The 57,366-nt window shown below is 44.3% G+C and carries 59 protein-coding genes, 1 pseudogene, 1 riboswitch and 2 other annotated features (1 of these 63 only partly in view); of the genes and pseudogenes, 14 read left to right on the top strand and 46 right to left on the bottom strand.

Annotated elements, in window-relative coordinates:
• Positions 1–1,074: the 5' portion of a tyrosine--tRNA ligase gene (tyrS, locus tag D4N35_RS10575; RefSeq protein ID WP_120073312.1), read on the bottom strand. It extends 189 nt beyond the left edge of the window; the window shows 1,074 of its 1,263 coding nt (coding positions 1–1,074); it begins with the start codon at positions 1,072–1,074; the stop codon falls past the left edge of the window.
• A 51-nt stretch (positions 1,075–1,125) separates the two neighbouring features.
• Positions 1,126–1,345: a binding site (T-box leader), on the bottom strand.
• 109 nt (positions 1,346–1,454) lie between these two features.
• On the opposite strand from tyrS, the gene D4N35_RS10570 reads away from it, so the two are divergent.
• Entirely contained in the window at positions 1,455–4,442 is a 2,988-nt protein-coding gene (locus D4N35_RS10570; protein WP_120073310.1) for a transglycosylase domain-containing protein, read from the top strand.
• 162 nt (positions 4,443–4,604) lie between these two features.
• Here the strand turns inward: D4N35_RS10570 and D4N35_RS10565 are convergent, their stop codons facing one another.
• From D4N35_RS10565 to acsA, 3 genes are all read right to left on the bottom strand, one after another.
• A complete protein-coding gene (locus D4N35_RS10565; RefSeq protein ID WP_120073308.1) occupies positions 4,605–6,347 on the bottom strand; it encodes an ABC transporter ATP-binding protein in 1,743 nt (580 codons plus the stop codon).
• Positions 6,331–7,089 carry a MerR family transcriptional regulator gene (locus tag D4N35_RS10560; RefSeq protein ID WP_164876341.1) on the bottom strand — a complete coding sequence of 253 codons (759 nt, stop codon included), beginning with the start codon at positions 7,087–7,089 and terminating at the stop codon, positions 6,331–6,333. Before D4N35_RS10560 ends, D4N35_RS10565 begins: the two co-directional genes overlap by 17 nt.
• Positions 7,090–7,242: 153 nt before the next feature.
• Positions 7,243–8,961 carry an acetate--CoA ligase gene (gene acsA, locus D4N35_RS10555; protein ID WP_120073304.1) on the bottom strand — a complete coding sequence of 573 codons (1,719 nt, stop codon included), beginning with the start codon at positions 8,959–8,961 and terminating at the stop codon, positions 7,243–7,245.
• Positions 8,962–9,148: 187 nt separating this feature from the next.
• On the opposite strand from acsA, the gene D4N35_RS10550 reads away from it, so the two are divergent.
• The 3 genes from D4N35_RS10550 to D4N35_RS10540 all read left to right on the top strand — a co-directional run bounded on the left by D4N35_RS10550 (position 9,149) and on the right by D4N35_RS10540 (position 11,678).
• Complete coding sequence (locus D4N35_RS10550; protein ID WP_120073301.1) at positions 9,149–9,781, top strand: GNAT family N-acetyltransferase; 633 nt, start codon at positions 9,149–9,151, stop codon at positions 9,779–9,781.
• A 68-nt stretch (positions 9,782–9,849) separates the two neighbouring features.
• On the top strand, positions 9,850–10,500 hold the full coding sequence (locus D4N35_RS10545; protein WP_120073299.1) for an acetoin utilization AcuB family protein: 651 nt from the start codon (positions 9,850–9,852) through the stop codon (positions 10,498–10,500).
• On the top strand, positions 10,497–11,678 hold the full coding sequence (locus D4N35_RS10540; RefSeq protein WP_120073344.1) for an acetoin utilization protein AcuC: 1,182 nt from the start codon (positions 10,497–10,499) through the stop codon (positions 11,676–11,678). The genes D4N35_RS10545 and D4N35_RS10540 overlap by 4 nt, the downstream gene beginning before the upstream one ends.
• 33 nt (positions 11,679–11,711) lie before the next feature.
• On the opposite strand, the gene ccpA is transcribed toward D4N35_RS10540, so the two are convergent.
• The 6 genes from ccpA to D4N35_RS10510 all read right to left on the bottom strand — a co-directional run bounded on the left by ccpA (position 11,712) and on the right by D4N35_RS10510 (position 20,180).
• On the bottom strand, positions 11,712–12,713 hold the full coding sequence (ccpA, locus tag D4N35_RS10535) for a catabolite control protein A (RefSeq protein ID WP_120073297.1): 1,002 nt from the start codon (positions 12,711–12,713) through the stop codon (positions 11,712–11,714).
• Positions 12,714–13,283: 570 nt separating this feature from the next.
• The gene (locus tag D4N35_RS10530; RefSeq protein WP_120073295.1) at positions 13,284–13,799 is read right to left on the bottom strand and encodes a YtxH domain-containing protein; all 516 of its coding nucleotides are present in this window, start codon (positions 13,797–13,799) and stop codon (positions 13,284–13,286) included.
• A 32-nt stretch (positions 13,800–13,831) separates the two neighbouring features.
• Positions 13,832–14,338 (bottom strand): DUF948 domain-containing protein, encoded by a 507-nt coding sequence (locus tag D4N35_RS10525; protein WP_235870359.1) that lies wholly within the window; start codon positions 14,336–14,338, stop codon positions 13,832–13,834.
• A 344-nt stretch (positions 14,339–14,682) separates the two neighbouring features.
• The gene (gene murC, locus D4N35_RS10520; protein WP_120073291.1) at positions 14,683–16,002 is read right to left on the bottom strand and encodes a UDP-N-acetylmuramate--L-alanine ligase; all 1,320 of its coding nucleotides are present in this window, start codon (positions 16,000–16,002) and stop codon (positions 14,683–14,685) included.
• Between the two features lie 200 nt (positions 16,003–16,202).
• On the bottom strand, positions 16,203–17,300 hold the full coding sequence (locus tag D4N35_RS10515) for a nicotinate phosphoribosyltransferase (protein WP_120073288.1): 1,098 nt from the start codon (positions 17,298–17,300) through the stop codon (positions 16,203–16,205).
• An 87-nt stretch (positions 17,301–17,387) separates the two neighbouring features.
• A complete protein-coding gene (locus D4N35_RS10510; protein WP_120073286.1) occupies positions 17,388–20,180 on the bottom strand; it encodes a DNA translocase FtsK in 2,793 nt (930 codons plus the stop codon).
• Between the two features lie 123 nt (positions 20,181–20,303).
• Between D4N35_RS10510 and D4N35_RS10505 the strand changes: the two genes are divergently transcribed.
• Positions 20,304–20,891, top strand: coding sequence for a YhcN/YlaJ family sporulation lipoprotein (locus D4N35_RS10505; RefSeq protein WP_120073284.1), 588 nt, complete (start codon positions 20,304–20,306; stop codon positions 20,889–20,891).
• Between the two features lie 456 nt (positions 20,892–21,347).
• Here D4N35_RS10505 and D4N35_RS10500 read toward each other — a convergent pair whose 3' ends face one another.
• The 8 genes from D4N35_RS10500 to sigY all read right to left on the bottom strand — a co-directional run bounded on the left by D4N35_RS10500 (position 21,348) and on the right by sigY (position 25,958).
• A complete protein-coding gene (locus tag D4N35_RS10500; RefSeq protein ID WP_120073282.1) occupies positions 21,348–21,614 on the bottom strand; it encodes a YciI family protein in 267 nt (88 codons plus the stop codon).
• Between the two features lie 278 nt (positions 21,615–21,892).
• Positions 21,893–22,864: a 2-hydroxyacid dehydrogenase gene (locus tag D4N35_RS10495; RefSeq protein WP_120073280.1), complete on the bottom strand. Its 972-nt coding sequence runs from the start codon at positions 22,862–22,864 to the stop codon at positions 21,893–21,895.
• A gap of 166 nt (positions 22,865–23,030) precedes the next feature.
• Positions 23,031–23,807, bottom strand: a complete 777-nt coding sequence (locus tag D4N35_RS10490) for an ABC transporter permease (protein ID WP_120073278.1) — start codon at positions 23,805–23,807, stop codon at positions 23,031–23,033.
• On the bottom strand, positions 23,804–24,694 hold the full coding sequence (locus tag D4N35_RS10485; RefSeq protein ID WP_120073275.1) for an ABC transporter ATP-binding protein: 891 nt from the start codon (positions 24,692–24,694) through the stop codon (positions 23,804–23,806). The genes D4N35_RS10490 and D4N35_RS10485 overlap by 4 nt, the downstream gene beginning before the upstream one ends.
• Positions 24,695–24,707: 13 nt before the next feature.
• On the bottom strand, positions 24,708–24,899 hold the full coding sequence (locus D4N35_RS10480; protein ID WP_120073273.1) for a PLDc N-terminal domain-containing protein: 192 nt from the start codon (positions 24,897–24,899) through the stop codon (positions 24,708–24,710).
• 15 nt (positions 24,900–24,914) lie between these two features.
• A complete protein-coding gene (locus D4N35_RS10475) occupies positions 24,915–25,115 on the bottom strand; it encodes a transcriptional regulator (RefSeq protein WP_120073270.1) in 201 nt (66 codons plus the stop codon).
• Complete coding sequence (locus D4N35_RS10470; RefSeq protein ID WP_120073267.1) at positions 25,105–25,440, bottom strand: YxlC family protein; 336 nt, start codon at positions 25,438–25,440, stop codon at positions 25,105–25,107. The genes D4N35_RS10475 and D4N35_RS10470 overlap by 11 nt, the downstream gene beginning before the upstream one ends.
• Positions 25,437–25,958 (bottom strand): RNA polymerase sigma factor SigY, encoded by a 522-nt coding sequence (sigY, locus tag D4N35_RS10465; RefSeq protein ID WP_120073264.1) that lies wholly within the window; start codon positions 25,956–25,958, stop codon positions 25,437–25,439. Before sigY ends, D4N35_RS10470 begins: the two co-directional genes overlap by 4 nt.
• A gap of 156 nt (positions 25,959–26,114) precedes the next feature.
• On the opposite strand from sigY, the gene D4N35_RS10460 reads away from it, so the two are divergent.
• The gene (locus D4N35_RS10460) at positions 26,115–27,287 is read left to right on the top strand and encodes a hypothetical protein (protein ID WP_120073262.1); all 1,173 of its coding nucleotides are present in this window, start codon (positions 26,115–26,117) and stop codon (positions 27,285–27,287) included.
• Between the two features lie 100 nt (positions 27,288–27,387).
• On the opposite strand, the pseudogene D4N35_RS18410 reads toward D4N35_RS10460, so the two are convergent.
• The 9 genes and pseudogenes from D4N35_RS18410 to D4N35_RS10415 all read right to left on the bottom strand — a co-directional run.
• A pseudogene (locus D4N35_RS18410) lies at positions 27,388–27,516 on the bottom strand (metallothiol transferase FosB); the annotation flags it as partial.
• 50 nt (positions 27,517–27,566) lie between these two features.
• Positions 27,567–27,986, bottom strand: a complete 420-nt coding sequence (locus D4N35_RS10450) for a universal stress protein (RefSeq protein ID WP_120073260.1) — start codon at positions 27,984–27,986, stop codon at positions 27,567–27,569.
• 155 nt (positions 27,987–28,141) lie between these two features.
• Positions 28,142–28,750 (bottom strand): YtpR family tRNA-binding protein, encoded by a 609-nt coding sequence (ytpR, locus tag D4N35_RS10445; RefSeq protein ID WP_120073258.1) that lies wholly within the window; start codon positions 28,748–28,750, stop codon positions 28,142–28,144.
• 6 nt (positions 28,751–28,756) lie between these two features.
• Positions 28,757–29,572, bottom strand: coding sequence for a DUF1444 domain-containing protein (locus D4N35_RS10440; protein ID WP_186306615.1), 816 nt, complete (start codon positions 29,570–29,572; stop codon positions 28,757–28,759).
• 166 nt (positions 29,573–29,738) lie between these two features.
• Positions 29,739–30,050 carry a thioredoxin family protein gene (locus tag D4N35_RS10435; protein WP_120073256.1) on the bottom strand — a complete coding sequence of 104 codons (312 nt, stop codon included), beginning with the start codon at positions 30,048–30,050 and terminating at the stop codon, positions 29,739–29,741.
• Between the two features lies 1 nt (position 30,051).
• Positions 30,052–31,068, bottom strand: a complete 1,017-nt coding sequence (locus D4N35_RS10430; RefSeq protein ID WP_120073254.1) for a PTS sugar transporter subunit IIC — start codon at positions 31,066–31,068, stop codon at positions 30,052–30,054.
• Positions 31,069–31,217: 149 nt separating this feature from the next.
• The gene (locus tag D4N35_RS10425) at positions 31,218–32,228 is read right to left on the bottom strand and encodes an ABC transporter substrate-binding protein (protein ID WP_120073252.1); all 1,011 of its coding nucleotides are present in this window, start codon (positions 32,226–32,228) and stop codon (positions 31,218–31,220) included.
• A complete protein-coding gene (locus D4N35_RS10420; protein ID WP_120073250.1) occupies positions 32,225–32,977 on the bottom strand; it encodes an ABC transporter permease in 753 nt (250 codons plus the stop codon). The genes D4N35_RS10425 and D4N35_RS10420 overlap by 4 nt, the downstream gene beginning before the upstream one ends.
• Complete coding sequence (locus tag D4N35_RS10415; RefSeq protein ID WP_120073248.1) at positions 32,974–33,744, bottom strand: ABC transporter ATP-binding protein; 771 nt, start codon at positions 33,742–33,744, stop codon at positions 32,974–32,976. Before D4N35_RS10415 ends, D4N35_RS10420 begins: the two co-directional genes overlap by 4 nt.
• A gap of 114 nt (positions 33,745–33,858) precedes the next feature.
• Positions 33,859–33,957, bottom strand: a riboswitch (TPP riboswitch).
• Positions 33,958–34,139: 182 nt separating this feature from the next.
• Here D4N35_RS10415 and D4N35_RS10410 point away from each other — a divergent pair.
• Positions 34,140–34,580, top strand: a complete 441-nt coding sequence (locus D4N35_RS10410; RefSeq protein ID WP_018707387.1) for a YtoQ family protein — start codon at positions 34,140–34,142, stop codon at positions 34,578–34,580.
• Positions 34,581–34,603: 23 nt separating this feature from the next.
• On the opposite strand, the gene D4N35_RS10405 is transcribed toward D4N35_RS10410, so the two are convergent.
• Positions 34,604–35,131: a DUF84 family protein gene (locus tag D4N35_RS10405; RefSeq protein WP_120073246.1), complete on the bottom strand. Its 528-nt coding sequence runs from the start codon at positions 35,129–35,131 to the stop codon at positions 34,604–34,606.
• 20 nt (positions 35,132–35,151) lie between these two features.
• On the bottom strand, positions 35,152–36,201 hold the full coding sequence (locus tag D4N35_RS10400) for a M42 family metallopeptidase (protein ID WP_373315327.1): 1,050 nt from the start codon (positions 36,199–36,201) through the stop codon (positions 35,152–35,154).
• A 172-nt stretch (positions 36,202–36,373) separates the two neighbouring features.
• Between D4N35_RS10400 and D4N35_RS10395 the strand changes: the two genes are divergently transcribed.
• Positions 36,374–36,694 (top strand): PepSY domain-containing protein, encoded by a 321-nt coding sequence (locus tag D4N35_RS10395; RefSeq protein ID WP_120073242.1) that lies wholly within the window; start codon positions 36,374–36,376, stop codon positions 36,692–36,694.
• A 308-nt stretch (positions 36,695–37,002) separates the two neighbouring features.
• On the opposite strand, the gene D4N35_RS10390 is transcribed toward D4N35_RS10395, so the two are convergent.
• From D4N35_RS10390 to D4N35_RS10355, 8 genes are all read right to left on the bottom strand, one after another.
• On the bottom strand, positions 37,003–37,854 hold the full coding sequence (locus D4N35_RS10390) for a YtnP family quorum-quenching lactonase (protein WP_120073240.1): 852 nt from the start codon (positions 37,852–37,854) through the stop codon (positions 37,003–37,005).
• 170 nt (positions 37,855–38,024) lie between these two features.
• The gene (locus D4N35_RS10385; protein WP_120073237.1) at positions 38,025–38,798 is read right to left on the bottom strand and encodes a phosphotransferase family protein; all 774 of its coding nucleotides are present in this window, start codon (positions 38,796–38,798) and stop codon (positions 38,025–38,027) included.
• Positions 38,799–39,011: 213 nt separating this feature from the next.
• A complete protein-coding gene (locus D4N35_RS10380) occupies positions 39,012–39,806 on the bottom strand; it encodes an NERD domain-containing protein (RefSeq protein WP_120073235.1) in 795 nt (264 codons plus the stop codon).
• 30 nt (positions 39,807–39,836) lie between these two features.
• Positions 39,837–40,400: an RNA 2',3'-cyclic phosphodiesterase gene (thpR, locus tag D4N35_RS10375; protein WP_120073233.1), complete on the bottom strand. Its 564-nt coding sequence runs from the start codon at positions 40,398–40,400 to the stop codon at positions 39,837–39,839.
• Between the two features lie 17 nt (positions 40,401–40,417).
• Positions 40,418–41,281 (bottom strand): D-amino-acid transaminase, encoded by an 864-nt coding sequence (gene dat, locus D4N35_RS10370; protein WP_120073231.1) that lies wholly within the window; start codon positions 41,279–41,281, stop codon positions 40,418–40,420.
• A gap of 22 nt (positions 41,282–41,303) precedes the next feature.
• On the bottom strand, positions 41,304–42,722 hold the full coding sequence (gene pepV, locus D4N35_RS10365) for a dipeptidase PepV (protein ID WP_120073229.1): 1,419 nt from the start codon (positions 42,720–42,722) through the stop codon (positions 41,304–41,306).
• Positions 42,723–42,774: 52 nt separating this feature from the next.
• The gene (locus D4N35_RS10360; RefSeq protein ID WP_164876340.1) at positions 42,775–43,953 is read right to left on the bottom strand and encodes an ABC transporter permease; all 1,179 of its coding nucleotides are present in this window, start codon (positions 43,951–43,953) and stop codon (positions 42,775–42,777) included.
• Positions 43,946–44,773, bottom strand: coding sequence for an ABC transporter ATP-binding protein (locus tag D4N35_RS10355; protein WP_328591076.1), 828 nt, complete (start codon positions 44,771–44,773; stop codon positions 43,946–43,948). Before D4N35_RS10355 ends, D4N35_RS10360 begins: the two co-directional genes overlap by 8 nt.
• A 215-nt stretch (positions 44,774–44,988) precedes the next feature.
• Here D4N35_RS10355 and D4N35_RS10350 point away from each other — a divergent pair, with 215 nt between their 5' ends.
• Entirely contained in the window at positions 44,989–45,210 is a 222-nt protein-coding gene (locus D4N35_RS10350) for a DeoR family transcriptional regulator (RefSeq protein WP_018707400.1), read from the top strand.
• A 69-nt stretch (positions 45,211–45,279) separates the two neighbouring features.
• On the opposite strand, the gene D4N35_RS10345 is transcribed toward D4N35_RS10350, so the two are convergent.
• Entirely contained in the window at positions 45,280–46,008 is a 729-nt protein-coding gene (locus D4N35_RS10345) for a pseudouridine synthase (RefSeq protein ID WP_120073225.1), read from the bottom strand.
• Positions 46,009–46,125: 117 nt separating this feature from the next.
• Between D4N35_RS10345 and D4N35_RS10340 the strand changes: the two genes are divergently transcribed.
• The gene (locus tag D4N35_RS10340) at positions 46,126–46,443 is read left to right on the top strand and encodes a hypothetical protein (RefSeq protein ID WP_235870358.1); all 318 of its coding nucleotides are present in this window, start codon (positions 46,126–46,128) and stop codon (positions 46,441–46,443) included.
• Between the two features lie 48 nt (positions 46,444–46,491).
• Here D4N35_RS10340 and D4N35_RS10335 read toward each other — a convergent pair whose 3' ends face one another.
• Positions 46,492–48,114 carry a putative polysaccharide biosynthesis protein gene (locus D4N35_RS10335; RefSeq protein ID WP_120073223.1) on the bottom strand — a complete coding sequence of 541 codons (1,623 nt, stop codon included), beginning with the start codon at positions 48,112–48,114 and terminating at the stop codon, positions 46,492–46,494.
• Positions 48,115–48,315: 201 nt separating this feature from the next.
• Between D4N35_RS10335 and D4N35_RS10330 the strand changes: the two genes are divergently transcribed.
• Positions 48,316–49,584: a BaiN/RdsA family NAD(P)/FAD-dependent oxidoreductase gene (locus D4N35_RS10330; RefSeq protein ID WP_120073221.1), complete on the top strand. Its 1,269-nt coding sequence runs from the start codon at positions 48,316–48,318 to the stop codon at positions 49,582–49,584.
• 29 nt (positions 49,585–49,613) lie between these two features.
• Here the strand turns inward: D4N35_RS10330 and D4N35_RS10325 are convergent, their stop codons facing one another.
• The 4 genes from D4N35_RS10325 to D4N35_RS10310 form a co-directional block, all read right to left on the bottom strand.
• Positions 49,614–49,796 (bottom strand): sporulation protein Cse60, encoded by a 183-nt coding sequence (locus D4N35_RS10325; RefSeq protein ID WP_120073219.1) that lies wholly within the window; start codon positions 49,794–49,796, stop codon positions 49,614–49,616.
• Between the two features lie 68 nt (positions 49,797–49,864).
• Entirely contained in the window at positions 49,865–50,179 is a 315-nt protein-coding gene (locus tag D4N35_RS10320) for a rhodanese-like domain-containing protein (protein WP_120073216.1), read from the bottom strand.
• Between the two features lie 251 nt (positions 50,180–50,430).
• Positions 50,431–52,845 carry a leucine--tRNA ligase gene (gene leuS, locus D4N35_RS10315; RefSeq protein ID WP_120073214.1) on the bottom strand — a complete coding sequence of 805 codons (2,415 nt, stop codon included), beginning with the start codon at positions 52,843–52,845 and terminating at the stop codon, positions 50,431–50,433.
• Between the two features lie 51 nt (positions 52,846–52,896).
• Positions 52,897–53,135: a binding site (T-box leader), on the bottom strand.
• A gap of 206 nt (positions 53,136–53,341) precedes the next feature.
• The gene (locus D4N35_RS10310; RefSeq protein WP_120073211.1) at positions 53,342–53,632 is read right to left on the bottom strand and encodes a YtzC family protein; all 291 of its coding nucleotides are present in this window, start codon (positions 53,630–53,632) and stop codon (positions 53,342–53,344) included.
• A gap of 115 nt (positions 53,633–53,747) precedes the next feature.
• Here D4N35_RS10310 and mnmM point away from each other — a divergent pair, with 115 nt between their 5' ends.
• Positions 53,748–54,320, top strand: a complete 573-nt coding sequence (mnmM, locus tag D4N35_RS10305; protein ID WP_120073209.1) for a tRNA 5-(aminomethyl)-2-thiouridylate-methyltransferase MnmM — start codon at positions 53,748–53,750, stop codon at positions 54,318–54,320.
• A gap of 319 nt (positions 54,321–54,639) precedes the next feature.
• Here mnmM and D4N35_RS10300 read toward each other — a convergent pair whose 3' ends face one another.
• From D4N35_RS10300 to D4N35_RS10290, 3 genes are all read right to left on the bottom strand, one after another.
• Positions 54,640–54,984 carry a type II toxin-antitoxin system PemK/MazF family toxin gene (locus D4N35_RS10300; protein ID WP_164876339.1) on the bottom strand — a complete coding sequence of 115 codons (345 nt, stop codon included), beginning with the start codon at positions 54,982–54,984 and terminating at the stop codon, positions 54,640–54,642.
• Positions 54,974–55,195 (bottom strand): hypothetical protein, encoded by a 222-nt coding sequence (locus D4N35_RS10295; RefSeq protein WP_120073205.1) that lies wholly within the window; start codon positions 55,193–55,195, stop codon positions 54,974–54,976. Before D4N35_RS10295 ends, D4N35_RS10300 begins: the two co-directional genes overlap by 11 nt.
• Before the next feature lie 92 nt (positions 55,196–55,287).
• A complete protein-coding gene (locus D4N35_RS10290) occupies positions 55,288–56,205 on the bottom strand; it encodes an RpnC/YadD family protein (RefSeq protein WP_120073203.1) in 918 nt (305 codons plus the stop codon).
• 156 nt (positions 56,206–56,361) lie between these two features.
• On the opposite strand from D4N35_RS10290, the gene D4N35_RS10285 reads away from it, so the two are divergent.
• Complete coding sequence (locus D4N35_RS10285; RefSeq protein WP_120073200.1) at positions 56,362–56,556, top strand: hypothetical protein; 195 nt, start codon at positions 56,362–56,364, stop codon at positions 56,554–56,556.
• A 104-nt stretch (positions 56,557–56,660) separates the two neighbouring features.
• Positions 56,661–57,359 (top strand): hypothetical protein, encoded by a 699-nt coding sequence (locus D4N35_RS10280; RefSeq protein WP_128205404.1) that lies wholly within the window; start codon positions 56,661–56,663, stop codon positions 57,357–57,359.
• Positions 57,360–57,366: the final 7 nt, after the last annotated feature.

Raw genomic sequence — 57,366 nt, 5'->3', positions numbered from 1 at the left:
CACATTGACAAGACCCATGTCTTCCCCTGCAAGTACATGCGTTGGAACATCTTTAAAGCCCTGCTCCACTTCCTCAACGGACAATTCTTTAATATTTCCGCTGAAAAGAGCTTCCGTGATCCGGATTGCCTGCTGCAGGGCATCTTCCCCATGGATCAAACGGGTCATTTCTTCAGCGAGTGCTTTTTGTGCTTTTCGCAGATGGGGTTCTTCCTGTAATGACTTTTCTAGCTCTTCAATCTCCTCTTTTGAAAGGAATGTAAAATACTTGAGATATTTCACAGTATCTGCATCTGCTGTATTGATCCAGAATTGGTAAAACTCATACGGAGTTGTTTTTTCAGGATCAAGCCAAATGGCTCCGCCTTCGGTTTTTCCGAATTTCGTTCCATCCGCTTTTGTCACGAGCGGAATTGTCAGGCCGTAAGCTTTTGCATCCTCTCCTGCCATTTTCCGGATAAATTCAAGTCCTGTTGTAATATTTCCCCATTGATCGCTTCCGCCAATCTGCATTTTGCAATCAAGGTTTTCATACAGGTGAAGAAAGTCGATTGCCTGTAAAAGTGTGTACGTAAACTCGGTAAAAGAAATTCCGCTCTCCAGGCGGGTGGCGACTGTTTCTTTTGCCAGCATATAATTGACGCCGATATGCTTGCCATAGTCGCGCAAAAATGTGATCAAATCCATTTTGCCTTGCCATTCGAAATTATTTGTCATCACCGCGGCATTCTCGCCTTCGAAATCAAAAATCTTCATTAACTGAGTTTTGATCCCTTGAACATTTTTGTCGACCTGCTCAAGTGTCTGCAGCCTTCTCTCTTCTTTCTTTCCGCTCGGATCCCCGATCAGCCCGGTCGCTCCACCGACCAAAACAATCGGGCGATGCCCATGCTTTTGAAAGCGGCGCAATGTCAAAAATGGCAGCAGATGCCCGATATGCATGCTGTCCGCTGTCGGATCCACTCCGCAATATAAAGATATCTTCTCTTTTTCCAACACATCTTTGATTCCCGCTTCATCTGTCTGCTGGTAGATGACTCCACGCCATTCCAATTCTTGAAGTAAAGTTTCCAACTCAATTCCCTGCTTTCTTTTTTAAAATAAAAAACGCCCCTTCGTCAAAAACGAAGGGACGACTTGTATATCGCGTTACCACCCAACTTGGGAAAAAATATTTCCCCGCTCTGAAAAAATAACGGCTCAACACCGTTTGCCGCTACTTATATTTCACGGCAAAAGCTCCCGGAAGTAATTCGCCGAATGCTGTTTGTACCGGTTTGCACCAACCACCGGCTCTCTTGCTGACAGGGACAGCCTGACTACTTAGTCCGTTCCTTGCTTATATATTTGATTGAAAAGTATTGTAACCATTTTAATCAGGTTTGTCAAATTCCTCCGAAAAAAGGAGCTTCCTTATGCTATAATAGTGATGATTTCAGGAGGTATTTTTTATTATGCATAATTTTTTCAATAAATTGCGTGAGCGTGCCAGGCAATTTTCTGACGGATTGGATAACAAGGATATAAGTAAAAAAGCCAGGATCACCTATGGAGTCGCATGGAATATTATTCTTTTGACAGTGATTCTCTTATTCCTTGGGGGCGTTTTTGCAGGAGGCGTTGGAGCAGGTTATTTCGCCTCTCTTGTGAAAGAAGAAAAAGTCCGTCCTGCAGCCAGCATGAAAGAGGATATTTTTGAATATGAGGAAACATCGAAGCTTTATTTTGCCGATAACGTCTTCCTTGGAAAACTCCAGTCTGACATCGACAGGGAAGAAGTTAAGATCAAGGATGTATCCGATTATGTGAAAAAGGCTGTGATTGCCACAGAGGATGAGTATTTTTACGAGCATGACGGCGTTGTCCCCAAAGCTTTGATGAGGGCCGTTTATCAGGAATTGACAAACTCGGCAGTCCAATCAGGCGGGAGCACGCTGACACAGCAATTGATCAAGAACCAGATTTTAACGAATGAGGTTTCATTTGACCGTAAAGCTAAAGAAATTTTACTTGCATTAAGGCTTGAAAAGTTTCTTGAAAAAGATGAAATTTTGGAAGCGTATCTAAATGTAACGACGTTCGGCCGGAACTCAACGGGCCAAAACGTTGGGGGAGTACAGGCGGCCGCAACAGGAATTTTTGGCGTCGATGCTAAAGATCTGAATCTTCCGCAGGCCGCTTTTATAGCCGGCTTGCCGCAGAATCCATTTATGTATACCCCATTTGCCCAGGGAGGCGGACTCAAAGAAAAAAGCCAGCTTGAACCGGGGCTGAACCGGATGAAAACCGTCCTGAATAGGATGTACAGCGAAAATTATATTACGAAAGATGAATATGACAAAGCATTAAAATATGATATTGTCGCCGATTTTATCAAACCGCAGCCAAGGCCGTTCGAGAAGTACCCATACCTTACGGAAGAAATTGAACGAAGGGGCGTCGAGATTCTGACTAAAATTCTTGCCCAAAAGGACGGCTACAGCAAAAAAGATCTTGAGAAAAACGGCGGAAGGCTGATGGAAAAGTATACCAAACTTGCCAAACGAGATATCAGACAAAACGGATATCAAATCCACTCTACCATCAATAAAGAGATATACGATAAGTTTCAAAAAATTAAAGATGAGTATCAAAATTACGGCTATACGAAGGTCAGCCAGGTAAAGAATAAAGAAACAGGAAAAATGGAAGAGAAAATTGAACCTGTTCAAATCGGCGCCATTCTTATTGAAAACAAAACCGGAAAGATTTTAAGTTTCGTGGGCGGCCGGGATTATAAATTGGAAGCACAAAACCATGCCACCCAGGCTAAGCGCCAAAACGGATCAACGATGAAACCGCTGCTTGTCTATGCACCGGCGATGGAAATGGGGTTGAGTGCACCCGGTGCTGTCGTGGCGGATATTCCGATTTCCGTCGGCGGGAAAGCGTTCAAAAACTATAGCGGCCGATATTATGGACTCGTTTCTTCCCGGGAAGCCCTGGCCAAGTCGCACAACGCTTCCGCGATCTATACGTATTTGAAAACAATCGATAAAGAACCTTATAAGTATTTAGAAAAAATGGGAATTACCACTTTGACGGAAACCGATAAAACCACTTATGCCGCTGCACTGGGAGGAGTTCAAGACGGTATCACCGTCGAAGAAAACACAAACGCTTTTACGACATTCGCCAATGGCGGGAAATTTATCGATGCCTACATGATCGACAAGATTACGGATGCCGATGGAAAGGTCGTATACGAACATAAAGTGAAGCCAGTGGACGTCTTCAGCCCTCAGACAGCTTATTTGATGACAGATATGATGAGGGACGTGTTCAGATACGGAACAGCGTCCGCCGTTCCAGGGATGCTGAAATTCTCTGCCGACTGGGCTGGAAAAACAGGTACGACCAACGGACCGAACGATTCCTGGCTGATCGGCTCGAATCCGAATGTCACTTTCGGCACTTGGATTGGATATGATGAGCCGGCACCTCTTTCCAGTGACGGAAGCGAGAGTATGCGGAATTACGGAATTTGGGCAAGGCTGATCAACGGCGCTTATGATGTGGCTCCAGATCTGATTAAGACGGATGAAAGGTTCAAAATGCCGGGAGGCATTGTCAGCCGTTCATACTGCGCGATATCCGGAATGCTTCCATCAAAAGCATGTTCAAGTCTCGGTCTTGTGAAGTCTGATATATACAACGCGAAATATGTACCGACAAAAGTGGATGACAGCCTTGGCAACGGGCGCTACGTGACAGCAGGAGGAAGAAATTATCTAGCTCTTCCGCAAACACCCGAAGAATTCACCAAGCCTGGCGGAATGCTCAATCCTGAATTCATCAAGCGGATCTCCCTCGGAAGATCGATTGATCCTTCCTATCTGATTCCGCCGAATGATGAACGCTGGAAAAACTTGCTCGCTGCAGGCGCCGTTCTCAAGGATGACGGAAAAGCACCGGCAGGCGTTAAAGCCTCCGTTTCTGGCGGCACGATTTCATGGAGTCCTTCTGGAAGCCACGACGTAGTCGGCTACCGGGTGTATTCGGAATCTGGAAAGAAGGTTGCTTCCGTCATGTCAGATGGAACACTCTCTAGAAAAGTCGGAAATGGATCGTACTACGTCGTCGCTGTAGACATTGCCGGCCGTGAATCCGCTCCTTCCAATAATGTTGGTGCAAAAGAAGAAGAGAAAAAAGAGAAAGAAGTTACTGAAACATCCGCTGCTGCAGATCAAAAAGAAAAGAAAGAACAGGCTGAAAAGGAAAAAGCTGAGAAAGATAAAGCTGCAGCAGAGAAAAAGAAGCAGGAAGAACAGAAGAAAAAACAAGAGGAAGAAAAGAAACGGCAGGAAGAGCAAAAGAAAAAGCAGGAAGAGGAAAAGAAGAAACAGGAAGAACAGAAGAATACGGAGCAGGAGAATCAAAACAAAGAAAATGAGGGGAATTAACTGCCATCCCCCTCTTTCTTTTTAGAAAAAGCGCTGGGGACTTTTAGTTAAAGTCGTCGGCGCTTTTTGTTTTGGACAGAACCAGTCGGTTTCCACTTTTGCTTTGATTCAATGCTTTTTCAGATAAAGTTAAAGAAAAAAGATGAGTTAGAGAGTAAATTTCTATATTGCTGGTTCGGTTTTCATTTGTTGCTGGACAAGTTTTTGGTACAAAGGGTGAGACTCCATTAATTGTCTATGTGTCCCAATCCCGGAGACGGCCCCTTCTTCAATAACAATGATTTGATCCGCCTCAACTACCGTGGATAGACGGTGAGCAATAATAAGTGTTGTTCGGCCAGCCATTAAATGTTGTAAAGCGCTCTGCACAAGTCCTTCTGATTCACTATCCAAATTGGAGGTTGCTTCATCCAGCAACAGAATTTTCGGATCACGCAGCAAGGCACGGGCAATCGCAATTCTTTGCCGCTGCCCCCCGGATAACTTGATTCCGCGTTCTCCAACTTCCGTATCATATTGGTTCGGAAGATTTTCTATAAATCCTGCAGCATTGGCAAGCTCAGCCGCATGTCGAATTTCCGCTTCATCAACGGACCTTTGGAGGCCATAGCAAATATTATCTTTTATCGTTCCTGACATAATCGGACTTTCTTGTGATACATAGCCAATTTTTCCACGCCAGCTTGTAAGCTGGAGATTTTGTATATTACTATTCCCTATTCTAATACTTCCCTGTTGGGGTTCATAGAACCGCTCAATCAAAGAGAAAATGGTTGTCTTCCCTGAACCGCTCGGTCCCACGAAAGCGACAGTTTGCCCAGGCTCGATATGAAAGCTCAAATCCTTTATTACTGTTTTTCCACTTTCATACCCGAAGCTGACACGGTCGAAGATTATCGTTTCTTCGTGATTTGTTTTCCCATGACTATCGTTTCTTTCAACGGGTAAATCTAAAAGATTTTGGATTCGCTCAGTTGCCCCCATGGCTTTTTGATAGTTTGTAAAAAATGTGGCAAGCTGGCTAAAAGGAATAACGATCTGAAACATGTAAATGATGATCGCTACAAGAGAGCCCGCTGTAAGATCTCCTGACGCCACTCGTGCCCCTCCATAACCTATCAAGATTACAAGTACAATCATTAGGATAGTGGTCATGAAAGGTGAAACGATCGCTTGAATTTTCGCTTCCTTTAAACCGAAACGGAATAATTCATGAATTCCTTTATGCCCTTTTTTTCTTTCCAGTATTTGTCCGTTATAAGATTTTACTAATCTAATGTCACTGAGGACACGCCCAAGATGTGCGCTGAATGAAGCCAGTTCATCCTGGGTTTGTTTGGATATCGAGTAAACCTTTCTACCTAAAGGAAACAAAACAATCATGGATACAGGAATCGAGCAAAGCATGATCAAGGTCATTTTCCAATCAATCATAATTAGAATGATTAAGGCGCCAATAATAGAGACGATTCCTGACACGGATGAAACAAGGTGATTGGTAATGAGCATTTTGACTGTGTTCGTATCCTGCGTCACACGGCTCATCGTTTCGCCCGATTGGTGTTTATCAAAGTATGGAATTGGCAATTCAAGTATATGGTCCCAAAGCTTTTTCCTTATATTGGAGACAAACTGCTCACCAATATATGACATTAAATAAAAAGAAACGCCCCCGGAAATGGTTTGAATAATAAATGCGCCCGATAAGAGGAAAATCAAACTCATTTCTATACCGGACTTGGCAACCTGGTCTACTAAATTTTTGGTGAATAGCGGAACAATGAGACTGGCCCCCGTTTCAAGCAGGCTTAATATAACTGCAAAGACAAGTACCCAGACAGCGGGTTTGCCAATTTTTATGAGTTGAAGAAAACTAGATCCAGAGTTTTTATTTGTCGTTTCCATTTAATTCATCCCTTTGCTTTAAATATATCTCCATTGCCTGCTGAAGGAATATTTCTTCTTGTTCGGTAAATGGTGATACAAAGAGAGATGGGGTATCTTCGACAGAAATAGTCTCCAATTGATCAAGATCAAAATCATTACCGAGTAAATCAAATACAATGGTAACCAGTTCATGGATATTCGCTTGCAGTTCAGTATCATCCGGTTCGCAAGTATGAATTAAATCTTTTATCTTTTGAATGATAAGCGTGGACCGTTTGTTTACTTCAAATCCTTGTGCTTCAAACATTTCCATCACATGATTGACCGTCTGCTCAGGAAAATATTCCCTCATCCAGTCAAATTGCTCTTTTTCATTCAAAATACTGTGAATAAGGAAATGCAGGACCCGTGAATCCATTTCTCCTTCCTGTATGATTTCAATCGCATGCTCCAATGCTTTGATCACCTGGTTCAAATGTTCTTGTTTTTGAATCATAAGCTTCTTTTGGAACTTTAATGAATCCTGTAAATTTGCTTTTTGATCCTTTAATAAAGGTTCAATGTCCTCAAGAGTAAACCCTAAATATTTTAAAGATACGATTTGTTGAAGAGGCGCCATATCTTTGTCTTGATAATACCGTCTCCCCGATTCGGAAATCTTGCTTGGTTTTAATAAATTTTTTTCATCGTAATATCTGAGAGCCCTTTGCGTGACACCGGTTAACTTGGAAAATTCGCCAATAGAATAATATTTTTTCAACGTGATTACCTCCGTTCCATTTACTACTCTTAGCTTACATCTTAACGCAACGTTAGAATCAAACATTTTTTTGAGTTTTATTTAATCTGAACTAAAAAGAAGAACAAGAGGCTTATCCGTAACGATAACCTCTTGTTCTTCTTTCAATATTATTCAGTCTTCCATCGTTGAGAGATCACCCGCCGGCAGGTCCAGCTCCCATGCTTTTAGCACGCGGCGCATGATTTTGCCGCTTCGGGTCTTAGGCAGCTTGTCTTTGAATTCAATTTCCCTTGGTGCCGCATGGGCCGCAAGCCCCGTTTTGACAAACTGGCGGATTTCTTCTTTCAATTCTTCCGATGGCTCATATCCTTCGTTTAAGGCCACAAATGCCTTGATGATTTCACCGCGGACAGGGTCCGGTTTTCCAATGACGCCGGCTTCGGCAATGGCTGGGTGCTCAAGTAGTTTGCTTTCCACTTCAAAAGGCCCCACCCTTTCTCCTGATGTCATGATCACATCATCCACCCTGCCCTGGAACCAAATATATCCATCTTCGTCCATGTAGGCCGAATCCCCGGAAATATACCAGCCGCCAGGGAGAAAATATGATTCATATTTCTCCGGATTGTTCCATATTTGGCGCATCATCGAAGGCCAGCCTTTTTTGATCGCCAGGTTCCCCATCCTGTTTGGGGGCAGGACGTTCCCCTGATCGTCGACGATGGCAACTTCAATTCCCGGAAAAGGTTTCCCCATGGATCCCGGCTTGATTTCCATGCAAGGATAGTTGGCAATGACATGCGCTCCCGTTTCCGTCATCCACCATGTATCATGAATCCGTTTGTTAAATACTTTCATTCCCCAGCGGATCACTTCAGGATTAAGCGGTTCACCTACACTGAGAATATGGCGGAGCGAGGATAGATCAAATTTTTTCACGAGTTCATCACCCGCGCTCATCAGCATCCTGAATGCTGTCGGGGCACTGTACCAGACGGTTATACCAAAATCCTCAATCGTCTGATACCAGTTTTCCGGCTTGAAACGGCCTCCCGTAATGACGTTTGACGTCCCGGTCAACCATGGTCCAAATATTCCGTAGGATGTTCCGGTCACCCAGCCCGGATCCGCCGTACACCAGTATATATCTGTTTCCTGCAAATCGAGAACCCAGCGTGCTGTGTGATAATGCTGGATCATGGCATTATGGACATGAAGCACCCCTTTTGGGCGCCCGGTCGATCCGGAAGTGTAATGAAGGATCATGCCGTCCTCCCTGTCCACCCATTCAATATCAAGATCATTGTCCGCTTCGGCCATTTTCTTATTAAAGTCAACAAAAGGGCCTGCTTCCTCAACATCGCTGCCTACGATAAAAATTGTTTTTAAATGCGGCAGCTCGTCCACCGGTACACGCCCAATCAAATCAGGGGTTGTTATCAATACCTTTGCTTCACTGTCTTCCAGCCTGTCTTTTACAGCACCCTCCATAAACGCTTCAAAAAGCGGCCCGACGATGGCTCCCAGTTTGATCGCTCCAAGAACGGAAAAATAAAGTTCCGGCGAACGGGGCATAAATATGAATACTCTGTCCCCTTTTTCTACATTTCCGTACTCTTTTAATACGTTTCCCGCTCTATTGCTCCATTTTTTCATCTCATAAAACGTATATTTTTCATTTCTCTTTTCATCCCGGTAAAACAAAGCCACTTTATTCTTCCGAAAGGACTCAGCATGACGGTCAATCGCTTCATACGCCATATTGACCTTCCCTGTTTCAGCCCAAGAAAAAACTTTCTCGGCATCTTTCCAATCAAAACTTTTGTATGCTTCTTCATAATCCTTTAGATTATAGCTGCCTTGTGTGACTGGTAACGTTTCCACTTTCATCGGGCGAATCCTCCTTCATTAGAATTATTTTTCCATTATAATATAATCGACATAATTCCACAATTAGTCCATCTTTTGAAAAAATTACGTTTGCCTATACTTTACCCATTTCCGGCAAATGAAAGCGTTCATTTAATCGTGTATAATGAAAGTCAGCCTTTTGATGAGAATTCATGGAGGTGGCCGAATGGAGCATCGCAAAACGTACAATGCCATGGAGTTAAGGACGAAGGACAGCACCCTTCTTATAGAAGGCCCCATTTCCGCGGAGCAGCTGGCGCAACTCGAGTTCCACAAGGATCTGGTTTCATTCAGACCGGCACCCCAGCAGAAGAAAGCATTGGTTGAAATTGCCGGACTGCCTGAGGGCAGGATCATTATTGCAAGGGAAGATAATGTTGTCATCGGATACGTTACCTTCTTATATCCGGATCCGCTTGAGCGTTGGTCCGAAGGCAATATGGCTGATTTGCTCGAGCTTGGCGCAATTGAAATCATACCAAAGTTCCGTGGGCAGGGTGTAGGAAAAGCACTCCTTAAAGTATCGATGATGGACGACGCAATGGAAGATTATATCATCATAACAACAGAGTATTATTGGCACTGGGACTTAAAAGGAACCGGGCTGTCTGTATGGGATTATCGAAAAGTGATGGAAAAAATGATGCACGCGGGAGGCTTGGAGTGGTATGCCACGGACGACCCGGAGATTTGTTCGCACCCCGCGAACTGCCTGATGGTGCGGATAGGAAAAAGAGTCGGCCAGGAATCCATTCAGCAGTTTGACCGTCTAAGGTTTAAAAACCGGTTTATGTATTAAAAGACGTTGACCACCGCATCCCATGCAGTTGGACATTTTCGGGACTTTCGAAAAGGAGTTGAAGAACCATGATTGTAGAGCAAATCATGACAAAAAATGTGCATACCCTGTCTCCTGAATCCACGGTGAAATCTGCGCTCACCCTTATGAGACAACACAAAATCCGCCATTTGCCTCTCAGCAATGAAAATGAGGAAGTGGTCGGCCTTGTAACAGAACGTGATATAAAAAGCACCTTGCCTTCTTTTTTAAAAGGGGAAGCACTTGAAGAACATCTTCATGCCCCTTTATCAACAATTATGAACTGCAATGTGATCACGGGGCATCCCCTGGATTTTGTTGAAGAAATTGCTGCTCTGTTTTATGACCATAAAATCGGCTGCCTTCCCATTGTAAATAACCGAAAACTCGTGGGAATCATAACGAGCACCGACCTTCTGCATACAATGGTTGAGCTCACAGGAGCCAACAAACCCGGTTCACAGCTTGAGGTCCGGGTGAAAAACCGTCCGGGTGCCCTGTACGAAGTAACTGCCGTATTCCATAAGCACCTTGTCAATGTTCATAGCGTACTTATTTATCCCGACCCGGATGATGAGGATTATCAAATCCTTGTCTTCCGGATTGCCACCATAAATCCCATTCCCGTCATCGATGCTTTAAAGAAAGAGGACCTTCATGTGCTGTGGCCAAACATGCCAGGGATGTCATCATCATGAAAAACGGGCCCGTCTTTATTTATTCCGATAAATTATTGGAATACCGATTTTCAGAACATCATCCGTTCAATCAAATTCGTTTGAAGCTTACCCTCGAATTGTTGGAAGCGATTGGGGCCATATCCGAAAACGATATTGTGCAGCCAAGGCGGGCATCCGATGAAGAATTGATGCTGATTCATGACCCGTCTTTTATCCATGCAGTAAAGCAGGCCGGAAATGGAAACCTGTCAGTTGATCGGGCAGAGGGATTCGGGCTCGGCACCGAGGACACCCCGATTTTTCCGGGGATGCATGAAGCAAGCTCATTGATTGTCGGCGGAACTCTGACGGCCGTCGACTATGTGATGGAAGGGCGGGCCAGCCATGCCTTGAATGTAGGCGGAGGCCTGCATCATGGTTTCAGGGGAAAAGCATCCGGCTTCTGCGTTTATAACGACTGCGCCGTGGCCATTAAATATATCCAAAAAAAATATAAGGCAAGGGTGCTTTATGTCGATACGGATGCCCATCACGGCGATGGTGTGCAGTGGTCTTTTTATGATGATGACACTGTCTGTACGTTCTCCATCCATGAAACCGGAAGATATTTATTCCCCGGAACAGGACAAAGCAATGAATGGGGCCAGGGAAAAGGCTACGGATTTTCATTCAATGTCCCATTGGATGCTTTCACAGAGGACGAGTCATTCATCGCTGCCTATACAGAGGCTTTCAGGGAAATTGCGGAATATTTCAGGCCAGATGTCATCCTGACGCAAAACGGGGCTGATGCGCACTACTATGACCCGCTCACCCATTTATCCGTGACCACGAAAACATACCGCGAGATTCCCAGGCTTGCACATGAACTAGCCCACCAATATTGCGAGGGAAGATGGATTGCTGTCGGAGGCGGCGGTTATGACATTTGGCGGGTAGTCCCGCGGGCATGGTCCCTTATTTGGCTGGAAATGACCGGCCAACATGTTTCCGGCCGCCTTCCGCAAAGCTGGATCAAAAAATGGCAGCCCCATGCCGGGCTGCCCCTGCCTGATCACTGGGACGATCCCCCGGACATGTATAAGCCAATTCCGAGAAAGCAGGAAATCACGGAAAAAAATCAGCAAACTGTTGACCGGTCTTTACTTTATCTTCGAGAGCAGGTAAAACAGAAGAACAAAAATCCGGACAGATAAACGATTCTGTCCGGACTTTATTTATGATAATTATTATTTTTTTGTAGAGCCTCTCAACTCAATCCTATGCGGGAGAACGACAATATTTTCCTGAACCTTCTCCTTGTTCATATATTTGGTCAGCAGCCTCATTGAAACGGCTCCAATATCATACAGCGGCTGAACAACCGAGCTCAGCTGAGGGCGCACCATAAGCGTCAGCTTAGTGTTGTCCGATGTGATGACTTCGATGTCTTCCGGAACGGACAAACCATCATCCTGTGCCCCATGCATGACACCAAGCGCCATTTCATCATCGCCTGAGACGATGGCTGTCGGCTTGTCATCAAGATCTTTCAGCTTTTTCCATCCTTCCAGGCCTGATTCATACGTATACTCGCCTTCAATGACATATTTATCCTGGAATTCCAAGCCTGCTTCTTCCAAGGCCTGTTTATAGCCGACAAACTTTTCTCCATGGTTGATCAGATCGCGCATCGGTCCCATCGCAAAAGCTATTTTTTTATGGCCTTTTTCGATGAAATAAGTTGTTGCATCAAATATTGCCTGGCGATAGTCAATATTTACGGATGGTATCGTCTTGGATTCCTCAATTGAACCCGCAAGGACAATAGGAACAGGTGACCGTTTCAATTCCTGTACAAAATCATCTGTAATATTCTGGCTCATGACGATCAGGCCGTCCACTTGTTTGCCAAGCATCGTATTCAACAGATGGAGTTCTTTATTTACGTTTTGGTCGGAGTTGCTCAAAATAATATTATACTTATACATCGTAGCAATATCTTCGATCCCGCGGGCGAGCTCCGCGTAAAAAATATTGGCAATATCCGGAATGATTACCCCTACAGTGGTCGTTTTCTTGCTGGCAAGGCCGCGGGCAACCGCATTTGGCCTGTACTCCAGCCTTTCAATCACTTCAAGTACTTTTTTCCGGGTGGCCGGTTTTACGTTGGGATTTCCGTTCACCACTCTCGATACAGTGGCCATTGAGACATTAGCTTCGCGGGCCACATCATATATCGTAATATTCATCCTCATCACTCTCCTGTATACAACTACGCCGACATGGTTATTTTAGTTTCACTTATTATATATAATTTTCTATTCTGTCATAATCATACGCCAGAGTATCATAAGCTTGCAAACCTTTATGCTTCCCGTCATGAAAATTTCACAAAAATAAGGGCGGCTTGAAGGATAGCCGCCCTTATTTTATGTCCAGCTCCAGGCGCCCAGCGACTAGCAAACTTCGCACTCCTTTCCTCGAAAAAGCTTTGCTTTTTCTGCGTGGATGTTTATTCAAGGAAGTTGCTCAGAGCACTACGATAAGTCAACATCGGCTCCGACGCACAGGATGTGCTAGTGCAGGCGAAGCGACAGGACGTCGCTGCTTGAGCCTGCCTTCGTCGCCGTGTTGTCCGGCTGCGAGTGCCATCGGCTCGAGGTCATAAGCCAATCGCTGCTGAAGGCAAACTACGCCTTCTTCAGCGCTCGTCTTATGCTTGTCGCCGATAAGCAGGCACTCTCCGCCTTTCCTTATCCTTTATCTCATTACGTAGTGCTCCAGTTTGTACGTCGCTAAACGGGCGCTTGCGCTTTTCTTTATGGATTCATGGAGTTATTCACTTGGTCCGCCAATTGCTCCGCCTTTTGGGTTACTTCATCATCTGCTTGCGAAGCTGCTGATTGGGCCTGGTCAACAGCTTTTTTTGTATTGTCTGCGGTCAAGTCAACTGTTTTATGCACGGTATCCTGTAAATCGTCCGCACCTTTTTTTGCATTTTCCGCTACTTCGTCGACCGCTGTTTTAGCCGTATTGCGGAATTGGTCCGCTTTATCTTTCACTGTTTCAGCGAGGTTTGCACCCTTATCCATTGCCGTCTGGCGAATTTGGTTCGTTTTTTCCATTGCGGTGGATGTCAGATCTGAACTTTTTTCCATGACCGTCTCTTTCCATTCACCGGATTTTTCTTTCAGATTATCCACCTGTTCGCTTAAATCACCGCGCAGTTCCTTGCCGGATTTCGGAGCGACCAATAAAGCAGTAGCTGCTCCTACAATGCTTCCCACTAATATTCCTGTCAGAAAATTCCCAGTACCTTTTTCTTGATTGTTCATTCTTTTTCATCCTCCTTAAAAGATTATTTACCTTAACCTCTTCCGCCTTCCAACTTTTGAGTATGGATTACAACCTCCGATTGGCTATCCTTCTTTTTGTCTCTTGTTTTTTTCTTGTCTGTCCATTTGTCTTTCAGTTCTTTCAAAGCTGTGCCCCATTGAACAATCTGGATGATTTTATCTTCGTTTCTTACTACAGCGGAAGATACGGATCTCGTTACCTTTTGCAATGAAGAATTCAGATCCGAAACCGTATTTCCTACGCCTTGAACAGCATGTCCGACACCTTGTATGCCATCAACCACCGTTTCGAGCTTCTCCGTTTTTTGCTGAATATCTTCAGCCAGGGCGTTCGTTTTATGTAGAAGCATCGTTGTTTCACCCGTAACCCCTTTTAATTGGTTTTCAAGGCCATCCAATGTTTCAGACACACTTTCCAATGTCACTTTTACTGCTGTTAATGTTTTTGTCAAGCTGATTACGAGAATCAGAAATGCAATCGCTATTAAAGCAACACTTAAGTAAAGAATAATGATCATCACTTCCACACCTCCTGTATACATCAACTCTACCCCTGTTTATTATAAAATAAACAGACAGTTATACATCTTCTTTGCTAAACACAATTTTCCCTTTATTTTTCTTAAAAAAACACAAAATCTTCATTTTTTCTATTTAAAATTGGGATAATTTATCGCCATTAATATCAAAGGGAAATAATTTGGTTTTGGCCGCCGGAAGGAATCATTCAATTGACCGAAATTGCGGTTTATCTCCCTTACCAAGAATCTCAGATAAAATTTTCCATGACAAGTTATACCTTTTTATCTTTTAAAAAAGAAGATGCGGGAAACGCATCTTCTTTCGACAGGCTCCGGGCTGCCTATTGAGCTTTTTTCAGCTGCTGTTGCAGCAGGTTTTCGTAAGCGACCTGGAATTTCTGTATATCTCCCGCTCCCATGAAAATAAGTACCGAATCATCAAGCATCAAAAGAGGGGATGTGTCCTCTTCTTGAAGGATTTCGGCCCCTTCGATTCTTGCTTTCAAATCGTCTATGGTCAGTTCACCGTGATTTTCGCGGGCCGAACCGAAGATGTCACATAAGTATACCTGATTTGCTTCGCCTAAACTTTCACCAAACTCCTGCAAAAATGTCCGGGTTCTTGTAAAAGTATGCGGCTGGAACACAGCAACAATCGGACGATCCGGATATTTCTGCTTTGCTGCACTAATCGTCGCTTTGATCTCGGCAGGATGATGGGCGTAATCATCAATGAGGATTTGGCTGCCAAGACGCTTCTCGGTAAACCGCCGCTTCACTCCATTGAATGTCAATAATTGCTGCTGCAAAATTTTTGTGTCCAGCTCTTCATAGTGACAAAGTGCAATGACAGCGAGCGCATTTAAAATATTATGATCCCCGTATGCGGGAATTTCAAAAGATGCATAAAAATGATTGCGGACAAAAACATCAAATTTTGTCCCGGCTGTTGATTTCTCGATATTGCGTGCCTGGAAATCGTTTCCTTCGCCAAAGCCATAGAACAGGACGGGGACGCCTGCCTGGATCTTTTGCAGCTGCTCATCATCACCGAAAGCAATGATCGCCTTATTGACCTGCAGGGCCATCTCTTGAAAAGCCTGGAATACATCGTCCACATTGGCAAAGTAATCAGGATGGTCAAAGTCAATATTTGTCATAATAGCGTAATCCGGGTGGTATGATAAAAAGTGCCTGCGGTATTCGCATGCTTCAAATACAAAATAAGCCGCATCCTTTTCCCCTTTTCCCGTACCATCGCCAATCAGGAATGAGGTGGGCTTTGCCCCTTTCATCACATGGGCAAGGAGACCGGTCGTTGAAGTTTTTCCATGTGACCCAGTAACCCCGATGCTTGTAAATTTTTTCATGTACTCGCCCAAAAATGTGTGATAGCGGATGACCTCAATTCCCTGTTTCAATGCCTCATCGATTTCTTCGTGTGCATCTGAAAAAGCATTTCCTGCAATTACGGTCATTCCGGGTTTTATATTTTCACGATTAAAAGGTAAAATTTTAATTTTCAAATCATCAAGCGCTTCTTGGGTGAAGAAATATTTTTCCACGTCGGACCCCTGCACTTTATATCCAGAATTGTGAAGAATTTGTGCGAGAGCGCTCATTCCGGTGCCCTTGATACCGACGAAATGGTATACAGTCATAGCAGAACCTCCAGCGATCGTCTATCTGTATGTATTATATGAAAAACATTGAGATTTGCTCAAATGCTATTCAAAGCCTTGGTTTCCTTATTATAAACTGCCGGCTGTACTCGTATGTAAGCATTACAGATAGTTTTTTTATTATGCCATTATATCATTGATCCGAAACAGTTACTATTCATTCTCAATCTCACGGGAAATCAATCAACTTTTTCAAGACGCGGATTGGGGCGGTAGCGTCTTCCCGCCTTGGCGGAATGCTCCCCGTTTAACAATACACAGTCCCCAGTAAAGCCGATGTTGATTTTCAGCAAGCTGCTGCCGATCCCATACATATCAACCGGGACTCCCATATTTTCAAACTCGGTAATTCTCTCCACATTGAAACCGCCTGAAACAACAATTTTGACATGTTGAAAACCTTCGCGATCCAAAGCTTCCCTTAAGGCAAAGATGAGCGTTGCATTTACTCCGCGGGGATCAAAGGTACCAAGCAAATGTTGATTTCTAAGAAAGTATTTATCGATCATGGTTCTCGATGTGTCTACCCGGACCCCTTTCAATGCCGGGCCGAATTCGCGGGCCAGCTTCAAAGAATCGGTGATGACATCATTGTTATAATCAACGAGAGATAATAGTTCGTCGTCGGGAAAAGTTTCATGGTATGCTTTTGTAGCTTCGACAATATCACCATTGAAAAGCTGAATCATCGCATGAGGCATCGTGCCCATGCCCTTTTTTCCCCACCATTCATTCATTGCAGGCGTTGCCTGTGCCGTCGAACCTCCGATATATGCCGCATATCCGTCCCCGGCCTGTTGTGTGAAGTGATCATCACGGTCTCCCATAAAAATCACCGGCTTCTGCCTGCCGGATATGGCTGCCGCTTTTGAAACGTTATAGACATTTGTTGCCACAGATGTACGCCTGGAAAGGATGCCGTCAATGATTCCCTCAAGGTACCCGAAGTCCTGGTAGGGACCCGTTACAGTAAGGACCGTTTCAAAAGGGGTTATCTTATCCCCGTCTTTCAGAGAATGGATTTCCAGGTTTTCAGGATCCTTCGCGAAATTTTTCAAGAGGGCGATAGCCTCGTCCGTACCGCATAGAACGGCGTCTTTTCTTTGAAAAAATTGCATGGTCACGATGTTGTCTTTTTTATAGCGCTCTGCGATTTCTCTTGTTTTTAAAAAATATACCGCAGAAAACCAGCCATCTTTCACACGCTCATCAAATTTAAATGTTTTATTGGTCAATCTTTTTATTTTGCCCTGAAGCTTCAGTTCGATTTCCTTCATGTCAGATACTCCTTGTGCTGCTTTAATCACCATTAAAAAAGGGGAAGCCTTTGTTCCCCATCATCAAATAGAATAACATTTTATCCTCTAATGTACTAGTGAATCTTTCAACGAATCGAGATCCGCCTCTTTTATGAGTACGTCCCGAGGCTTGCTTCCCTTTGCCCCGGAAATGACTCCTTGTTCCTCCATCATCTCCATCAATCTTGCAGCACGGTTATATCCAATTCTAAACTGTCTCTGTAATAATGAAGTAGAGGCATTTCCTTGTTTTACCACAAATTGGCATGCATCCAATAAAAGTTCATCTTCATTTTCCTGGATTTCAGCTTTCTTCAACAGTTCCTCCTGTTGAAAGATATAATTCGGCTTGCCTTGCTTGCGAACATGTTCAATGACCCGGTCAATCTCCTCATCTGACACGAATGTTCCCTGAAGCCGTACAGGCTTGACTGATCCGTTATTTAAAAACAGCATATCCCCGCGTCCGAGCAGCTTTTCAGCACCACTCACGTCAATGACTGTCCTTGAGTCCACTTGTGAGGAAACCGCAAAGGCGATTCTTGTCGGCACGTTCGCTTTGATCAGACCGGTGATGACGTCAACTGAAGGCCTTTGCGTAGCAATGAGCAAATGGATCCCGCATGCCCGTGCCTTTTGCGCAATCCGGCAAATGGACTCTTCTACTTCGGCAGGTGCCACCATCATCAAGTCAGCGAGTTCATCGATGATAATCACAATATATGGGAGATGTTCGCTTTTTTGACCTTTTGTTTCTGCCAGTTCGTTGAACCGGCCAATGTCGCGGACCCCGGCATGGACAAACAGTTCATAGCGCCTCTCCATTTCATCCACCGCCCATTTTAAAGCTGCCGTTGCCGCTTTTACATCGGTGATGACCGGGCTGACCAGGTGCGGAATATGATTGTATGGCGCAAGCTCTACCATTTTGGGATCAATGAGCATTAATTTCAGTTCATCAGGCCTTGCTTTATACAGCAGGCTGACAAGAATAGAGTTGATGCAGACACTTTTCCCTGATCCCGTAGCTCCCGCAATCAAACCATGGGGCATTTTCCGCAAATCCGTTACAACCGGATCTCCTGAAATGTCAAGTCCCAGCGCGGCGGTCAAAGGGGATTCTCCTTGTAAAAAGGCTGTTTTACCGATAATTTCACTTATTTGGACCGGCCGGCTCTCTTTGTTTGGCAGCTCAATTCCAATTGACCGCGTCCCGGGGATCGGGGCTTCCATCCGGATATCGCGTGCTGCCATGCTCAGCTTGATATCATTGCTCAAATTTGTGATCTTATTGACCTTGACCCCTTTATCCGGCTGTACTTCAAACCTCGTGACAGAAGGCCCCTGACTGGCTTTGACAACATGTGCCTTCACATTGAAGTTTTCCATCGTTTCATCAAGAAGGATCGTTTGTTCATTTAACCACTCTGTATTTTCTTCTTTAAAAACAGGCGGCTTAAGAAGCGACAGGGCCGGAAATTCATAATGCATCGTTTCCGGGATTTTCGTTTCTTTTACCGGCTTCGAAACGGCTTCACTCTTGCTTTTCTCCCTTTCTCTTTGCCTTTGCCATCTAGCCCTGTCCTGCGAAAGCATCAGCACATTAAATGGCAATTGCGATCTCGGCTTGCTGTTTGTACTTTCCTTGGCTGGTTCTTCAGCATTTAGTGGTTCTTCCAATTTCGGCTCCGTTGCTTCGGTTTCTTGACCCAAGGTCATTTCAACTGCAGCCGCTGTCTCTTCAAAAGCGTCCTCATCGGTCTTTCTGCTCTCTCCATCCATTGGCGCTTCATCGAAGGCCGGTCCTGGTTCAACATCAGGCTGGCTGGAAACCGGTATTTTTTCCTCCGGCATTTCTACTTCTTCGGTCAGTTCGTCTATTTCATCGATTTCTTCAGGAAAGGCTTGCTCTGGTTCAAATTTAAGCTGGCTTGAAGCAAGTGTCTCTTCACCCGGGTCGTCAATTTTTTCGCCTGGGGCCGGCTCTGCTTCAAATTCAGACTGCTTTGGAAAAGACATCTCTTCCCCCGATCCTTTTTCGATGGAGGTCAGCTTTTCCGTTTCATCGACTTCTTCAGCAAAAACCTGCTCTTCCTTTTCCCCGATTTCTTCGGATATTGCCATTTCGGCCTGTCCTTGATCCATCCATTTTTCCCCATTGGAAGCTTCATCATTTTCTTTAGAATCTGTATTTGTTAACTCCGGTATTTCTTCCTCAGATTCCTCAAGTGATTCTCCTATCCCTTGGTTATGTGTCCATGTTTTTATTTCGATTGCACCATTTTGCGATTCAGGATCATTTTTTTCGTCCAAGTCCAATAAGGATCCGTTTGTCTTTGGCTCCACAGGCTGTTCTGCAAAAACTTCTTCCTCAGTCACCATCTCTAAATCCGGCTTGTGGTCTTCCTTCTCAAACCTTGTTTTCTGCTTAAAGTCAGTCAATTCAAATTCAGGTATTTTCGGTTTCGGGTTTTCTTTTCTTTCTATCGGCCGGTTAAATCCGTAAATGGGTGAAGGAATGTGCGTCGGCTCAAAGGGCTGGCTGTTTTTCGGCTCAATCTTCCTTCTCTTTTGTTCCGTTTTCTCCCCGATGCTTTGGCTATTCTGTCTCTTTTCAGGGATTCTTTTTTCGTCTTTCTGCTCCCTTTGGACAGGCCTCTTCTGACTGCCTTGGACCGGTTTTCCTGGCTGGTCCTTGATTAATGGAAAACGGAATTCTCCTTTTGGATATTGGTAAATCATCCGGGTTTTCATCTCATGCAGTTCATTTTTATGGTGATCTTCTATATGTAATTCAGTTGGTTCATCCATTGTTTTATCTGATAAAAAATTTGAAAGAAATTTTTTCCACCAGTGCATATTCAATCACTCTTTCTTTCATTAAAGGTAATAACTGTCATCCATTCATTATAACAAAAAAACGAATAATAATTGATGGGTTTGGAACATTAAAAACGATTTTAAAAAAAGGAGGTTACCTAAATGAAATTTATAAAACCGTTCATTTATGCAGGTTTGATATCTGTGGTATTGGCAGGCTGCGGCACCGCAAACAATAACGACCGATTTACAAGCGATGACAACCGTCCTCTTGGAGTCCGTTATAACCCTGACGATAACCGTGACGGGGTTAATAACATGAACGACGGCATCGGTGTAAATGATAACAGGAATGATGGATTCGGCACCAATACCGACAACCGAAACAATGACAATACGGTGAACGATGATAACCAAAACATTGACCTTGCAGATGACGTTGCCGAAAAAGTGACAGACTTGAAAGAGGTTGATGATGCAAGTGTCCTGGTAACGAACCGCAACGCCTACGTTGCAGTAAAGCTCAGTGACCAGGGAGACAGAGAGATGACTAAAGATGTACAGAAGAAAATTGCCCGGAAGGTCAGAGACACTAACCATGACTTTGATAATGTGTATATATCTGAAAACCCGGACTTCTACGACCGGATGAGAGGATATGGAAACGACATCCGCAACGGCCGTCCGATCAGCGGTTTCTTTGATGAATTTACCGATACCGTACAGCGCGTATTTCCTAACGCAAGGTAAATAAGAAAAGCTAAAGCGCCTTGCTCATCGACGTACAGACTGGAGTGCCTCCGACGAGATAAAGGAAACACGGCGAGGAACGAGCCGATGTTGACTTATCGTAGGAAAGCTTCTTCTTCGAGAGGCTTCCTGAGCTTTGCGACGAGCTGAACAAGGCTTCCTTGATAAGCTATGGCGCAGGAGCACCAGAGGTGCGAAGTCTGCTAGTCGATAGGCGCTGGAGCTAGACAACAAAAGGCTTTGTTCAAAATTTTATAGCTAAAACATCTTATACTTTCTTACTCAGTAAGAAAAGCTAAAGCGCCTTGCTCAGCGCAGGCAAACAAGACGATTCCCGAGGAGGCAGTTCGAACAGGGAAGCGGCTTGATCCTTGCGGGGCAGGCGCTGGAGCTGGACAAAGCTTTAAAAAGCCGAAATTTCCATGTGAAATTTCGGCTTTTTTCATTTGTTGATAATTATGCGTCGGACACCATATCCCACTCGTGTATTTCATAAGTTCTTGCATCGTTTACAACATAAGGATCTTGCTTTACCCATGATTCAACTTGTTCAAGGTTTTCTCCCTGATAAATGACAAGGCCGCCTGCTCCATCTGTGAAACGGCCAAACATGGCCACTTTCTTTTCTTTTTTCATTCTTGCTAAAAATTCCAAGTGAGCCGGGCGGTGTTGCTGGGTTTTTTCTTCATCTTTCATTGGTAAGAAAACGGCGAAATATTTCATTCTTTTCCCTCCAACTTTACTTTTCTTGACGTATTATATCACGCTAACGGGATTCCTGCCCGAGTTTACGGATTTATCGCTTCTTCGGGAGGGAATCAACCGGATTCCTGCCCGAGTTCATGGATCTTTCGCTTCTTCGGGAGGGAATCAACCAGATTCCTTACCTGGTTCACAGATTTTCTGCTTCTTCGGGAGGGAATCTCGGATCTGAACACAGATTTACCGGATACCGCTAGTTTGCGAAAGAATCTCCGTTATCACAATGTGATTTATTTTTTTCAACTTATATAGTTCACACTTTTCACCTCACCGCTCCCAACAAGGGAATTATGTAAGTTATCAGCAGCCAATTCTGCCATTTTCATTCTTGTTGCTATGCTGGCGCTCCCGATATGCGGCAACGTCACGACGTTCGGAAGCGTCAACAAGGGATGGCTTGGATCTATAGGTTCTTTTTCAAATACATCCAACCCTGCAGCCCATATCGTTTCATTTTTCAATGCATCATACAATGCGTCTTCATCTACAATCCCTCCGCGTGCTGTATTGATCAGTACAGCAGTCTTTTTCATAAGGGACAGTTCCTTGGCAGAGATCAGATGGTGGACTTCCTCACTGTATGGCAACAAAATGCTGATAAAATCGGATTCCCTTAAAACATCGTTAAGCTCCGCAAACCGGGCACCGGTTTCCCTTTCAGCATCAGGCTTTTGCGAGCGATTGTAATAAAGAATGTTCATCCCGAATCCTGCCGCCCGTTTTGCCACCGCCTGCCCGATTCGTCCGAAACCGATGATCCCAAGTGTTGCTCCATGAATATCCATTCCTGTCAATTGCATCGGTGACCATGTTTCCCATTTTCCATTGCGCAGATAATCCGATGCTTCAACCAGTCTTCTGGCTGTTGCCATCATCAAGGCAAATGTCAAATCTGCCGTTGTTTCCGTCAATACCCCCGGCGTATTCGTCACAACAATTTCCCTATTGGTCGCAGCATCCACATCGATATTATTATAGCCAACCGCCATGTTGCTGATGACTTTCAAGCCGGGAGCAGCATCCATCACCTCTTCATCAATCGTTTCGGTCAGCATGCAAAGCAGTCCTTGTACATCCTTTACTTTTTCAAGCAATACCTCCCTTGGAATTGCCTCCTCTTCCTGATCCCACATGTCAATATTAAATTCACCCTCCAGTTTCTTTACGATACCAGCGGGAAGCTTGCGCGTTATGTATATTTTTTCTTTCAAAATTTTCTGCTCCTTTCCATCTGCCTTTTTATCATCTTACCGTATTATTTCGACCACTTGCCATAAATCTCCTTTTTGGTACGATCACTGGTATTTACGAAAGTGGAGCTTTTATACGTGAGTGGGAGCGGCCGGTATGCCCTAAGCATCCGGCCGCTCCCACCGCTCAATAGATTTCGTATTTTTTAAAAGCAAAGGACGCCAATATGACCAATCCAATTATTAAGGCTATGCTTACAGACATCATCAAGCCAAAAGAGTCTTCCCATTTACCGGTCATTAGCATGCTGCCTGCCTGACTTTGGGCATTGGACGGACTCCAGCCCATAAATTTTGGAAAAAGTGAGCTGATAATGGAAAGCCCGGCAACAGCTATGATGCTCATCCCAGCGATTCCACCGTTTTTCTTCATGATTGTCCCAAGAAGAAGAGTAATGGACAGAGTAAATAAAATCCAAAGGCTGTACACTCCCAGACTTGTAATAAATCGATAAAAATCCACCTGATTGAATAAGAGGTTCGTATAATAATAGGCAAGTCCGTAGCTGAGCGCAAATGACAGCAGGAAAATCAAAGCCTGTGCCGCCCATTTGCTGGCAATATATTCAAAAGGTTCAACAGGCCGCGCCATCAGCAGCGAAAGTGAACCGCTGTTCCGCTCATTTGATACGACCCCCATTACGCTTAATACAAAAATTGCTGTACCGATCATACCGAATTGCGATAGCGTTCCCGCCAGGACTTCTTCGCCTGATGGAACAGGAATATCAATGATGGTCCCTTCAGGAAGATTGCCTGCCATGTCTAAAATCTCCGGCATGAAATACGTACTGATTGGCTGAGAAACTGTTAATAGGCACAAAACGACGGGAAGCCAAATAAGTTTCCTATCACGCCACGCTTCCAGCCATTCTTTTTTAAAAAGAGTAAAAAATGTGCTCATTGTTCCATCAACTCCAAATAAGCATCTTCCAATGTACGTCCCTTTTCGGAAAAGTGAGTGATTGTCAGTCCTTTATCTATGCAGTCACTCAGCAAACGATTCCGGCTTTCCGGGTTCCGCAGTGTGAATTCAACTGCCCTCGGTGATGAAAAAGAACATTCAGCAACATAGTTTTCAGTTCGCAGCCAATTTCCGATTTCTTCCTTTGTCTCTAACAACACATGATCTTCTCCCTGCCTCTTTCTTAAGTCAATAAGATTCCCGCACCATTTCATTTTTCCGCCTTTTAACATGACAATCTCATCACAAACCTGCTCGGCATCATGCAGCACATGAGTTGAAAATAATATCGCCATCTTCTTTTTCAGCTCATTCATCATTTCCAGTACATCCCTTCTCCCTGAAGGATCCAAAGCTGAAACCGGTTCGTCCAGTATCAATAGCTTCGGCTCATGGATCATTGCCTGGGCCAAGCCGAGGCGTTGCTTCATCCCTCCTGAAAAACCCCCGATTCTTTTGTTTTTAGCTTTTTCCAATCCTGCAAAAGAAAGCATTTCTTCAATTTTTCCCTGCAATTCTTTTTTTGGGACTTCCGAAAGCCTGCCGGCAAACTGCAAGTACTCTTTTGCACTCATCCAGGGAAAAAAAGCAGGATATTGCGGCAAATATCCAATTAACCGACGATTGATATTTTTCGTGCCCGAAAATCGGATGCTCCCCGAAGTCGGTGTCAATAACCCTGCGAGCATCTGCAATGTTGTTGTTTTCCCCGCTCCGTTCGGACCCAATAACGCGACACATTCATTTTCTTTTATATTCAAATCGAGTTGGGCGACCGCTGTATGATCCCCGAACTTTTTCGTTAACTTTTCTGCTGTCAATAACATGTAACGTCTTCTCCTATCCCTGTTTTTGCCGGCCGATGACAAAATAAAGTACTGGTCCAATCAGATTAATCAATAGAATAAGAAGGATCCACATCCATTTGGGTCCGTTTGTATTCTCTTCCTTTATACAGCTGACAAGCGCCGTAATCTTTAATATAAGATCTAAAATGACGATAGGAGCAATTAATTCCCATGGAAAATCCATAACCATCCCCCCAACCTAAAGTTTCATTTTTTTCCTATAAGGCCTGATGACGATGAAGTAATAAAATATGGACGGAAACGGGAACTGGATCAATCCCAATAACCCCCAAAACCAGGCGTATGCCCCTTTTTTCTTGGCATCTATAAAAAGAAGGATACTTTGTGTCAACATAATCGGCGATACCAAAACCAGTGCAAGCAGTTTCTCAGACTCCATCGTCCAACACCTCATTCGAGCTTCTGCGGCGTTTCTTTTCAGCAGCATAAATAAACGGAATCATAATAATAGCCAGTATTTGCCCCCACAAGAAGACTGTCGGCATCCTTAACGAGACAACGAAATAGGCGGCCAAGATCGTCAGCGCTGTAAAAATAAAAATTGCCAACTCTCGTTTCCACGCTTTTTTACGCCGGCTTTTGAATTCAGACAAAGCATTCATCAGCTCATATTGCTGGGGGACTTTGGCTTGATGAGCATCTTCCAGCCTTTTCATATCGCTCATTAACTGCTCAACCCATTCCTTTTCATTGCCTTCTTTCAATCTGACCACTCCTTTCGTATTTTGTTCAGCCCGTTATGCACACGTGACTTTACAGTCCCTTCTTTAATATTGAGCATCCTGGCAATCTCCGGATATGAATATCCATAATAATGCCTGAGCAGGATCGGAGCTTTCAATTCCGGATCAAGACCTGCGAACAGTTCCATATCTTCTGTCCAATCCTCCCCCTTCAAAGAGAGCTGCCACTTCATCTTTCGAACCGCTTCATTTCTTGCCTTTTCAAAAATTCGCCTATGTCTCATTTCTTTTCGCTGTTGGTCCATATACAGCCTTGAAGCTATCGAAATCAGCCAGGTCGAAAACTTTGATTCCCCTTTAAAACTGTGCAAATGAGTATATGCCTTGATCATTGTTTCTTGAATGAGATCTTCGGTGACATCCGGACGAAGGCTCAGCTTGATTAAATATTTATATAAAAGCAGATAATTTTCTTGGAAAAGTTTTGAAAATGCTTCGTCCTTTCCCTTTTTCGCTTCCTCGATAAGGTCCCTTTCCAACCAGCGCCAAGCCTCCTTTCCTTTGCCTTCAATAGTAAGACGTAAGTTTTGAACAAATCGTTCATTTTAATTTCAACATTTTTTACCCAGTCCTTTTTGTTTGCCTTAAATTTTAGAGGGTAAGTATCATGGAGAAAAACTTCTCAGGAGGTTTTTATGGAGGAAAAAACGGTTGGAATTGTCTCTTCACCAGAGCTGCCATCCACGATTGCCAACGCCATCAAAAAGCAATTGAAAAAAGACCTTTCCAGGTATATTGCAGATGGCAGATTTCAATGGCATGTGGAAATGGAGGTTGACCTGCTTGCGGGGGCAACCGAAAAGGTTGCAGAAGTGCTGGAGGAAACTGAACGGATCAAAATAAGAAACGGCTGGGACTATGCCATCTCCCTTACAGATCTGCCGGTATATAACGGAAGGTGCATCGTACTTGCCGATGCGAATGTAGATACATGCACAGCTCAAATATCTTTGCCTGCTTTCGGTTGGCTGCCGACGCCGAATCGGGTAAAAATCATCATGCTCCATATGATCAAGGAATTATATTTCCGGCATACGACAGACTTCAAAGCCGATGACCTGGCACAAAAAGGGATAGGTCCCAAAGAGCAGAGCGGCTTTCTTAATAAGCTGGAAAAACCTTTCCGTTTCTCCGCAGTACGCCGAATCGAATCGTCAAATCAAGCGGAGGAAACCGCCGTCCGCTTCATAATCGTTCCAAAAATCAATGGTTTGGCCAGAATTTTATTTGGCATGACCATCGCAAATCGTCCATGGACCATCCTGCCCTCTTTAAAAAATGTCGTGGCCATCGCTTTTGCTACCGGAGCCTACGGGCTTATTTTTCCGACGTTATGGAAACTCAGCGTTTCTTATGAAATATACCGCTTCATCGGTCTCACGGCAACTGCCGTTCTCGGGATGGTTGTTTGGATCATATTTTCCCATGATTTATGGGAGAAAAAGAACCTGGAGAACAAAAACCGGCTGAGATGGATGTATAATTCAACGACTATCCTTACTTTAGGAACGTCGGTCGTTATGTATTATATCGTATTATATTTGCTTTTCCTGATCGCCGTCTCTGTATTTGTGCCCCCGGATCTTTACCAGGCGGAAGCTGGTACAGATATAGGGCCGCTTAACTATTTAAAACTCGCCTGGCTCGTCACATCTGTTGCCACCTTCGCCGGAGCTATCGGCGCTGGACTTGAAAATCCTGAAAGAGTCCGGAAAAGCACATACAGTTACAGGCAATACAGCCGATATGAAGAAATGAAGGAAAAGGAAAAACAAGAAGACAGAAAGAGAAAAGCAACAGATGATTAGCGGGACACATTTTCCATTTTTTCATGAAGATACGGAAAGGAACCCTGCATCCCATTAAGCCTGAAAGGTTTTACCTCTTTCAAAAACTGATTGTCCCGCTTCATTCAAAAAATTCCATGTGGGTCTTTTCGTCTTTATAATAATCAAGCCTGTCTTGCAGGGTGCCCGTATGGAATTCAAATTTATGGCCATCCGGATCCGTAAAGTATATAGACTTTCTATCGGTTATTAAGAAAAAACTGATTTTCGCCCAATGGAAAATCAGTTTTTCATACTACTCTATTTAACAATTAAAACCGGGCTTTCAACCCTTTTAGCCACTTTATGGCTCACGCTCCCAAGGACCATTTCCTGGAGCGTATTTAAGCCTCTGCTTCCAATGATCACCATGTCGCAGGTACTTTTATTGGCGTATTCCACAATAGCAGGCCCCGGATCCCCCTGAAGGATTGTTAGTTTATAAGGAATTTCCCCTTTAACGAATACATCCTCAACCGGAACCAATTTTTTCCTTCTTTCAGCTTCCAGCACTTCTCCATCCTGACTTTGTAAAACCTCGCCTTTCGACTTTGAATAATCCATTGCATAAATGATCTCGACAACCGTACCTTCCGCTAATCGGGCAATTTTCGCCGCCTCTTCCGCTGCACGGATTGAGTTTTTTGATCCGTCGGCTGCTACTAACAATCGCTTGTACATTTCATTCCCTGCCTTTTTGTTAAAAATCCCCCTAAATTGCCTTCCCCTAATCTGCTAACTTTATATATTTTCTTTGACGTTACACATAATAACATAATCTGTAAAAATTTACAGCCATAATAAAAACTCACCCTATCAGATGAGTCTTTATTGCCTTATAAAGGAAAAGCTTGCCCTGTTTCATATTTTTGATCTTCCAAAACAAGGATTCCTTTTTTCTCCGGGGCATTCGGCAGGCCAAGCTCTTTCGCCGAGCAAATCATTCCGCTTGATGGTACGCCTCTTAATTCCGCATCCTTGATCAGCATGCCGCTCGGCATGACGGCTCCCACTTTTGCCACAACCACTTTTTGCCCGGCCTCCACATTCGGTGCGCCGCAGACGATTTGCAGTTCTTCAGTTCCTACATCCACCTTGCAAATGCTTAGCTTGTCAGCGTTCGGATGCTTTTCCTTTTCTTTTACATAGCCTACCACAAACTTCGGTGACAGATCGGCTTCAATTCGTTCGTCGAAACCGTTTTTAACAAGGGCATCATTTATTTTTTCAACCAATTCTTCACTCAGTTCTACCTGTCCCTTCGCTGCTATATCAACATAGCTTGAAGCATTGAAAAGGTTGAAGCCCCCAGTTACATTTGTTTTTTTATCAAAAATTCGAACCGCATCGCCTTTTCTTTCAAACGTGCGATTTGTTTCATCAAATTCATCCAGTGAAATAATTAACACGTCACCTATTCCATCACGATTATAAAAAATATTCATTGAAGATCACTCCTTACCGTCATCCACTCGTTGATTTTTTCCTAAAATAAAAATTGGTTCAAGCTTGCCGTCTTCATAAATAAAAGAAAGGGCCGTAATCGGCACAAGGCCTTTTGTAAAAAAGCTCATCGTCATCTGTGCCAATATATCATAGCCGGTTTTGTTGCGGATATCCGCGATAATCAATACGTCCTGGTGAGGAACGGCTACAACCATATCTCCCTTGATCTGTCCGGCTTTTTCCTCAAGAAACTTTTCATTTAAAATCCGGCTTGCATCATATCCGTCATTTGTATTTAAAAAATAAAAATCGTTGTCCGCAACGGTATCTTTTTTCATTGCAGTGGAAAGAGAGCGTACATTAAAACGCGCGATTTCTCGAATCTCTTTCGGATCGAGACCTTCCTTTTCAATGAGGTGCTCGTCGATCAAACGATACGTATTTCCGAGATCAAGCGCATAAAAGATCCTAGTTTCCGCTGTATGGTCATCCGTCAAAAATTTATTTCCATCTTCAGACTCCACAGGGAATGAAGTGGAGCGGATCACAGGATAAATTTTTTTCTCGCTTCCTGCAACGGTCTGCTCCTTGCCCATAACATCCAATGCCTGTTCCACATAATAAACGACTTCGTCGATGGCTTTTTCCTTTTGTTCGTGCCACTTGGCAACAATACCTGACAATGCAATGTCAATGCCCTTTCCTGTATGTTCGTTTTCTATGCGCAGGCTTTCTTTTTCTCGGTCATATGTAAAGGTCCGGCCTTCCTTTTGAAGACGGTTTTCCAGCTCTTTGCTCATCTTCCGTTCATTCATCTTCATGCTTAACCCTCCTTGGCAATATGGGCTACATCCCATCATACACGAAAACAACAATTGCCAAAAGGAAGAGGCTTGTCATTTTAAAAAAAGGACAGCCTCCCAGAACTTTTATTATTTTATACGCTCTTTCAGTTTCAGGACTATTACTCCATTCTTTCTGCCAGCCCTATAATCCATTGATAAAGTCTTCAATTTCCTCAAGCGTTTTGCGGTCTTTGCTGACAAATCTTCCAACTTCTTCGCCGTCGTGGTATGCGACAAAGCTCGGAATGCCGAAAATATCAAGCTCCTGGCATAACTCCAGAAATTCATCCCGGTCCACGTGAATGAAATTATATTCCGGATAATCCGCTTCTAACCGTGGCAAAACGGGTTCAAGCACCTTGCAATCCGGGCACCAGTCCGCAGAAAACATAAAGATCGTCCGTTCTTCATTCTTCATTTGTTCAAACTGTTCTTTTGATTGTAATTTCTCCATATCATTTACCTCCAGTATTGATGAGCATTTGGCCCGGCTTGATCCAGCCGCGCATTCTCATATATTCCGATATGATTAAGCTTATCACAGCAGGCCCGATAAAATGGAGTACAATGACTTGGATCAGCACACTGGCCGAAAAACCCATCGTTGTAAAGGTCATGATTTGCCCCACAAATCCGCTGGTTCCCATACCGGCGCCCGCTGCGTTACTGGACATTCTCCATATAGTTGCACCAAAAGGAGCCAGTATCATTCCTGCAACAGTGGGAGGTATCAGTATGAGCGGGTAACGGATAATATTGGGGACTTGCAACATCGAAGTTCCAAGTCCTATGGCAAGCAAACCACCGACCTTGTTTTCCCTGTAGCTAGCAACAGCAAAACCGATCATCTGCGCGCTGCAGCCGATGGTGGCAACACCTGCAGCAAGTCCATTCAAATCAAGCATCATGGCAATAGCCGCACTTGAAATGGGGGCCGTCAATGCAAGCCCCATCAATGTTGCCACGACAATTCCCATGACGATCGGGCGTTGATCGGTCGCCCACATGATCCAGCTTCCAAATACCGTCATGAATTTCGATATGGGTGCGCCAACAAACTTGGCCACAGCAAAACCTATAAATATGGTCACAAATGGAGTCACAATAATATCGACTTTCGTTTCTTTGCTGACCATTTTCCCTATTTCAGTAGAAACCAAAGCTGCCACATAGCTTCCGGCAGGACCGCCAAAAGCTGCTCCAGCCGCCCCTGTTGCCACGGCTGCAAAGATAACGAGAGGAGGCGCGCCAAGCCCAAAAGCAATCGCTGCACCTATCGCGGGGCCCATCAGCCCCATTGCCATTTCGCCCATCTCTGCAAAGAATGGCCAATTTAGCTGCTGTCCCGCTGTTTTTATGATCAACCCAATAATCAATGATGAAAATAATCCAAGTGCCATATAGCTTAAAGCATCTATAAAATATGCTTTGGCAGTAAAATGAACCCCTTTGCGCTCTAAAAACTTTTTCATTCCATATCCCCCAATATATTTTCCATATCCTTAACTAGTGTAAAGACAACTGTATGTTTTGTCTATCTCTTTTTTATATATTGGGTGATACAAAGTTAAAAAATACAGGCAAAAAGGAATTACCCATTGATATGGATAGGAAAGGAAGCTTATTCAGCGATATTGATGAACAATCCTTCTATATCAGGTACTTCTTTGATATATTCGGTATCGGCCAGCCACTGAACCACCTCTTCCCATAAATCTTCCGATTGGCTTCCGAACATCTCACCTTCCGCTTCCATACGCGGCAGCAGCTCAGCCAAACTTTCCTTTTCCACTTCCTCGTTTAAAGGGAAGTTTTCTTCGTCTTGGTTTTTAAGCAAAATATCAAGAGCCTGATCTGGTTTTTCCCTCATGAATTCATAGCCCTTTGTTGCTGCACGCCAGAAAGAGCGAATTTCATCTTGCTTAGTCTCCCACGTGTCGTCATTGGTGACAAAGAGCAACTCATAATAACTAGGAACTCCATAATCTACTGGATTAAAATGATTCGTTTCAATTCCTTCAGCAGCAAGGACCGGCACCTCGTGGTTGATAAAGGCTCCGCTCACTGCATCTACACGCTTCGTTGCAAGCGCAGCGTTAAGTTCAAAGCCGATATCGGTCATTTTCACCTTGCCCATATCCCCACCATCTGATTCCACAATCGTCAGGACAAGCGGTTCATTCACCGGTATTCCCGGCCAGCCCACCGTTTTGCCTTCAAGATCTTTTGGCCGTTTAATCCCACTGTCTTTCAGGAAAACAATATGGTTCAACGGGTTTCTTACAATGGCTGCGACTGACTTTACAGGAACACCTTCGGCTCTTGCAGCAATAACATCCGGCTGATAGCTAATGCCCAAATCTATGTCACCAGTCGCTGCCAGATTGATCGGGTCAGTCGTATTTGCCGGAAAACGGATATTGACTTTCAAGCCTTCTTCTTCAAAATAACCTTTTTCCACAGCAGTATATAAATAGCTATGTACAGCATTTGGATACCAGTCGAGCATAATATCAAACTCTTGAAGCTCTTGATCCGATTCATTTGCTACGACTTCCTCCTTGTTTTCTCCACAAGCTGCGAGAAACAAAGATAAAAGTATGACTGTGGTCACTATCAGCTTTTTCTTCAATTTACATTTCTCCATTTCATCATTATTTTTTCCAGAATTCGTACAAGTAAAAATAGAGCAATACCTAATAATGACAGAAGGACAATAGGTGCAAAAACACCGGCTCCGTCAAACTGCGTCATCATTCTCCGGCTGAAATATCCAAGACCCGAATCGGCCCCAAGCCACTCTCCAATCGCCGCGCCAATCACACTTAAAGTGACGGCCACTTTTAATCCCGAAAAAAAGTGCGGCAATGCGGACGGCAACTCAACCTTTAGAAAAATTTGCCGTTTAGATGCCCCCATTGTCTGCAGCATTTCCTTTAAGTGAGGATCAGCAGATCTCAGTCCGTCAAACGTATTGACGGTAATCGGAAAAAATGTGATCAATACAGTAACAACCACTTTACTCCAGATGGAATATCCGAACCATAGGACAAATATCGGTGCAAGCGCAATTACCGGTATCGTTTGCGAAGCAATGACAAGCGGAAAGAATGCCTTCCTTACAATCCCACTTTCATGCATCCATATAGAAAGGCCGGCTCCGAATACGAGCGACAAAAAAAGGCCCATTAAAATTACGGCTAATGTCGCCGGCAAGTGGTTAATAAATAATATATCTCTCAATTCCCATAATCTCACCAATATATCTACAGGTGATGGCAAAATAAATGGTTTCCCATACAAACGGGCTCCTGTTTCCCATACAATCAATAAAAAAAACACCAATCCAATCGACAATCCATATCTTCTTAAAAAGTTCATATTGTCACCATTTTCTTCAAATCCATCAGAAGCTTCTCTTTTAACATGGTAAATGCAGGATTTTTCAAATCCGAAACAGTCCGAGGACGGCCAAGTGGGACCGTAATTTCATCCAGTCGTTCAACAGGGGTTTCGCTGAAAATAAGGATACGGTCCGACAGAAACAGCGCTTCTTCTACATCATGTGTAATAAAAAGGATCGTTTTTTCCATTTCTGTCCACTGTTCAAGCAGCCATTCCTGCATAACCATTTTCGTAACCGCATCCAATGCGCTGAACGGTTCATCCAGCAGCAACAATTCCGATCCGCTTAAAAGTGCCCTTAAAAAAGACACCCGCTGGCGCATGCCTCCTGAAAGCTCATGTGGGAAATTTTCTTCAAAGCCTTTTAATCCAAACCTTTCCAGTTGTCCCATTACGTCTTTTTGGGCTTCCTTCCCATATAGCCCTTTTAGTTTCAGCGGCAATGCTGCATTATCCAATACAGTGAGCCACGGAAGCAATCCATCTTTTTGGGCCATGTAACCGATATGCCCAAGCCGGTTCTTCATTGCCTCCCCATTCATGAAAATATTGCCTTCATCCTGCGTTTCCAGGCCCGAAATGAGGCGGAACAATGTACTCTTTCCAGATCCGCTCGGACCGATCACACTGACAAATTCACCGGCCTTGATCGTAAAGCTCAATTCTTTTAATATCTGTGCATTTTTTCCGTCACTTCTTTTGTATGAAAAAGTGACGTCTTCAAACACAAGGCTGTCTGCCATCTTTCATCTCCTTTCCAGACGAGATACCAGGTTTGCCCTTAGTCTTCATTAAAAAAGAGCCACTTCTTCATAGAAGTGGCTCTACATCATAGACATACGTATGCAATTTCATTTAATTGCAAACAACCACTTCCCTGCGCTGGCATTATCCAGATCAGGTTCGAGGGTTGAGGATCCATCCTCTCTCAGCTTTTGGCACCCCTAGTGTTTCTCGAATGGTATTTAATTTTGCTTACTTCTTACTTCTTACTTATAACCTATTAAACAATTAAAATCAAATTTATTATATTTATTCAATTGATTGGATAATTCTTTTATTTATAGATAATTTACGGGATTATTCTGACTTTTAATGGTAAGATGGATGGTGATAAACCATTTTAGGAGGGGTTTTAATGAGGTTAACTATCTATCTCGCCGGAGAGATTCACAGCAGCTGGCGAGAGGAAATTAAGGAGAAAGCCCAAACACTTCAGCTTCCGGTCGATTTTGTAGGCCCGATGGAGAATCACGCCCGCTCGGATGCCATCGGGGAAGAGATTTTAGGAGAACAGCCTGATGCTGTTTTCAGAGATGAAGCCGCTTCCAGTTTTAACAATCTTAGGACCCAAGTTTTAATGCAAAAAGCTGACTTGGTCATCGCATTGTTTGGCGAAAAATACAGACAATGGAATACAGCAATGGATGCCAGCACAGCCCTTACTCTTGGAAAACCGCTTATTTTGATTCGCCCCAAGGAACTTCACCACCCGTTGAAAGAACTCTCAAACAAAGCGAATGCCACAGTAGAAACGGTCAACCAGGCAATGAAGGCATTGGCGTACATTTTCGAATAATAAAATACATAAGGGGCAGCTCCTTAATTGGAACTGCCCTTAAGCTTTTCGTACTGTCCGATCAAAAGTTTCGTAATATGGCTGAACATGGCCGCTCGGTCAACTAGACCATGTGTAAAAACTCCAATCGCGCCTTCCTTGTGACGGATCCCCTGCATTTTACTGTAAGCATCCATGACAGGCCCAAGCTCTTCTCCGGCCCTCAGACGCTCTGCTATGTCACCCGGCAGTTTTATTCTCGCTCCGCCGGCAAATAAAGTTTCCTTTCCACTTTCAGCCAAAGCCCCCCAGTTGCATAGGAAAAGCCCGAAAGGTGTTTCTGTCACCCCCCCTTCAAGACCAATTGCAATATCTGCCTCTTCCATTTGGTGTAAGCAGAACTCCGCTCTATTGGCAGCACCTTTCATTGTTTCTTCATCGGAAAATGGTTGCGGGCTAACTCCCGATGGTGACTCCAGCGAAAGGACGGAAACTTCCATATTTAATTCCCTGAATGTATTTTCAACAGCCTTTATTTTCGCTTTATTTTTTGATCCGATAGCGATGATCATATCTAAAACTCCTTGTCTGTCTATTGGTTTCGAATCGAATCAACCGTTGCCTTGTCAGTCGCTTTTACTAGATTTACAAGCAACTCTTTTGCGGCGGCATAATCATCAACATGCACAATGGACGCATGTGTATGGATATACCGGGAGCAAATTCCGATCACTGCACTCGGTACTCCTTCATTGGAAATATGTACTCGGCCGGCATCGGTTCCTCCCATTGAAACAAAATATTGATAGGGGATGTCATGGGATTCTGCAGTATCGAGCACAAATTCTCTCATCCCTTTTAGCGTAACCATGGAACGGTCTAAAATTCTTAAAAGGACGCCTTTTCCAAGATGGCCGAACTCCTTTTGATCCCCTGACATGTCATTTGCAGGACTGGCATCCAGCGCATAAAAGATATCAGGTTGAATCATATTGGCAGCGGAAGCAGCACCTCTTAATCCCACTTCCTCCTGCACAGTCGCTCCTGAATAAAGTATATTTGGAAGCTTTTCATGCTGCAGTTCCTTCATCAATTCAATTGCGAGGCCGCAGCCGTAACGATTATCCCATGCTTTGGCCATAATCTTTTTTGGATTGGCAAGCGGGGTGAATGGACAGATCGGGATAATCTGCTGCCCGGGCTTGATTCCAATTTTCTTGGCATCTTCCCTGTCATCAGCCCCTATATCAATCATCATGTTTTTTATTTCCATCGGTTTCTTCCGTTGCTCAGGACTAAGAAGATGGGGAGGAATTGAAGCAATTACCCCTATGATCGGACCATTCTCTGTGATGACCTGCACCCGCTGGGAGAGAAGTACCTGATTCCACCATCCGCCCAAAGTTTGAAACCGAAGCATACCGTTTTCCGTAATCTGTGTTACCATAAAACCTACTTCATCCATATGACCAGCCACCATTACTTTCGGACCTTGTCCGTGCTTAACGCCAAAAATGCTTCCTAAACGATCCTGTACAATTTCATCGGAATATTTTTCCAGTTCACCTTTCATAAATCTGCGTACTTGGTGTTCAAAACCTGGTGCTCCAGGAAGTTCTGTCAGAGTTTGAAACAAATCCATCGTATTTTTATCCAATGAAACTACCCCTTTTCCTATATTGCTTTCATTTTATTTGGCTTTCATATATTTTACCAATATTTTATCTTTCATAATTTATTATCATTTATTATTCGAACTGCCTCTTAAATTACGGTATACTAAAAGGGATGATTTGACTTAGGAGGTGCTCGTTGTGAATTGGAAAAACTTTTTACTAGGCGCAGGTGCCGGTGTCATTGCTGGCTATTATGCGAGCGAAGCTTTAAAGAAAAATTCTTTGGCATCTGGTGAAAAAGTACTTCAAACCGTTAAAGAAGCATTCAAGGATTCCGGCAGCATTGAAGGCTCGTGGATTAAATTCAGGCCTGAAGAATATGAGAAATACGCTATTAAAACACAAGTGTACAGAGGCGGCATTACGACAAAGGAAGACGGGGAAACAAAACAATATGAATTCCTTGCCGATGCCAACACCGGTACGATCATTGATGTGTATCCAGTGACCTACGCGTAAGAAACATCCAGTACATAGAACAAAGGCGCAGGCGCCTGTTTATCGACGTACAGACTGGAGCGCTTCTGACGAGATAAAGGAAACACGCGCAGCGGAGCGGAGCGATGTTGACTTATCGTAGGAAGAAGCGTGAAGTCTGCTAGTCGATGGGCGCTGGCCGCCTTAAAGCGCCACGTCCTGTGGCGCCGGCGGCACTAGGACCTCCTGTCCGTCGGAGCCGGACGCAGCACTAAGTGAAAAATAAGTTACTCACAACCTGAGCATTTTATAGTACGCTAAACAACGAAAAAACAGGTGATATTTTAAGTTCACCTGTTTTTTTGTTCTCTTTTAACTGCCTCAATGATATTTCCTTCTCCGTCCCATTTTAAAGCCCTATAAATGGCATCATGATAAAAAATGAACCAGCTCCCCGCTTCAATTTCCGCAGGGATCCACTTTTGTTTCGCGCGGATCGAGTCCATCGGGTAGTCATCATACGCCAATACCCATAAAACGTTCGGGTGAGCGTGCGTCGGCATAATATCCGCCATGTGGACAGCCTTTTCGCCGTCGCTTTCAATCGTAATGATGCTGTGGCCCGCACTGTGTCCGCCGGTATGGAACATTTTGATCCCGTCTTCCACAATCAGTTCTTTTGCAAACGTTTTCACCTGATCGGCTATTGGTTCCCAATTTTCCTTCCAATATGTATTTCTTGACCGGATATTCGGCTCCCGCATTTCATCCCACTCAATTTTCGAGGTGTAAATGACCGCGTTTGGAAAAACTGATGCATACCCATCTCCGTCTCGCTTGGTCAGCCCGCTGGCATGGTCGAAATGCATGTGGGTCATGCAGATGATATCAATATCCGCAGGCGAAAGCCCTAATTCGGCAAGTGATTGTTCGATTTTGGATTCTTCCGTTACACCAAAATTACGGATTTGTTTCTCTGACAATTTCCCGCTGCCAAGCCCTGATTCTATTAAAATATTTTTGCCATTTTTCCGTAGAAAAATAGGGTCGGACCGCAATTCAACAAGGTTCTTCTCATCAACAGGGTATTTCCTGGACCAAAGTGCCTTGGGCACAACACCAAACATGGCGCCGCCGTCAAGATGGGTCACTCCCCCATTCAACCATGTCAACGTCAAACTTCCAAGCTGCATCGTCTCCAATATTTTCATCTCCCCTGTTTTTCGAATCATTGTATCATATATTTTTGATTATGAAGGATAGAATAATAACTTTTACATACAATAAAATTCTACTTGGCGAAAGGGTGATATCAGGTTGGACTTTTCATATTTGTGCTGTCTGGTAAGAAATGGGGGGTTATGAGCATCCTCTAAAGGATCGTTTGCAAATAGTCCATCCAGAAATCCATCTCCTGGTACCGTTGTCGGGTCTTATGCCAGCCGATCGCAAGCATCGTTTGTGCGATGACATACCATTTCATCCGCAGCTGAAGATGTTCCGTATATTCCAGGCCGTACAGGCCAAGCCAATGGTTCCATTCATCCCTTGGAATATACCAGTATAAAAGAGGCCCGATATCCATGGCGGGATCGGCGATCGTGGCTCCGTCCCAGTCAATCAGAAAAATTTCATCGTTGTCCGAAAGAAGCCAGTTATTATGATTGACATCGCCGTGGCAGACAGTGAACGTCTCACAACTGACATTTGCCAGCTCAGTTTGGAGAATCTGAAGCGATTGAACGACTGGCTGATGAGACATCAGCTCCTCATCCAGCACCGCCATCACCTCTTTCAGCATCATCTCCGGTTTGCACGGTGTTTTTCCGAGACGCCCAAGCATAGATAAAAGCGGGGTGGACTCATGTATTTTTTTTAAAAGCTTCGCCACGCCATCACGGGTCATTTCTTCCGGCTTGAATTCCCGGCCGTTCAAACATTCCTGTGCGGTGATCACGTCACCGTTTTCCATCCTTTTTGTCCAAATCAATTTTGGAACAATGCCCTCCGCTGACAAAACAGCCAAAAAAGGAGAGGAATTCCGTTTTAAAAAAAGCTTTTCGTTATTTTTAGACGCAAAAAAAGCCTTTCCTGTCGCTCCGCCGGCAGGAATGATTTCCCAGTCATGCTCTAATAAGTGTTTCACCGTCATTCACCTTCAATTAAAATACCGGAGGCGACACTCCGTTCATCTTACCAGAAAGAAAAAAGACGGCTATTGGATATATGAAAATACAACAATAGCCATCCTTCCTTAAAGTTTAACGCGAACCGACTTTTTTCGTCAAGACCCAATCAATCGGTTCCATTATTTTCACAAGGTTTTCTCCCGATGCTGCCTGCATTTGGCCAGGCTGCGTCAATTCGATGTGGAGGCACCTCCGCCTGTACGCCTTGCTTTTATTTTCGCACACCGGCCAAGCAATGCCTTGGCCGCGCGGAACTGCATCATTTTCATTGGTGAAGTGAAGGATTTCAGTTCATTTAACCAAGATTCATAGTTTTGCCCATCGATGAACAGAACATCATCAGGCGGACTTTGATGGGTGATATATCCCTTTTCGGCAACAACCACTTTTTCGATCGGCAATTCCGTTTCCGATGTCTGAAAAATTTGCCGGGCCACATGATCCATCCGCCTAACAGATATGACCGGATTCAAAACTTTCTTTTCCCCGTCTTTCATTTTTTTCTGCCAAAAATGGCCGTTCGAACCAATATAAAGTACGTCTTGTCCGCCATCCAAAAAAGCCATGCATATTAATTTGGATGGAGTGAGCATCAGCACTTCCAGCTGCACCTTCGCTTTTTTCAACTGAAATACGGGATTGTACATCAATAAAAATGTATCGGGGAAACGCTGAACAAGGCTGCGCAGCCGGGAATCGGAATACAATAAAGAGTGAGGATTTGATTTTTCCTTGATTGTTGAACTTGCCCATTTGATTTGAGATATAAACAGCTGATCAAGGAAAATCTGCTTCAATTCCTCCACTTTTTTTTCCTGAAGAGGCACGCTGCCCTGCTTATTGGTTTCCTCTTCAAGCATTGACTTCCATCTTCTTGCTTTCAAGCGGACAAATAAGGAAGTATACCTGGATAAATCGGATTCATAACGGGATACATAATCGTTTAATTTTATAAGCTGAGCCATTTTAACTGCATGCTTCCCCTCTTCTATAAGCTATATCAACTTAAAAGACTCGACTTTTTCGTATTTCGGCGTTCTGTCAAGATGTGTTCGGTACAGCACCGCCTCTTCCATTGAAAAAGCTGGGCCCGGAAGCAGGGAGGCGATGCTTTTTTCTGCTGCCGGCATATGGAAGTTCCCCTGCCCCACCCACTTTCTTGCAAGCGTGATATGAGGTTTGAATGGCCTTGTCTCAAGTTCAAAGCCCGCATGAATGCATGAGGCATAGACTTTATCCCTCACTTCTGCTAATGAAGGGCTTTCTGTCGTATTGACCCACAATATTCTTGGCAGATCAGGGCGCCCAAACGTCCCGATCTGATTGAACCTCACCTGAAATGACTGCCAATCTTTCAATGCTTCCCTTACATGAAAAACACTTTCAGTAAGCCTCTGTTGATCGGCATTTCCCAGAAAAGCCAGTGTAATATGGTAATCCTTTGGATGAACCCAGTTTTTAAAAGCGAAGTCAGCTTTCAGCCGCTCACTGATTTCGGATAGATATGCTTTTACCTCATCAGGCAATGCCAATGCAAAGAAATAGTGGGTTGAACGCATGGGTGTATACTCCTTTTTTAAAAATTTACCATTATTTCCCGGTTGATTTTCGCTTCAAAAAGTTCCTGCAATTTGCGTGTGATTTTTCCGGGTGTGCCGTCACCCACCGTTTTTCCGTCTACTTTGATCACAGGCATGACCTCCGATGTCGTACTTGTGATAAACACTTCATCCGCATTCTGAAGGTCTTTCAATTCAAATTCTTTTTCAACAAAAGGAATCCCATTTTCCTTGCATAGTTTCACCAGCACCTGCCTCGTAATTCCGTTAAGGATTAAATGATCGGCGGGATGGGTGATCACTTCGCCATTTTTTACAATGTAGGCGTTCGAAGATGACCCTTCGGTGACGATGCCGCTGCGGTGCAGGATTGCCTCGAAACAGCCTGCATCGGCCGCCTCCTGTTTCGCAAGGACATTCGGAAGCAGGTTCAGGCTTTTAATATCACAGCGTAGCCAGCGGATATCCTCTGCCGTAATGGCTTCCACCCCGTTTTCAAGCTGGCTGGCAGGCCTTGGCACCACATTTGTATATGCTGTAAAAACAGCCTTAGTGTTGCTTGCAGGCTTAGGAAACATATGGGTTCTCGGTGCTGCCCCCCTTGTCACCTGCATATAGACGGATCCGAAGTCCACTTTATTTTCTTTTACAAGATCCTCAACAAGCTTCTGCATTTGTTCAGGGGCCATGGAGATATCTAATTTGATTTTTTTTGCACTTGCGAACAAACGGTCAATATGCTCTTTCATTGTGAAAAGCTTTCCGCCGTAAACACGGATGACTTCATATACCCCATCGCCAAACTGGTAGCCGCGGTCTTCCAAATCGATATGTACATCCGGCCGGTCAAGAATTTGATCGCCAAGAATGATTTTTCCCATTGTTTCTTCCTCCCCATGTTCCTTAATCTTGTGCAAGCTCATAAAACGCCTGTGCGTATAGAGCCGTCGCTCTCAAAAGATCTTCGATTTCCATATATTCATCCTTCTGGTGTGCAACATCGGGCCTTCCCGGGAACAAAGCGCCAAAGGCAACCCCTGTTTTCAATGAACGGGCATACGTCCCGCCGCTGATGGAAAGCAGCTCTGCCTTTTCATTTGTCTGTTCCTCATAAACTTTTATGAGCTTTTGGATTAAAATATCATCTGCTGGAACATGATGAGGCTTCAAGTTGGATACATTGGCCACTTCAAAATTGGCCTCTTCAGCCTTTTCCATGATTACCCGCATTCCTTCTTCCAGTGAGAAGGAAGCCGGATACCGCATATTCAAGCCGAAGCGCCCGCCATCTTCATCATTGAAGGTCATTTTGCCGACATTTATCGTCAAATCGCCCATCTTTTCATCCTTATGCTGCACCCCAAGCGCCCTGCCGCGCGAATCCCCGAAGAAGAAACGGACAGCCGCATTGACAAAGTCCATCCCTTTTCTATCAAGTGTTATTGTGGAAAGAAAATTTGCCAAAAGCAATCCGGCGTTTTTCCCGTTATCAGGCTCCATTCCGTGGGCTGAGATGCCTTCCAGCTCCAATACGACATATCCGCTCTCCACATAATAGCTTCCATTCAGATCCTGGCTGTATTTGAAATCATTAAATAACTGCAGAAGCTCAGTTTGATCACATTGTATGTCAAGAACAGCCCGTGCATGATCCGGGACCATATTGTAACGTCTTCCGGAAAAAAACGAAATGAGCGTCATTTTTGCCCCATGCTCTTTTGGTGAATTCCGTTTTTGTTTCAAATCAAAATCTGCAATGCCCTTTTCCGCATTGATAATCGGAAAATCGGCATCCGGCGCAAATCCCATATCCGGCATTTCTTCATGTTCGAAGTAATGGTTGACACAGCGCCAATTGCTTTCCTCATCCGTTCCGATAATGAGGCGGATCCGTTTATCAATGGGCAGGCCCAGCTCGTTGACAATTTTCATTCCATAATACGCGGCCATTGTCGGCCCTTTGTCATCAATGGCGCCCCGGGCAAAGATCTTCCCATCCTTCACTTCGCCGCCAAACGGATCTACAGACCAACCGTCCCCTTCAGGAACAACATCTACATGGCACAAGGCTGCAATGAGTCCGTCTCCTGCGCCCATTTCCAGATGACCTGCAAGGTTTCCTACATTTTTCGATGAAAATCCGTCTCTTTCTCCAAGCTCAAGCATATATTCCAAAGCTTGCTTTACTTCCATGCCCAATGGGGCATCTTCGCTGCTTCCGGATTCATTCAAAACACTTTTTATCCGGAGCAGCCCTTGCAAATCCCGGAGCAGATCATTTTTTCTCTTATCCACTTCGCCCTTCCAGTCAATGTTTGCCATGCACATAACTCCTTTAGTCTATTCTTCTTTCATTGTACAACTTTTTGTCAGATCAGAAAAAGGGAAAGAGACTGCGAATCCACAGGAGAATCCATACATTGCATAAACACATGATGACAAAAGGAATCGACAGGACCGTCGTAACGAGGTTCTTTCCTTTTATATACCCTTCCTCCCCGGAGTATTTCTTTGTGAACGGATGGCTTCCGATTAATTTATGCCAAACGCTGCCAATCCAAACGATCAGGAAGAAAAAGCCGGCTGCCGCAATGGTGATTTTCAGCCATATGGGAGGCGCAAATACGATCGCAGCCGCAGTGACACCGAGAATCTGCAAATATCCCCGAATGTATTCTGTATCACGTGTTGCGGCTTTGATGAACAGCTCCAAAAAACCGTTCTTGGGGGTTCGGTTCTTAAATATCCTGTTTGACTTTGAATAAAGCCTTGGAGTTTTGCGGACCGGTTTCGGCTTCGGCAATTTTTCAACATCCATGGACATGCCGAAAATCATTTCTGTATATTTGTTTTTATCTTTCTCATCGATGGAAAGATCCTGCTCAAAGGTGTGTATGGAGGTGAAACGTTTTTTCAAAAGCAGCATAGACGCGGCTGCATTAAATATGATGATAATGAAAACCGGAAGCAGGCTGCCGGATTGAAGCGCGTTATAGCTGACCCGCCATATGATTCCGGCACCGATCAGGACCGGAATGCTTCTGGCAAGACTCCGCCATCCCTTCACATGCACATTCAGCTTTCCATTCACAGCCATAATGAGCCATTTCAAGGAGACCCACAGCCCGAAAAATAAAATAAGGTGCTGCATACTTAGTCCATAATGGATCATCCAAAGAGGGGAAATAAGTACAGCCAGCAAGGCTGCCGAAAGAACCTCCGCGAGATATGAAACAATGATGCCGCCTTGCTTCATTCCAAGCATCAGCTTCTCATTTTTTCTTAAAAATATAATGTCTGCCTCTCTGACAAACGTTTTAAAATAGCCACCCCACAATAAAAAGAAATAGATTGCAAATAAAAGCGGGAAAGGGACGGATGCTATCCATGCAGGAGGTTCAATCCACCAGGACCGGTATATAAAAACGGTGACGACAGCCGCCGGAATAACAAGGTAGACGAGAACCGTCCAATCCATGACAGTTTTGATGATTTTATATTTATAATTCCAATTTTCCCTGATTCTATGAAAAAGCAGCCGTATGCTACTCATCGCCATCATCCACTGTATCTATGCAGGAATACAGGCTGCCGTCTTCTGCTCCGCACTTTGCAAGAACCTCGTTCAGCCTGCCGCAAGCCTTGACGGTCCCTTGTTCAATGACGATAAAAGAATCGCATACCCGCTGGGCTGTATCCAGAATATGAGTGCACATGAGGATCCCTGTTCCTTTCTCTTTTTCTTCATCCAGCATGTCAAGCAGCATTTTGGTTGAGCCCGGATCTAGCCCCATGAACGGTTCATCAATAATCAGAAGGTCGGGCTTTGTAAACAGGGCAAGTGCTATCATCCCTTTTTGCTGCATCCCCTTTGAGAAAGTGGCGGGAAACTCATGGATCCTGTCTGCAAGCCGAAATTTTTTCAATAAAGATTTGGCATATAATAAATGCCCTTCTCCCAATTGTTCAACTGCAGCGACAAATTCAAAATGCTCCCAAAGCGTCAGTTCATCGTAATAGATAGGCCTTTCAGGTATGTAGGAATAGGAGGTCCCCTCTTCTCGCACGACATGGCCTTCAACGAAAGGCAGCTCCTGCAGAATCGCTTTGATGGTCGTGCTTTTTCCGGCTCCGTTCGCTCCAATCATCCCTGTAAGGGAGGAACGCTCCAACTTGAACGCGACGTGAGAAATCACCGCCTCCTGCAGTTTATAGCCTGCTTCATCAATATCCACTGTCAACAATGACAATACAGCTTCATCCCTTTCTTTTTTACTATGTTCACATACGATTTGGATGCCTAATAGTTTCAAATTTGGCATGAAAGGGAAACATAGTAAGGCGTTTAGGCTTGTGTATTCGACATAATTCATCCTTTTTCTGCCAAGTTAGATATTATGCTTTCAAAAAACAAACTAATGAGTTAAAATAGAAGTGTCTGACATTTCAGTCCCGAAATGCAGAGAAATTAAAAGCTGGTTGAAAAGGAGTTGTCCTTTGGAATTACGCAAACAACAGCCTAATAATATAAAGGCATAAAGCTGTCCGCACCTTCTGCCAAGGAAATTTAAGATGAGGGAGTGGTTTTTTGAAGCCGTCGACAAACAGAATGCTTACCAGGATCAAAGATGTATACTTATACATCAAAGAGAACGGTACAGTTTCGACAAGGGAACTGGCGGATGCATTCGGAAGTACACCTCGCACCATTCAAAGGGATTTGAATGTGTTAGAATACAATGACCTGATCAGCAGCCCGCGCCGCGGGAAGTGGACAACAACAGAGAAAAAAGTCAAAATAACCAGTTAAACGGATACTTGCCGCATAATAAATAGAGCTTCTTCGTTTCCAGCCTCGGAAACAGGAAGCTCTTTTGTTCTAATGCTTATTCTTGCTCACGAATTCTTTTAATCTGCCGACTTCCTCATCCGTCAATTCCCGGTATTCCCCAATTTCCAGATTTTCGTCCAGCCCAAGCGGCCCCATGGACAGCCGTTTTAAATAAATGACTTTTTTCCCTACCGCTGCAAACATCCGCTTCACCTGATGGAATTTTCCTTCCGTGATTGTCAGTTCGATATCTGAATGCGTTCCGGATTTGATAATTTTAAGCTTTCCGGGCTTCGTCTTATAACCGTCGTCCAATGTCACCCCATTTTCAAATACTTCCACATCTTCAAAAGTTACGGCAGAATCAATGACAGCAAAATACGTTTTTGGGACATCCTTTTTAGGCGACAACAACTGATGGGCCAATTGGCCGTCATTTGTCAAAAGCAGTAGCCCCTCCGTATCCTTGTCCAAACGGCCAACAGGAAAAGGCTCGAGAACGGTATCCTCCCCATTGAGCAAATCTATGACTGTCTGATCTTGCAGGTCTTCCGTGGCAGAAATGACTCCCGGCGGTTTGTTCATCATAAGATAAACAAATTCCTTGTAATGGACCTCTTCGCCGAAAATTTCGACAGTATCTTCCTCAGGGTTTACATGATATTTTCCATCTTTTACAGATTCACCGTTTACAGCGACTTTCCCGCTCTTTAGAAATTTTTTTACATCCTTACGGCTTCCGTAGCCCATATTGGACAATAATTTATCAATTCTCATTTTTATCTCCACCCGGCATTTTTATTATAAAAATACAAAATAGGCTTTCGTCTATACGCTTTTGTCATATTTTACATAGGCTATTGATGCAGGTATGAAAAGATTGGAGTGAAAAAGATGTTTTTTGATTACCGACAGCAGCCTCCGATGGGAATGCAGCAAATGCCAATGGGAACCCTGCAGCAGCCGATGGAATTTCAACCGCAGCTGACCGAACAACAAGGCGGAGTTCCCCAGCAGTTTTTTCCCGGTTTTCCCGGAGGCGGGGGCGGCGCTGGAACAGAACGAAGACTGAATCAGCTTGAACGGCAAATGGAGCGGCTCAACAGACAGGTTGAAAGATTAGACCGCCGCGTGTCAAGGATTGAAAGACAATTGGGATACAGCCGGCCGGATTATTATGATCTTCCCGATCACTCCGCGTACTTTGGCTAAAATAAGAAAAAAGAGGCGCGCTGTCCTGCAGCCTCTTTCTTTTATCCGTTAAGAGATTCGCAGCTTTTGCTTTACCCTTTGAAGCTTCGAGCCAAACAATCTGTCGGCCAGCCCGGATTTTAAACCGAGAAAAGCGTATATGATTCCGCCGGCTCCTGCACAAATCATAATGATGATAATGGATTGGAATGTGGATTCCGGCGTCATGAACAATAACAGCCCTTTATAGATCACATATACAGGGATTGCCATCATTACATTAAAAATAACGATGAGAAGCGTTCTTCTATAGACAAGCTTGAAAGGATAATAGGCGAATTGTTTAATGACAATCAAGTTGATGACGATCGCAACCCCGTATCCCAACGCTGTTGCATAAACAGCCCCCTCCGTGGCAAAAAGCTTGATCAGGGGAATGTTAAACGTCAATTTGACGAGCAGTCCGGTTAACAGGCTCAAGACTGTAAACCGCTGTTCATTGATCCCCTGCAGGACCGCTGCAGTGACTGAATATAACGCAAACAGGATAGCCACAGGAGCGTAAGTGCGGAGCACCTGCGCTCCAAATTCATCGAATTCATAAAACATGGTGTACATCGGATCCGCCAAAAGGGCAAGTCCGATCGCCGCCGGCATCGTAATGAACAACAACACTTGAAACGTCTGGTCCAACTGCCGGAACATCAATTTTTTGTCATTTTTTACATAAGACTCCGTTACAAGGGGTACGATCGTAAGAGCAAAAGCAGTTGCAAGTGATACCGGAATAATGACGAGCTTGTGCGTCGTCATATTCAATACTCCAAGTGCATCCAGTGCTCCGGCGGCCTTTCCGGCCTCCGCCATCGCCCTTGTAAAAGTGATTTGGTCAATGAACTGAAACAGCGGGTTGGCAATGCCGACCATGACGAAAGGAAAAGCATATACAACGATTTCCTTGTACATATCAGGCAATGACACATCCATTGTGCCCTTATCTTTTTCAAGCAGCTCGTCAAGCCCCGGCTTCCGTTTATACCAATACCACAATAAAACAAGCAGGCTTGCCAGACCTCCGATGAACGCTGCAAAAGTCGCAACAGAGATCGCAGTGACAATATCCCCTTTCAATACATACAGCACAATAAAGGCACCGGCCAAGAGAAAGACAATCCTCGCTAACTGCTCTAAAACAGTTGAGACAGCCGATGGCCCCATTGATTGATGGCCTTGGAAAAAACCTCTGATCAAACTCATGACAGGGATGATCAACAGGGCAAAGCTGACCGCCCTGATGACGGTCGCAACATCAGCAGCAGTATAACTGTGTTTTGTGTCCACGCCTTTTAATACAAGCTCCGCCAGCCATGGAGCAAGCCCGTACATGGCAAGAAAAGACACGACGCCCGTGGCAAGCATAACGTAGATGCCGGAACGGAACAGCTTTCTGCCTACTGCGTACTCTTCCAGCGTATTATATTTGGCGATATATTTGGAAACTGCAAGCGGGATGCCCGCTGTCGCTATGCTGATAAAAATCGTATACGGCACATAGCCGAACTGATACAAAGCAGCCTGTTTTGCACCGCCGATGATTCTATAAAAAGGAATGACATAAAGAAGTCCCAGAACTTTGGATAATATGGTGCCCAGCGTTAATATGAAGGTTCCTCGAATTAGTTTAGATGACATTCAATCTCTGACTCTCCGTTATTTATTTTTAAAGGAATATCCGATTCCGTATGCATTCGGAAAAACATCGATAAATCTCCCCTGTACTAGTTTACAGTTATCGACTGCTTTTGACAATGAGACGTCCTTGGATATTTGCTTTTAGTCTATGGGCATTTTAAAATGAAATGATTGATATGGAAAGTTAAGGTGTTGAATGAAATGATCTATGATGTAATCGTCATCGGCGGAGGCCCTTCTGGACTAATGGCCGCTATTGCAGCGGCCGAGAAAAAAGCGAATGTCCTGCTGATCGATAAAGGGAATAAGCTGGGAAGAAAGCTTGCCATCTCCGGAGGCGGCAGATGCAATGTGACGAACCGCCTTCCCATTGATGAGATCATCCGTCATATTCCGGGAAATGGACGATTTTTATATGGTGCGTTTTCTGTATTTAATAATGAGGATATCATCCGTTTCTTTGAAAATCTCGGAATTGAGCTCAAGGAAGAAGATCACGGGCGGATGTTTCCCGTTTCAAACCGGGCACAATCCGTTGTCGATGTCCTTTTGTCCCATATGGCCGACCTTGGCGTCAAAGTCCGGACAAACAGCCCCGTTCAGGACATTCTGTTTGATCAAGGGAGAGCTTCCGGGGTCTTGCTGGAAAATGGAGAAACAATAGCGGGCCGTGCCATCGTCGTTGCAGTCGGTGGAAAGTCGGTTCCGCAGACTGGCTCCACAGGTGACGGCTTTCCATGGGCCGAAAAAGCGGGGCATACGATCACAGAGCTGTTTCCGACCGAAGTGCCGCTCACTTCTGCCGAATCTTTTATAAAAGAAAAAACTCTCCAGGGGCTATCGTTGAGGGATGTTGCACTAAGCGTCCTTAATCCAAAAGGAAAACCGATCATCACCCATCAGATGGATATGATTTTTACCCATTTAGGCGTTTCGGGACCCGCAGTTTTGCGATGTAGCCAATTTGTTGTAAAAGCAATGAAAAAATGGGGGCTTAAAGAAGTTGTCATAAATCTTGATGCCCTGCCGGAAACAGGACAGGAGGAACTTTTTCAAAAAATACAGAAGGCCATGAAGGAAGAGCCCAAAAAAGCGATCAAAAATTCGCTGAAAGGACTGCTTCCGGAACGCTACTTGCTTTTCTTGCTTGAACAGAGTGATATTGACCCGGCCTCCCCTTGTTCCACTGTTTCCACTGAAAAGCTGCGGAATTTTTCCAAGCAATGCAAACAATTCCGGTTTACTGTTAACGGGACCCTGCCGCTTGATAAAGCATTTGTAACAGGCGGGGGCGTTTCTGTGAAAGAAATCGAGCCCAAAACGATGGCCTCCAAAAAAATGCCCGGGCTTTACTTCTGCGGGGAGGTGCTGGATATTTACGGCTATACCGGCGGATATAACATTACCGCCGCCCTTGTCACCGGACGGCTGGCCGGCGGGAACAGCGCCGAATACAGCAAACAAAAATAAGAGGGGCTTTTCATCACTGGGGCTCCCTCTTATTTTAAATACATGACCATGGCACTGAAACAATATATTTGTTCATCTTCCGCTTCCCTTAGCGCCGCAATGTTATATTTAATGTCAACCACCTGGTTACGTTCCAGATCGCTTAAAAACCGGTTGATTTCCTCCTCCAGGTCTTGTTCATGGTCGCAGTCGAACAACTTGACCTGCAACATGGGCCACACCTCTCCGTTTTTAATACCAGTATGACCCATGCATATTATTTTTATACAATTTCAAAATTTCATTGTTTTGGCTTTAGTTCGCCTGTCCAAGCAAGCATGCCACCAGTCATATTCACGACATTCGGAAAACCGCTGGCTGCAAGATATTCGCAGACTCTTTGGCTGCGGCCGCCGGATCTGCATATCAAAATATAGTCATTTTCTTTGTCAAAGTAATCCAGGTGTTCCGGAATCTCGCCCATCCGGATATGCACCGCCTCCGGAATCATCCCTTCGGCGACTTCTTCATCGTCCCGTACATCTACCAGGAATAAAGTTTCGCCATTCTCCAGCTTGGTTTTAACCTCATCAGGTGTGATTGTTTTAATTTCCATGACTATCACCTTTCGTTGGAATTAACCATTTACATTATAGCAAAGGTTATTCCTCGGCAACAGAAAAAGCCCCGAAAGGGGAATTTTTCCATAAGCGATAGACATTGAGGCCCTATGCCTACCGATAAAGCAGGCCAACTGCTTATTCGGGAGGCATTCAATGCTTTTGCCTACCGAACAGGCGTGTATATTAAAAACTCGGTCGCCATATGGGTTTATGATGACCGAGTTTTTCCATTTTCGATATTCTGTTAATTGGCTACAACATTCACCAATTTCCCGGGCACTGCAATGATCTTCCTGATTGTTTTGCCTTCTATTGCTGATTTGATTTTATCATCATTCAATGCAATCTCTTCAAGCTCTCCCTTGCCTGCTTCACGGGAAACCATCAGCTTCGTACGTACTTTGCCGTTGACCTGGACGACGATCTCCACCTCTTCCGAAACGAGCTTTGTTTCGTCATATTGAGGCCAGGCTTCATAAGAGACCGTTCCTTCATGGCCAAGTTTTTCCCACAGCTCCTCGGCAATGTGCGGAGCAATCGGGGAAAGCATTTTTACAAATCCCTCCATATATTTCTTCGGAAGGACTTCCGCTTTATAAGCTTCATTGATGAAAACCATCAGCTGTGAAATAGCCGTATTAAAATGCATCGCTTCACAGTCTTCAGTTACCTTTTTGACAGTCTGATGGTACACTTTTTCAAGTTCTCCGCCAGTGACATCTTGTATTTTGTCACTCAGGCTGCCATCGTCCGCCACAATCAAGCGCCAGATCCGGTCCAAGAAACGGCGTGCGCCGTCCAACCCGGTTGTTGACCAGGCTGCTGAAGCTTCAGGCGGACCCATGAACATTTCATAGAGACGAAGTGTATCCGCCCCATGGCTTTCAATGATATCATCCGGATTGACTACGTTTCCTTTGGACTTACTCATTTTTTCGTGATTTTCTCCGAGAATCATCCCTTGGTTAAAGAGCTTCTGGAACGGCTCTTTTGTCGGTACAACACCGATATCATATAAAAACTTATGCCAGAAGCGCGCGTAAAGCAAATGAAGGACCGCATGCTCGGCGCCGCCGATATAAATATCGACCGGCAGCCATTCTTTCAACAGTTTTTTATCCGCAAGCTCTTTGGAATTATGAGGATCGATGAATCTTAGGAAATACCAGCAGCTTCCTGCCCATTGCGGCATTGTATTTGTTTCACGGCGCCCTTTCTTGCCTGTTTCAGGGTCTTCCACATGAAGCCAGTCAGTAATATTGGCAAGCGGCGATTCGCCGGTGCCTGAAGGTTTCACTTCGTCTGTTTCAGGTAAAATCAGCGGGAGCTGATCCTCCGGCACTGCTGTCATTGTTCCGTCTTCCCAATGGATGATCGGAATCGGCTCTCCCCAATAACGCTGGCGGCTGAACAGCCAGTCACGCAAACGGTATGTGATCTTCTTCGTACCGCGGCCTTCTTTTTCCAGCCAGTCGATCATCGCAGAAATGGCCTCTTCTTTATCCATCCCATCCAAAAATCCGGAGTTTACGTGCGGGCCGTCGCCAACATATGCCTCTTCGGCGATATTTCCGCCGGCCACCACTTCCTTGATCTCCAGGCCGAATTTTTTCGCAAATTCGTAGTCGCGCTCGTCGTGTGCCGGTACGGCCATGATGGCTCCCGTTCCGTAGCTCATTAAGACGTAATCGGCAATCCAAATCGGGATTTTCTCGCCGTTAACGGGGTTAATGGCATACGCCCCTGTAAAAACACCGGTTTTATCTTTGGCAAGATCCGTTCTTTCCAGATCGCTTTTTGACTTTACTTGGTCTATATACGCATTCACATCAGCCTGCTGCTCGGGCGTTGTGATTTTCGCCACGAATGGATGCTCAGGGGCAAGGACTGCATAAGTCGCTCCGTAAAGCGTATCCGGCCGCGTTGTAAAAACAGTAAAAGTTTCCGGATGTCCGTCTATGGCGAAAGTGACTTCCGCCCCTTCGGAACGGCCGATCCAGTTCCTTTGCATATCTTTGATGCTTTCGGGCCAATCAAGCTCCTCCAAGTCTTCGAGCAGGCGATCAGCATACTTTGTGATCCTTAAAATCCATTGTTTCATCGGACGGCGTTCAACAGGATGCCCGCCGCGTTCACTTTTTCCATCGATGACTTCCTCATTGGCCAGGACCGTTCCCAAAGCCGGACACCAGTTTACCGGCACTTCATCCACATAAGCAAGGCCGTGTTCAAACAGTTTTACAAAAATCCATTGAGTCCATTTGTAATAGTCGGGATTCGTCGTATTGATCTCCCGGTCCCAGTCATAAGAGAAACCAAGGGATTTGATCTGCCGGCGGAAAGTATCGATATTATGCTGAGTAAACTCTGCCGGGTCATTCCCCGTATCAATTGCATATTGCTCTGCAGGAAGCCCGAACGCATCCCATCCCATCGGATGAAGCACATTATATCCCTGCATCCTTTTCATTCTTGCAAGTATATCGGACGCCGTGTAGCCCTTTGGATGGCCGACATGGAGCCCTGCCCCTGAAGGATATGGAAACATGTCAAGCGCATAAAATTTTTCTTTCGTTTCATCCATTTTAGTTGTAAATGTTTTGTTCTTTTCCCAATATTGCTGCCACTTTTGTTCTACTTCCTTATGGCTGTATCCCATGAAGATGCCTCCTGACTTATTCAATTAAAAAACCTTCCATCCCGAGAAAACTCCTGGGACGGAAGGTTGTTTTCTCCCGCGGTACCACCCAATTTAGTGCATAGGCCACTCACTTCTTTATTCTTTAACGCAGAATACGGCAAGCATTACAAGAATAGTCCGTTTCGGATTTCTTCCTTCACACCTGCAGAAATGAAAGGGGAGTTCATGATGGTCCTGGCCGGCTTCCACCTTCCGCCGGCTCTCTGAAACAGGATGGCACCATTACTGGTCCTTTTTAACCGTTTTATATATTAAGTCCTTTATTCCCCATTGTAGACAATTTTAGACATGTTTTCAAGCCTATATTGAAGCGGAAAGCCTTGAATATCAGCGGTGGATTAGAAAAGCGCAAGGCGCCTGAAGCTGGACATATCACATCATCATACCATATAGATGTTCCATCCAAATTTTATGCTTTCACAATTAAAAGAGACAGGCGAACCCTGTCTCTTTATCAATGCCATGTGCTGTATAGCGGGCGGTCGTGATTCAGAAGAATCATCTTATTTTGAAGCTGCTGTATCTTCAGGCGGACCCGGTGGAGCTGCTCCCGCTGCTGGGGATTGGCGCTTTCAGTCATTTTCTGGAGCTGCTGGAGCATAGCTTCCAACTCATTCATCGCTTCGCTGTATTCCACATCATGATAATGCTCCTGCCGGCTGCCTTCCTCGTACTGTTCCTCAGCAAAAAGAATCGCGGATTCACAGCGGTTAATGAAGTTGTCAATGGATTGCCGAGTTGTCACGTAATCCTCCCCTTTTCCAGTGGCTTGGCTTTATAGCCTGCCAATCATAGTTTGTACTCAATCCAAGGCTGTTATGATACAATTTTTCGTATGATGAAGAGGAGGTATTTTCGGGATGAACATTGAGGGTGTTCTTTCATATGCCCGTTCCCTTATGCAAAGAGTGATCAGGCCAGGAGACGCGGCAATCGACGGGACTGTCGGAAATGGGCATGATACCTTATTTCTTGCTAAGCTCGTCGGTGAAAATGGACATGTTTTTGGTTTTGACATCCAGAAGCAAGCCATTTTACAGACTAAGGAGCTTTTAGAAAAAAATAACGTTGCTGATAGGGTTACGCTGTTTCAGAAGGGACATGAGACGCTTGGGGAATCCGTGCCTGCAGCATTTCACGGAAAAATCCACGGGGCCATGTTCAACCTGGGATATTTGCCCGGCGGTGACAAATCGGTCGTGACAAAGCCGGACACAACCATCGCAGCGATCGACCAGTTGATCGAGATGCTGGCCAAAGGCGGCATTCTGGCGCTTGTCATTTATCCCGGGCATGAAGAAGGGGCCTATGAGCGGGATCGGGTGCTTGAGCATGCTAAAAATCTGGATCAAACAAAGGTGAATGTCCTTCAATATGGTTTTATCAACCAGAAAAACAATCCGCCTTTTTTGCTGGCGTTTGAGAAGAAATGATGGATGTATGCCAAAGTTTTGGGAAGAATGATCATACCGCTTTAGATCAAACATTTTGCGTTTGGGAAACGACTTGAAGCGTTGGGGGAATCCAGATCCTCTTGTTGACGAGCTTATCAGAGCCACCCACCTTCAGGCGGCTTTTTTGTTGGCCTTGATCTTTTCAGGACCAATGCTTTCCAACCTTTTTTCGTAATGGGTTCATCCCGCGCCAGATCGGAAATTGTTCTGACCAGTCGGGTGATTTGATATGTGCACGTTTACTCCATTTTTGCAGTAGTCGACCGTTGCAGGCACCAGGTATAAGGATATCATAAAGCTAAAAGAAGATTTCATAAAACATGGAGATTACCTGGTTAAAGTCATACTCACTCATTGCACCTAACTTCTTTATAATTAAACGGTCTTCTATCGTAAAGATTTTATTGGGCAGCACCCATTGGTCAGCATAAATAAGACCTACGGAAAGCGTGTCCATTAATTTATACTCATAACGATTTCGTAATTTACTATTGGCTTGGCTCGTTATGGCGGCGCATACATACTTTCCATAACGTCTATAATGTTCATTATGACTAAGGATGACCGCGGGCCTCCTTTTGGAAGCATCTTTGTCCGAAAATGGGAAAGGCACCAAAACAATATCCCGCTTTTCAAACATCATTATATCCATCATCCTTATCATTTTCCCAGTCCTCTTGAAGGGACTCACTTACAATATCATAATAATGTTTATCATCCTGATAAAGCAAATGCTTAAGATTCTCCTTTATTTCCCGGAGTTTTTCCGCTTGAAAATCCCTCTTTTCTTTGGATAGGGAATCAATAAGTTTTTCTAATTCTTCAAAGACATCTTCCTTATTTACTTTGGCCAATTGTCACACCTCACTTTGAATGGGTTTACTTAACTTACAATTTGAACCTCTTATTATAGAAAGGCGCACGGGTTGCCATGCGCCTACCTGCATTATTCCTTTTCTTTGAGTTCCCGCACCTCTTGTAACGGCAGACCCGTGATTTCCGCAACATCTTCTACGGAGTGTTCTTTTTTCAAAAGCCTGACGGCAATTTCAATTTTCCCTTCCTTGATCCCTTCTCTCTTCCCTTCTTTCAAATAATATTTTGCAAATGACGTATCTTTCATGGAAAGTCCCATTTGTGCCGCCTCCTTTTTCATAATGGGGTCCAGATCTCTAATCAGCTGCAGGCCTGCCTCCTCCGGCAGGCGAATAATATGGTCAATGAACACAAACAGTTTTTGAATATATTCCCTTTTCATCTCTTTACTTATCATTTTATCCTGTAAAAGCATTCTCATCAATTTCCGCTTGTACTCGTATTGAAGATCAACGTTCTTTTTACTTTTAATCAAATATAGTCCGGCTAGAACAGCCAAGGCAAAGGGGTTTTGTGATTTGAGCAGGGCGGATTCTGATTGTGAGGCAATTCGGTAGGTGTTATAGTTGTAGGTCAGCTCTGTGCCAAGAAATTCATAACGGAATTGATCGGAATTGTACTTGGCTCGCTCCCCAGTGAAAAGGGCAAGTGCATAAATCTTTTGATCATACAGATCCATAATCCGGTAAAAGGATTGAAACATCCTTTTCGGGAACATCTTTTTGTGGTCGCCTTGTACTTCAATATGGACATACACCCATTGTTCGCTGCCGTTCTTCAACTGGAGCTTAACTAATTTGTAGGCGACACGCTGATTGCTATCAGATTCAGATAAAATGGTTTGTAGCTCTTGCTCCAGAAATTCAGGCGGGACGGAAAAATCTACAAGTTCAAACAAATCAGGGGAGAAAAATAGAAGAAACTCTTCAAACAGTTCAGTGATCACATCTTTCCACAGATAATCGTAGTCAGGGTTTTCAACCTTCAATCACACCAACACCTTTCCATGAGTATTTATTTTAATTATTCAACAAATCCTTCCTAAATCCTTCTTTTTGACAAGTGACCATCTATCCCTTTCAAAATACAAGCTTTTGCCTTATCCTATTTACAAGATATTGATACCAAATCGGGAGGCTGCTCCATGTCAAATCCATTTTTAGAAAAAATCGAACCTTTTTTGCTCAGTGATCAAAAAATTGTCCAGGAATTTGTTCTCCAAGCGTTAAAAGAATATCCTTTGACACCGGCAGAATGGACCAACAGAGTTCTGGAAATGGCACTTCATTCGGAAGAAAGGCGTATAGACCTATTGCTCGGGTGCAATCAAGTGCTGTAAACGAAAACTCCATTCCCCTTTTGTTGAACCTGTTAAAGTTAACGGAGAAGCAAAGACGGCACTTGATTATCGAGTATTTTAGACACTTGAAGCCGGAAATCATTATGGAACATGAACAGGAGCTATCATCCGTTTTCGGCAAGGATGTTTTCGCCTTTAATCAATTTTTGATTCATGCTGATGAAAATAAACTTCGGAATGAATATGACGCTGTGCTTTCATTACTGGAGTCAAAGGAGTTTTATGATCATCAACTGTATTTCCAGGCAAAGCAGATTCAGGACAAACTGCTACTAAACCAATGGTATGACGTAGAACACATCGATAATATTTTGGATAATGAACTAAACGAGCCATGGTTTTCATACCGGGGCCTTCTGACCGTCCGTGCAGCCGGTATATTAAAAGTTGAAAAGTATATTCCTGTTTTAGCTGGACTATTGGAAAAGGACGACGATATTCTGCTGGAGGAAGCAACCGCTGCTTTGTCGATGTACCAATCGGATCAAGTGGCAGTCGCGGTGGCACCCTACGCGATGAGAGATAAAACCTCAATCTTTGCCAGCAGCGTTCTGGCAAACACAAAAACCAAACAGGCGGAAGAAGCACTATTTTCAAGCTATCAGCATTTGGATATGGACGGCAAGGCCATGGTGATTGAGGAGATAGCCCATCACTTGTCCAAAAAAGCTTTTCCATTGATCGATGACTATATCAAAAACGGCTATACCACCCAGATATTTGAGATGGAACCTATCTACTATGGCCTACACACAGTGCTGGCTGAAACCTCTCCCCATTAAAATGGGG

Origin of the sequence: Siminovitchia fortis (assembly GCF_003605365.2) — a bacterium.
GTDB lineage: Bacteria > Bacillota > Bacilli > Bacillales > Bacillaceae_C > Siminovitchia > Siminovitchia fortis.
Note: the sequence above shows the minus strand (reverse complement) of the source record. Positions and strands in the feature narration are given on the sequence as shown.

Bases quoted from the DNA above. Each gene is read 5' to 3' on its own strand.
- D4N35_RS10570 (WP_120073310.1), top strand. From the start codon at position 1,455: ATGCATAATTTTTTCAATAAATTGCGTGAGCGTGCCAGGCAATTTTCT.
- D4N35_RS10565 (WP_120073308.1), bottom strand. From the start codon at position 6,347: ATGGAAACGACAAATAAAAACTCTGGATCTAGTTTTCTTCAACTCATA.
- acsA (WP_120073304.1), bottom strand. From the start codon at position 8,961: ATGAAAGTGGAAACGTTACCAGTCACACAAGGCAGCTATAATCTAAAG.
- D4N35_RS10550 (WP_120073301.1), top strand. From the start codon at position 9,149: ATGGAGCATCGCAAAACGTACAATGCCATGGAGTTAAGGACGAAGGAC.
- D4N35_RS10545 (WP_120073299.1), top strand. From the start codon at position 9,850: ATGATTGTAGAGCAAATCATGACAAAAAATGTGCATACCCTGTCTCCT.
- D4N35_RS10540 (WP_120073344.1), top strand. From the start codon at position 10,497: ATGAAAAACGGGCCCGTCTTTATTTATTCCGATAAATTATTGGAATAC.
- ccpA (WP_120073297.1), bottom strand. From the start codon at position 12,713: ATGAATATTACGATATATGATGTGGCCCGCGAAGCTAATGTCTCAATG.
- D4N35_RS10530 (WP_120073295.1), bottom strand. From the start codon at position 13,799: ATGAACAATCAAGAAAAAGGTACTGGGAATTTTCTGACAGGAATATTA.
- D4N35_RS10525 (WP_235870359.1), bottom strand. From the start codon at position 14,338: ATGATCATTATTCTTTACTTAAGTGTTGCTTTAATAGCGATTGCATTT.
- murC (WP_120073291.1), bottom strand. From the start codon at position 16,002: ATGACTGTATACCATTTCGTCGGTATCAAGGGCACCGGAATGAGCGCT.
- D4N35_RS10515 (WP_120073288.1), bottom strand. From the start codon at position 17,300: ATGAAGGAAATCGAACTGAAGCTTCAGGGCAAAATAAAAAGATTGACC.
- D4N35_RS10510 (WP_120073286.1), bottom strand. From the start codon at position 20,180: ATGCACTGGTGGAAAAAATTTCTTTCAAATTTTTTATCAGATAAAACA.
- D4N35_RS10505 (WP_120073284.1), top strand. From the start codon at position 20,304: ATGAAATTTATAAAACCGTTCATTTATGCAGGTTTGATATCTGTGGTA.
- D4N35_RS10500 (WP_120073282.1), bottom strand. From the start codon at position 21,614: ATGAAATATTTCGCCGTTTTCTTACCAATGAAAGATGAAGAAAAAACC.
- D4N35_RS10490 (WP_120073278.1), bottom strand. From the start codon at position 23,807: ATGAGCACATTTTTTACTCTTTTTAAAAAAGAATGGCTGGAAGCGTGG.
- D4N35_RS10485 (WP_120073275.1), bottom strand. From the start codon at position 24,694: ATGTTATTGACAGCAGAAAAGTTAACGAAAAAGTTCGGGGATCATACA.
- D4N35_RS10480 (WP_120073273.1), bottom strand. From the start codon at position 24,899: ATGGATTTTCCATGGGAATTAATTGCTCCTATCGTCATTTTAGATCTT.
- D4N35_RS10475 (WP_120073270.1), bottom strand. From the start codon at position 25,115: ATGGAGTCTGAGAAACTGCTTGCACTGGTTTTGGTATCGCCGATTATG.
- D4N35_RS10460 (WP_120073262.1), top strand. From the start codon at position 26,115: ATGGAGGAAAAAACGGTTGGAATTGTCTCTTCACCAGAGCTGCCATCC.
- D4N35_RS10450 (WP_120073260.1), bottom strand. From the start codon at position 27,986: ATGTACAAGCGATTGTTAGTAGCAGCCGACGGATCAAAAAACTCAATC.
- ytpR (WP_120073258.1), bottom strand. From the start codon at position 28,750: ATGAATATTTTTTATAATCGTGATGGAATAGGTGACGTGTTAATTATT.
- D4N35_RS10440 (WP_186306615.1), bottom strand. From the start codon at position 29,572: ATGAAGATGAATGAACGGAAGATGAGCAAAGAGCTGGAAAACCGTCTT.
- D4N35_RS10435 (WP_120073256.1), bottom strand. From the start codon at position 30,050: ATGGAGAAATTACAATCAAAAGAACAGTTTGAACAAATGAAGAATGAA.
- D4N35_RS10430 (WP_120073254.1), bottom strand. From the start codon at position 31,068: ATGAAAAAGTTTTTAGAGCGCAAAGGGGTTCATTTTACTGCCAAAGCA.
- D4N35_RS10420 (WP_120073250.1), bottom strand. From the start codon at position 32,977: ATGAACTTTTTAAGAAGATATGGATTGTCGATTGGATTGGTGTTTTTT.
- D4N35_RS10415 (WP_120073248.1), bottom strand. From the start codon at position 33,744: ATGGCAGACAGCCTTGTGTTTGAAGACGTCACTTTTTCATACAAAAGA.
- D4N35_RS10410 (WP_018707387.1), top strand. From the start codon at position 34,140: ATGAGGTTAACTATCTATCTCGCCGGAGAGATTCACAGCAGCTGGCGA.
- D4N35_RS10405 (WP_120073246.1), bottom strand. From the start codon at position 35,131: ATGATCATCGCTATCGGATCAAAAAATAAAGCGAAAATAAAGGCTGTT.
- D4N35_RS10400 (WP_373315327.1), bottom strand. From the start codon at position 36,201: ATGGATTTGTTTCAAACTCTGACAGAACTTCCTGGAGCACCAGGTTTT.
- D4N35_RS10380 (WP_120073235.1), bottom strand. From the start codon at position 39,806: ATGGCTCAGCTTATAAAATTAAACGATTATGTATCCCGTTATGAATCC.
- thpR (WP_120073233.1), bottom strand. From the start codon at position 40,400: ATGCGTTCAACCCACTATTTCTTTGCATTGGCATTGCCTGATGAGGTA.
- dat (WP_120073231.1), bottom strand. From the start codon at position 41,281: ATGGGAAAAATCATTCTTGGCGATCAAATTCTTGACCGGCCGGATGTA.
- pepV (WP_120073229.1), bottom strand. From the start codon at position 42,722: ATGGCAAACATTGACTGGAAGGGCGAAGTGGATAAGAGAAAAAATGAT.
- D4N35_RS10360 (WP_164876340.1), bottom strand. From the start codon at position 43,953: ATGAGTAGCATACGGCTGCTTTTTCATAGAATCAGGGAAAATTGGAAT.
- D4N35_RS10355 (WP_328591076.1), bottom strand. From the start codon at position 44,773: ATGAATTATGTCGAATACACAAGCCTAAACGCCTTACTATGTTTCCCT.
- D4N35_RS10345 (WP_120073225.1), bottom strand. From the start codon at position 46,008: ATGAGAATTGATAAATTATTGTCCAATATGGGCTACGGAAGCCGTAAG.
- D4N35_RS10340 (WP_235870358.1), top strand. From the start codon at position 46,126: ATGTTTTTTGATTACCGACAGCAGCCTCCGATGGGAATGCAGCAAATG.
- D4N35_RS10335 (WP_120073223.1), bottom strand. From the start codon at position 48,114: ATGTCATCTAAACTAATTCGAGGAACCTTCATATTAACGCTGGGCACC.
- D4N35_RS10330 (WP_120073221.1), top strand. From the start codon at position 48,316: ATGATCTATGATGTAATCGTCATCGGCGGAGGCCCTTCTGGACTAATG.
- D4N35_RS10325 (WP_120073219.1), bottom strand. From the start codon at position 49,796: ATGTTGCAGGTCAAGTTGTTCGACTGCGACCATGAACAAGACCTGGAG.
- D4N35_RS10320 (WP_120073216.1), bottom strand. From the start codon at position 50,179: ATGGAAATTAAAACAATCACACCTGATGAGGTTAAAACCAAGCTGGAG.
- leuS (WP_120073214.1), bottom strand. From the start codon at position 52,845: ATGGGATACAGCCATAAGGAAGTAGAACAAAAGTGGCAGCAATATTGG.
- mnmM (WP_120073209.1), top strand. From the start codon at position 53,748: ATGAACATTGAGGGTGTTCTTTCATATGCCCGTTCCCTTATGCAAAGA.
- D4N35_RS10300 (WP_164876339.1), bottom strand. From the start codon at position 54,984: ATGATGTTTGAAAAGCGGGATATTGTTTTGGTGCCTTTCCCATTTTCG.
- D4N35_RS10285 (WP_120073200.1), top strand. From the start codon at position 56,362: ATGTCAAATCCATTTTTAGAAAAAATCGAACCTTTTTTGCTCAGTGAT.
- D4N35_RS10280 (WP_128205404.1), top strand. From the start codon at position 56,661: ATGGAACATGAACAGGAGCTATCATCCGTTTTCGGCAAGGATGTTTTC.